The sequence below is a fragment of the Methylobacter sp. BBA5.1 genome (assembly GCF_000746145.1).
In the GTDB taxonomy this organism is placed as follows: domain Bacteria; phylum Pseudomonadota; class Gammaproteobacteria; order Methylococcales; family Methylomonadaceae; genus Methylobacter; species Methylobacter marinus.
In genome coordinates this window covers 115069-172739 of sequence record NZ_JQKS01000006.1, presented here as the reverse complement: position 1 = coordinate 172739, position 57671 = coordinate 115069, and the positions used below count along the sequence as shown (strand labels likewise).

General features: G+C 51.7%; 48 protein-coding genes and 1 tRNA gene (2 of these 49 only partly in view). 37 read left to right on the top strand and 12 right to left on the bottom strand.

Going from position 1 to position 57671, the window contains the following annotated elements:
• The 5 genes from leuC to EK22_RS05835 form a co-directional block, all read left to right on the top strand.
• Positions 1-36, top strand: partial view of a 3-isopropylmalate dehydratase large subunit gene (gene leuC, locus EK22_RS05855; protein ID WP_020157925.1) — the 3' end only. The gene continues 1377 nt to the left of window position 1, outside the view; the window shows 36 of its 1413 coding nt (coding positions 1378-1413); the start codon falls outside the window, past its left edge; it ends in the stop codon at positions 34-36.
• A gap of 1 nt (position 37) precedes the next feature.
• A complete protein-coding gene (leuD, locus tag EK22_RS05850) occupies positions 38-673 on the top strand; it encodes a 3-isopropylmalate dehydratase small subunit (RefSeq protein ID WP_020157924.1) in 636 nt (211 codons plus the stop codon).
• 34 nt (positions 674-707) lie between these two features.
• Positions 708-1793, top strand: coding sequence for a 3-isopropylmalate dehydrogenase (gene leuB, locus EK22_RS05845; protein WP_020157923.1), 1086 nt, complete (start codon positions 708-710; stop codon positions 1791-1793).
• Entirely contained in the window at positions 1794-2816 is a 1023-nt protein-coding gene (locus EK22_RS05840; protein ID WP_020157922.1) for an aspartate-semialdehyde dehydrogenase, read from the top strand.
• Positions 2817-2884: 68 nt separating this feature from the next.
• Positions 2885-5761, top strand: coding sequence for a motility hub landmark protein FimV (locus EK22_RS05835; protein ID WP_235209226.1), 2877 nt, complete (start codon positions 2885-2887; stop codon positions 5759-5761).
• 305 nt (positions 5762-6066) lie between these two features.
• Here the strand turns inward: EK22_RS05835 and EK22_RS05830 are convergent, their stop codons facing one another.
• The 7 genes from EK22_RS05830 to EK22_RS05800 all read right to left on the bottom strand — a co-directional run bounded on the left by EK22_RS05830 (position 6067) and on the right by EK22_RS05800 (position 15514).
• A complete protein-coding gene (locus EK22_RS05830) occupies positions 6067-9321 on the bottom strand; it encodes an efflux RND transporter permease subunit (protein WP_051961703.1) in 3255 nt (1084 codons plus the stop codon).
• Positions 9315-10841, bottom strand: coding sequence for an efflux RND transporter periplasmic adaptor subunit (locus tag EK22_RS05825; RefSeq protein ID WP_036248895.1), 1527 nt, complete (start codon positions 10839-10841; stop codon positions 9315-9317). The genes EK22_RS05830 and EK22_RS05825 overlap by 7 nt, the downstream gene beginning before the upstream one ends.
• A 2-nt stretch (positions 10842-10843) precedes the next feature.
• The gene (locus EK22_RS05820) at positions 10844-12211 is read right to left on the bottom strand and encodes a TolC family protein (RefSeq protein ID WP_051961702.1); all 1368 of its coding nucleotides are present in this window, start codon (positions 12209-12211) and stop codon (positions 10844-10846) included.
• Positions 12212-12407: 196 nt separating this feature from the next.
• Positions 12408-12851, bottom strand: coding sequence for a hypothetical protein (locus EK22_RS05815; protein WP_020157917.1), 444 nt, complete (start codon positions 12849-12851; stop codon positions 12408-12410).
• Between the two features lie 1174 nt (positions 12852-14025).
• Entirely contained in the window at positions 14026-14424 is a 399-nt protein-coding gene (locus EK22_RS05810; protein WP_020157916.1) for an acyl-CoA thioesterase, read from the bottom strand.
• A gap of 100 nt (positions 14425-14524) precedes the next feature.
• Positions 14525-14785, bottom strand: a complete 261-nt coding sequence (gene grxC / locus EK22_RS05805; RefSeq protein WP_020157915.1) for a glutaredoxin 3 — start codon at positions 14783-14785, stop codon at positions 14525-14527.
• A gap of 36 nt (positions 14786-14821) precedes the next feature.
• A complete protein-coding gene (locus EK22_RS05800) occupies positions 14822-15514 on the bottom strand; it encodes a class II aldolase/adducin family protein (RefSeq protein WP_232216323.1) in 693 nt (230 codons plus the stop codon).
• Between the two features lie 135 nt (positions 15515-15649).
• On the opposite strand from EK22_RS05800, the gene nrdR reads away from it, so the two are divergent.
• From nrdR to zapE, 21 genes are all read left to right on the top strand, one after another.
• On the top strand, positions 15650-16102 hold the full coding sequence (nrdR, locus tag EK22_RS05795) for a transcriptional regulator NrdR (RefSeq protein ID WP_020157913.1): 453 nt from the start codon (positions 15650-15652) through the stop codon (positions 16100-16102).
• Between the two features lie 3 nt (positions 16103-16105).
• Entirely contained in the window at positions 16106-17194 is a 1089-nt protein-coding gene (gene ribD / locus EK22_RS05790; protein WP_036248893.1) for a bifunctional diaminohydroxyphosphoribosylaminopyrimidine deaminase/5-amino-6-(5-phosphoribosylamino)uracil reductase RibD, read from the top strand.
• 15 nt (positions 17195-17209) lie between these two features.
• A complete protein-coding gene (locus EK22_RS05785; protein WP_036248890.1) occupies positions 17210-17866 on the top strand; it encodes a riboflavin synthase in 657 nt (218 codons plus the stop codon).
• 8 nt (positions 17867-17874) lie between these two features.
• On the top strand, positions 17875-18990 hold the full coding sequence (gene ribBA, locus EK22_RS05780; protein ID WP_020157910.1) for a bifunctional 3,4-dihydroxy-2-butanone-4-phosphate synthase/GTP cyclohydrolase II: 1116 nt from the start codon (positions 17875-17877) through the stop codon (positions 18988-18990).
• Positions 18991-19038: 48 nt separating this feature from the next.
• Positions 19039-19515 carry a 6,7-dimethyl-8-ribityllumazine synthase gene (gene ribE, locus EK22_RS05775; RefSeq protein WP_036248887.1) on the top strand — a complete coding sequence of 159 codons (477 nt, stop codon included), beginning with the start codon at positions 19039-19041 and terminating at the stop codon, positions 19513-19515.
• The gene (gene nusB / locus EK22_RS05770) at positions 19515-19958 is read left to right on the top strand and encodes a transcription antitermination factor NusB (RefSeq protein ID WP_020157908.1); all 444 of its coding nucleotides are present in this window, start codon (positions 19515-19517) and stop codon (positions 19956-19958) included. Before ribE ends, nusB begins: the two co-directional genes overlap by 1 nt.
• Positions 19959-20047: 89 nt before the next feature.
• Positions 20048-20989 (top strand): thiamine-phosphate kinase, encoded by a 942-nt coding sequence (gene thiL / locus EK22_RS05765; protein WP_036248885.1) that lies wholly within the window; start codon positions 20048-20050, stop codon positions 20987-20989.
• Positions 20973-21485, top strand: coding sequence for a phosphatidylglycerophosphatase A family protein (locus EK22_RS05760; RefSeq protein ID WP_036248883.1), 513 nt, complete (start codon positions 20973-20975; stop codon positions 21483-21485). Before thiL ends, EK22_RS05760 begins: the two co-directional genes overlap by 17 nt.
• A gap of 116 nt (positions 21486-21601) precedes the next feature.
• A tRNA-Met gene (locus EK22_RS05755) sits at positions 21602-21678 on the top strand.
• Between the two features lie 126 nt (positions 21679-21804).
• Entirely contained in the window at positions 21805-22290 is a 486-nt protein-coding gene (rimP, locus tag EK22_RS05750) for a ribosome maturation factor RimP (protein ID WP_027147039.1), read from the top strand.
• Positions 22280-23797: a transcription termination factor NusA gene (gene nusA / locus EK22_RS05745; RefSeq protein WP_036248880.1), complete on the top strand. Its 1518-nt coding sequence runs from the start codon at positions 22280-22282 to the stop codon at positions 23795-23797. Before rimP ends, nusA begins: the two co-directional genes overlap by 11 nt.
• Before the next feature lie 14 nt (positions 23798-23811).
• Positions 23812-26478 (top strand): translation initiation factor IF-2, encoded by a 2667-nt coding sequence (infB, locus tag EK22_RS05740; protein WP_036248876.1) that lies wholly within the window; start codon positions 23812-23814, stop codon positions 26476-26478.
• 5 nt (positions 26479-26483) lie between these two features.
• Positions 26484-26846 (top strand): 30S ribosome-binding factor RbfA, encoded by a 363-nt coding sequence (gene rbfA, locus EK22_RS05735; protein ID WP_027147038.1) that lies wholly within the window; start codon positions 26484-26486, stop codon positions 26844-26846.
• A 6-nt stretch (positions 26847-26852) separates the two neighbouring features.
• A complete protein-coding gene (gene truB, locus EK22_RS05730; RefSeq protein ID WP_020157901.1) occupies positions 26853-27764 on the top strand; it encodes a tRNA pseudouridine(55) synthase TruB in 912 nt (303 codons plus the stop codon).
• Between the two features lie 119 nt (positions 27765-27883).
• Complete coding sequence (rpsO, locus tag EK22_RS05725) at positions 27884-28153, top strand: 30S ribosomal protein S15 (protein ID WP_036248872.1); 270 nt, start codon at positions 27884-27886, stop codon at positions 28151-28153.
• Positions 28154-28252: 99 nt separating this feature from the next.
• A complete protein-coding gene (gene pnp / locus EK22_RS05720; protein ID WP_036248870.1) occupies positions 28253-30331 on the top strand; it encodes a polyribonucleotide nucleotidyltransferase in 2079 nt (692 codons plus the stop codon).
• A gap of 47 nt (positions 30332-30378) precedes the next feature.
• Positions 30379-31023 carry a uracil-DNA glycosylase gene (locus EK22_RS05715; protein WP_020157898.1) on the top strand — a complete coding sequence of 215 codons (645 nt, stop codon included), beginning with the start codon at positions 30379-30381 and terminating at the stop codon, positions 31021-31023.
• Positions 31020-32861: an excinuclease ABC subunit UvrC gene (uvrC, locus tag EK22_RS05710; protein ID WP_036248869.1), complete on the top strand. Its 1842-nt coding sequence runs from the start codon at positions 31020-31022 to the stop codon at positions 32859-32861. Before EK22_RS05715 ends, uvrC begins: the two co-directional genes overlap by 4 nt.
• Entirely contained in the window at positions 32851-33414 is a 564-nt protein-coding gene (pgsA, locus tag EK22_RS05705) for a CDP-diacylglycerol--glycerol-3-phosphate 3-phosphatidyltransferase (RefSeq protein ID WP_027147036.1), read from the top strand. Before uvrC ends, pgsA begins: the two co-directional genes overlap by 11 nt.
• A gap of 81 nt (positions 33415-33495) precedes the next feature.
• Positions 33496-34095 (top strand): TetR/AcrR family transcriptional regulator, encoded by a 600-nt coding sequence (locus EK22_RS05700; protein WP_036248866.1) that lies wholly within the window; start codon positions 33496-33498, stop codon positions 34093-34095.
• 273 nt (positions 34096-34368) lie between these two features.
• Positions 34369-35493 (top strand): cell division protein ZapE, encoded by a 1125-nt coding sequence (gene zapE / locus EK22_RS05690; protein WP_232216322.1) that lies wholly within the window; start codon positions 34369-34371, stop codon positions 35491-35493.
• A 330-nt stretch (positions 35494-35823) separates the two neighbouring features.
• Here the strand turns inward: zapE and EK22_RS05685 are convergent, their stop codons facing one another.
• A complete protein-coding gene (locus EK22_RS05685) occupies positions 35824-37569 on the bottom strand; it encodes a sulfite reductase subunit alpha (protein WP_020157891.1) in 1746 nt (581 codons plus the stop codon).
• An 81-nt stretch (positions 37570-37650) separates the two neighbouring features.
• Positions 37651-43134, bottom strand: a complete 5484-nt coding sequence (locus EK22_RS05680; RefSeq protein ID WP_036248971.1) for a glutamate synthase-related protein — start codon at positions 43132-43134, stop codon at positions 37651-37653.
• 251 nt (positions 43135-43385) lie between these two features.
• On the opposite strand from EK22_RS05680, the gene EK22_RS05675 reads away from it, so the two are divergent.
• Positions 43386-44612 (top strand): FAD-dependent monooxygenase, encoded by a 1227-nt coding sequence (locus EK22_RS05675; RefSeq protein WP_020157889.1) that lies wholly within the window; start codon positions 43386-43388, stop codon positions 44610-44612.
• Positions 44613-44873: 261 nt separating this feature from the next.
• On the top strand, positions 44874-45266 hold the full coding sequence (locus EK22_RS05670) for a hypothetical protein (RefSeq protein WP_036248863.1): 393 nt from the start codon (positions 44874-44876) through the stop codon (positions 45264-45266).
• Between the two features lie 17 nt (positions 45267-45283).
• Here the strand turns inward: EK22_RS05670 and glnD are convergent, their stop codons facing one another.
• Both glnD and map read right to left on the bottom strand, forming a co-directional pair.
• On the bottom strand, positions 45284-47929 hold the full coding sequence (glnD, locus tag EK22_RS05665) for a [protein-PII] uridylyltransferase (protein ID WP_020157887.1): 2646 nt from the start codon (positions 47927-47929) through the stop codon (positions 45284-45286).
• Entirely contained in the window at positions 47926-48690 is a 765-nt protein-coding gene (map, locus tag EK22_RS05660) for a type I methionyl aminopeptidase (RefSeq protein ID WP_036248860.1), read from the bottom strand. Before map ends, glnD begins: the two co-directional genes overlap by 4 nt.
• 293 nt (positions 48691-48983) lie before the next feature.
• On the opposite strand from map, the gene rpsB reads away from it, so the two are divergent.
• From rpsB to EK22_RS05615, 9 genes are all read left to right on the top strand, one after another.
• Positions 48984-49727, top strand: a complete 744-nt coding sequence (rpsB, locus tag EK22_RS05655) for a 30S ribosomal protein S2 (RefSeq protein ID WP_027147035.1) — start codon at positions 48984-48986, stop codon at positions 49725-49727.
• Positions 49728-49840: 113 nt separating this feature from the next.
• Positions 49841-50722, top strand: coding sequence for a translation elongation factor Ts (gene tsf / locus EK22_RS05650; protein WP_027147034.1), 882 nt, complete (start codon positions 49841-49843; stop codon positions 50720-50722).
• A gap of 62 nt (positions 50723-50784) precedes the next feature.
• A complete protein-coding gene (pyrH, locus tag EK22_RS05645) occupies positions 50785-51516 on the top strand; it encodes a UMP kinase (RefSeq protein ID WP_027147033.1) in 732 nt (243 codons plus the stop codon).
• Positions 51509-52066, top strand: coding sequence for a ribosome recycling factor (gene frr / locus EK22_RS05640; protein ID WP_020157882.1), 558 nt, complete (start codon positions 51509-51511; stop codon positions 52064-52066). Before pyrH ends, frr begins: the two co-directional genes overlap by 8 nt.
• A gap of 13 nt (positions 52067-52079) precedes the next feature.
• The gene (locus EK22_RS05635) at positions 52080-52847 is read left to right on the top strand and encodes an isoprenyl transferase (protein WP_020157881.1); all 768 of its coding nucleotides are present in this window, start codon (positions 52080-52082) and stop codon (positions 52845-52847) included.
• Positions 52848-52875: 28 nt separating this feature from the next.
• The gene (locus EK22_RS05630) at positions 52876-53748 is read left to right on the top strand and encodes a phosphatidate cytidylyltransferase (RefSeq protein WP_036248856.1); all 873 of its coding nucleotides are present in this window, start codon (positions 52876-52878) and stop codon (positions 53746-53748) included.
• On the top strand, positions 53745-54932 hold the full coding sequence (gene ispC / locus EK22_RS05625) for a 1-deoxy-D-xylulose-5-phosphate reductoisomerase (protein WP_036248854.1): 1188 nt from the start codon (positions 53745-53747) through the stop codon (positions 54930-54932). Before EK22_RS05630 ends, ispC begins: the two co-directional genes overlap by 4 nt.
• A gap of 8 nt (positions 54933-54940) precedes the next feature.
• Entirely contained in the window at positions 54941-56296 is a 1356-nt protein-coding gene (gene rseP / locus EK22_RS05620; RefSeq protein ID WP_036248966.1) for an RIP metalloprotease RseP, read from the top strand.
• Positions 56297-56467: 171 nt separating this feature from the next.
• Positions 56468-57190: a DsbC family protein gene (locus EK22_RS05615; protein ID WP_036248851.1), complete on the top strand. Its 723-nt coding sequence runs from the start codon at positions 56468-56470 to the stop codon at positions 57188-57190.
• A 374-nt stretch (positions 57191-57564) separates the two neighbouring features.
• Here the strand turns inward: EK22_RS05615 and mutS are convergent, their stop codons facing one another.
• On the bottom strand, positions 57565-57671 hold the end of the coding sequence (gene mutS, locus EK22_RS05610; RefSeq protein ID WP_036248849.1) for a DNA mismatch repair protein MutS. Its footprint extends 2461 nt past the window's final position; only the last 107 of its 2568 coding nucleotides appear in the window; its start codon lies beyond the right edge, outside the window; the stop codon is at positions 57565-57567.

Sequence of the window (57671 nt, the reverse complement as noted above, 5' to 3'; positions counted from 1 at the left end):
CATTTTGTCGATATCAGCACCTGGGAGGGTCAGTGATATGAAAGCCTTTACTAAAGTTACGGCTTTGGTCGCACCGTTGGATCGAGCCAATGTCGATACCGATGCGATTATTCCGAAGCAGTTTTTAAAATCGATACGCCGTGCCGGTTTCGGCCCGTATCTGTTCGACGAGTGGCGTTATCTGGATCATGGCGAGCCGGATATGGACTGCTCGGATCGGCCGCTCAATCCGGATTTCGTCCTGAACAAACCTGAATACCAGGGGGCCGAGATTTTGCTGACGCGCGAGAATTTCGGTTGCGGCTCTTCGCGCGAACACGCACCCTGGGCGCTGGAGGATTACGGCTTCAGAGCCATCATCGCGCCCAGCTTCGCCGATATTTTTTATAACAACTGTTTTAAAAACGGCTTGTTGCCGATCGCCCTGCCGGCCGACGTGGTCGACAGCCTGTTCAAGGAATTGACGGAGGGCTATCAATTGACCATTGATCTGGCCCTGCAAAAAATCACCACGCCCTCCGGCCGGGAAATTGGTTTCGATGTCGATGAAAACCGCAAATACCGCCTGCTGAATGGGCTCGATGACATCGGCCTGACGTTGCAGCATGCCGATGAGATTAAAGCTTACGAGGCCGCGCGCGCGAAACGGGCGCCCTGGCTGTTCGCTGATTAATTATCAATATTAAAAGAAAAAGGTTTTAGATTTAATGACAAAAAAAATTGCAGTGTTGCCCGGCGACGGTATCGGTCCTGAGATCGTCGCGGAAGCGATTAAAGTGCTGGACTGCCTGAACGCCGAAATGAATCTGGGTCTGGTTTTTGAAAACGGTCTGATCGGCGGCGCCGCCTATGATGTGCACGGCACGCCTTTTCCGCAGCAGACTATCGACCTGGTCAAACAGGCTGATGCCGTGCTGCTGGGCGCGGTCGGCGGACCGAAATGGGAATCGCTGGATATCTCGGTACGCCCCGAAAAAGGCCTGCTGGGCTTGCGCTCTGAGCTGGAGCTGTTCTCGAACCTGCGGCCGGCCATTCTGTACCCGCAGCTGGCTGATGCCTCTACCCTGAAGCCGGACGTCGTGGCTGGCCTCGATATCATGATCGTGCGCGAGCTGACCGGCGGCATTTATTTCGGTCAGCCGCGCGGTATCCGGGTTCTGGAGAACGGCGAGCGCCAAGGCTTCAACACGCTGGTCTACAGCGAATCGGAAATCCGGCGCATAGCTCATTCCGCGTTCCGGATTGCACAGAAAAGAAACCGCCGTCTGTGCTCGGTCGACAAGGCCAACGTGCTCGAATGCACCGAATTATGGCGCGAAGTCGTGACCGAGGTCGGCAAGCAATACCCGGACGTCGAACTCAGCCATATGTATGTCGATAATGCGGCCATGCAGCTGGTGCGTGCGCCCAAGCAGTTCGACGTGATGGTGACGACCAACATGTTCGGCGACATCCTGTCCGATGCGGCCTCCATGCTGACCGGTTCCATCGGCATGTTGCCATCCGCATCGCTCGATGCGAACGGTAAAGGCATGTACGAGCCGATTCACGGTTCGGCGCCTGACATTGCCGGCAAGGGCATTGCCAATCCGTTGGCGACTATCCTGTCGGCAGCGATGATGTTGCGTTACACCTTCAATCAGGCCGAAGCGGCCGACCGTATCGAAAAAGCGGTCAATGCGGCGCTGGATGCCAAGGTGCGTACCGCCGATATTTACTCCGAGGGTATGCAAAAAATCGGCACGGCGCAGATGGGCGATGCCGTGGTTTCAGCTTTAAAATCGGAGGTCTAAATGAGCAAACTTTATAACGTTGCAGTCGTGGGCGCGACCGGTGCGGTCGGCGAGGCGATGCTGGCCATCCTGGAAGAGCGTAATTTTCCGGTCGGCGAGGTCTATGCCCTGGCGAGCAGCAATTCAGTCGGCAAGCGGATTCCCTTCAAGGGCGGCACTTTGAAAGTGCAGGATCTGGCCGAATTTGATTTCTCGAAGGCGCAGATCGGCCTGTTTTCGCCCGGCGCTTCGGTTTCGGCCATCTATGCGCCGAAAGCGGCCGCCGCGGGCTGCATCGTGATCGATAACACTTCGCAGTTCCGTTACGACGACGATATTCCGCTGGTCGTGCCCGAAGTCAACCCTGAAAAGATCGCCGAGTACAAGAATCACGGCATCATCGCCAATCCGAATTGCTCGACAATCCAGATGCTGGTGGCTTTAAAGCCGATTTATGACGCGGCCGGCATCGACCGGATCAACGTCTGCACGTATCAGGCCGTCTCCGGCACCGGCAAGGACGCGATTGAGGAACTGGCCCGGCAGACCGCGCAACTGCTGAACGGCAAGCCTGCGGAAGCCAGCGTGTACCCGAAACAGATCGCCTTCAATGTGTTGCCGCAAATCGATGTTTTCCAGGACAACGGCTATACCAAGGAAGAGATGAAAATGGTCTGGGAAACCCGCAAGATCCTCGGCGACGATAGCATCAAGGTTAACGCCACGGCGGTAAGGGTGCCGGTTTTTTACGGCCATTCAGAAGCCGTGCATGTTGAAACGCGCAAAAAAATCGACGTCGCGGCAGTCAAGGCGCTACTCGAAAAAGCTCCCGGCATCAGGGTGATCGATGAGCGCAAGGATGGCAGCTATCCTACCGCGGTTACCGAGTCATCAGGCCACGATGAAGTGTTTGTCGGGCGCATCCGGGAAGACATTTCACATCCTCAGGGAATCGATCTATGGGTCGTCGGCGATAATGTTCGCAAAGGCGCCGCATTAAATAGCGTGCAAATAGCCGAAGTGCTGGTAAAAAATCACATCTAGACTAAGCTTATCTGTGATTTAACTGTTCACGGTAAGAGACTGTGGTAAATATTTGTGGAGGAGGCAACGTGCGCAATTTAACAAGAACTTTAGCGGTTGTATCGTTACTGGCACCTGCTAGTGCTTATCCGTTAGGGATTGGCGATATTAAATTGCACTCGGCCCTTAATCAGAACCTGAATGCCGAGATTCCTTTGGTTGTTTCGGCAGGTGAGAATGTTGCCGATATCAAGGTCAGCCTGGCGCCGCCTGACAAATTTGATGAGGCGGGAGTACCGTGGTCGTATTTCCTGTCGAAAATCAAGTTTGAGCCGGTTGTCGGGCATAACGGTTCGGTGGTCATCAAGCTCAGCTCAAGAGAGGCATTAAAAGAGCCGGTCCTGGATCTGCTGCTTGAAGTGAGCTGGCCTAAAGGCAATCTATACCGTGAATTTACCGTTCTGGTGGATCCTCCCGCCACTTATAGCCAAGCCACGCTTCCTGTTCCGGTCAGCATTGAAAGCCATGTGCCGGAGCAGGATTCCATGCCGCAACGTCAACCGGCGCCTACTCCGCAGACAAGGCCTCAGCCTGTCGCGGGTGCGAATAAAGGCTATGTTGTTGTCAAGAAGAATGACTCGCTCTGGCAGGTTGCCCAGCGCGTGAACAGCGATTCTGACGTGTCCATGGAACAGATGATGATGGCGCTCTATCAGCAAAATCCTGGCGCATTCTATAAACAGAATGTGAATGCCTTGATGGCGGGAAAGAAACTGAAAATTCCGGAAAAAGAGGCCGTTCTAAAATTACCCAAGAAGGAAGCGCTGGCTGAATTTAACCGGCAAACTGAAGACTGGAAAAAGTCTGCCGTCAAGCCTGCCGCCGAAAAACCGGCGCCAGTCGAGAAGCTCGCAGCTGTCGACAAACCGGCGCTAGTCGAGAAGCCCGCTGCGGCCGATAAACCGGCGCCAGTCGAGAAGCCCGCTGCGGTCGACAAGCCCGCTGCGGTCGACAAGCCGGCGCCTGCCGAGAAGCCCGCGGCTGTCGAGAAGCCAGCACCTGTCGAGAAGCCGGCTCCCATCGGTGCTGAAACCGCCAGGCAAGAGCCGGTCGACAATCATTTAAAACTGATTGCGCCGACTGAGGCTACAGTGACGGAAAATGTAGCCGTAGCGACAAAGAGTGATCAGGCCACAGCTGAAAAGCCCAAGGCTGACGCACAGCAAATGAACGCCGAAGCCGCGACCGGAGACGCAAGTTCGGACAGCGCAGCATTGACGGATGCGGCTTTGCAAAAGAAATTGGCGGAACTCGAGCATCAGCTGGCCGCGATGCAAAGGTTGCTCGCTCTCAAAGATGAACAGCTGACCGCTTTACAGCATCATGCGGAGACTGCTGCCGCGCCGCCGCCGGCCGCCGTCGAGAAAGCCAAGCCAGCGGCAAGAGCGCCGGAACCGGCATCCGATAATTTGTATTATCTGGGAGTTGGCGGCGCGGGTATCGGCGTTTTATCCCTGCTGGGCTGGTTATGGTGGCGGAAACGCAAGGTTGATCGTGAAACCAATGCCGACAGCATGTTCGCCTCCTCCAGTTGGAAGCAGAAAGCCGAGGCAAACGAAAGTCTTTCCATGCCGATCGTTGAGGAGAATGCGTCTTATAATGTCGGCACAGTCGGTGAAAGTTCTTTCTTGAGTGAATTTACGCCTAGCGATTTTGGTGCGTTCGACACGGAGCAGAGTGAAATCGATCCGATTTCCGAAGCCGATGTCTACCTGGCGTATGGCCGCTATCAACAGGCGGAAGAGCTTATGCGGCACGCCATCAATGATCAGCCGGATCGTGATGAATGCAAGTTGAAACTGCTGGAAATTTTCTACGCTAACGAAAATAAGCAAGCCTTTGAGAGTTACGCAGGCGAGTTAGCCGCCGAAGGTAAAAAAGATGAGCCGGATTTCTGGGCCAAAGTCATCGAGATGGGCAGCGAAATCTGCCCGGATTCGGCGCTGTTTTCTTCCCAGATTGCGGCGCATGAGAGTGCGGCCGCCAAATCAAACAGTCCTGCCGATTTAAACGATGAGTCAAATATTGGCGCCGGTGACACGGACGATGCCAATGAGATGGATTTCGACATGTCCGCCTTTGAAACCCCGTCGGATTTTGATGCCTCATCAGGTCAGGATACTATCGAGCCGGAAGATAACGGACTGGATTTTGAAAAGGCGGCTATTGAAGCGCCATCAGATCAGGAGACAGTCGATCAGGAAGAGAATGTGCTGGATTTCGAAAAGGCCATTTACGAAGCGCCGTCAGATCAGGCGCCCCTCGAGCCGGAAGAGAGTGCGCTGGATTTTGATGTGGACGTCTTTGAAGCATCGTCAGACCTTGAGCAAGCCGAGTCAAAGGATGCCGAACCGGATCTTGATTTGACCGCTTTTGAAGCTGAAGTCGATGATGACAAGAATAATGGCAGCCTTGATTTTGATCTAAACCTGTTGGCGGAAGATTCAACCGAAGATGAGTCGACCCTCGAGAGTGCCGATGACGGAAGCGAACAGGACATCGAAACCTATGATTTCGGTTTGAATGAAACTGAAACAGAAGCAAAAGCAAAAGAAATCGGTGAGTTTGATTTAAGTACTTTGGAAGATACCGCTGATGATTTTGATTTTTCTGATAACACTTCATCGGGTTTGAATAGCGGTCTCGATAAGGATGCCTTTGACGGTGATTTTGAGTTTAATTTTGATCTGGATATGGCAACTGCCGCTTCGGAAGATCAGGATGCCGAGGACGGTATTGCCGATCTGACCGATATGGACGAATGGGAAACGAAACTGGATCTGGCGAAAGCTTATATTGATATGGGTGATGCCGAAGCAGCCAAGGATATTGCTGATGAGGTGTACGAAAAAGGCTCATCGGAGCAAAGAAAGATGGCCATGGAGCTGCTTGAAGATTTGAAATAAGTAGCGGCTCAGAATAATAAAAAAGTCCGTTCAGTGTAGCGGTTCGCATTTGAAAGCGGCTTGCCCTGATCAGTTCCGGGTGTGGTGTCAGGTTTGTTGAAGTGGTTCAGCGCTCGATATAGGGTGGCGGACGTATGCAATCGCCCGGGCTTATTAATGAGCATGCAATAAATCAGGGAATTGCAGGTGCCCGAGAGGGCATTCGCACTTTGCGGATACCAACGGAAGGCGCTTCGTCTATAGCGCCTTCCGTTGACAGACAAGTCCATACCTGCAACGGAAAATCAACCGCACACTTGATGACGTTATTTTATTTTCCGGCCCTTCCAATATGAATAAATCGCTGGATAAACAATAAGCACCATAAGCAATGTTGAGATAATTCCACCTACCATCGGTGCGGCGATCCGTTTCATTACATCCGCGCCGCTTCCAGTACTCCACAGAATCGGAGTCAGGCCTATCAATGTCGTCATTCCGGTCATCAGTTTCGGGCGTATGCGACGTGCAGCGCCTTCAACAATCGCTTCAGTGAGGTCCTGACGGGACTGCAAGCGGTTTTCCGCGCTATGCTGCCGATAGCTCAAGTCCAGATAGAGCAGCATTAAAACACCCATTTCGGCAGCAAGACCGGCAAGCGCAATCATGCCGACCCAGACCGCGATGCTTAGATTGTATTCAAGCAAATGCAGAAGCCATACGGCGCCTATGAGTGAAAACGGAATGCTCAGTAGAATAATTAAGGTTTCACCGATTGAGCCGTGGTTAAGAAACAGCATCAGAAACACAAGCGCCAGCGTTAAAGGAACCAGTACCTTGAGTTTGGCCTCGACCCGCTCAAAGTATTTGAACTGTCCAGCCCATTCTAGCCTGACGCCTTGCGGGATAGCGGCCTTTTCATGGACTACCTGTCGCGCCAGATTCACATAATCGGCGACGCCGATGTCCTTGACGTCCAGCAGCACAAAGGAGACCATAAAACCGTCTTCATTGCGCAGCATGGGCGGTCCGGTGATAAATTCAAGCGTGGCCAACTGGCTGATGGGGATTTGCATGCCGTCGGGTGTCGGCACTAATATCCGGCTCAAGGCTTCAGGGTTGTCGCGAAAGTCGCGGGCATAACGTAAATTAAGGGCATAACGTTCACGTCCCTCGATGGTTTGAGACACCGTCAGTCCACCGACGGCAATGCTGATGACTTCCTCCACGTCGTCTACGGTCAGGCCATAGCGGGCGATTTTGTCCCTGTCTATCGTGAAATCGAGATAGTAACCGCCGGTCAGGCGTTCGGCAAAGGCGCTACGGGTAAAGGGGCGGGTGCGTGCATCATCCTGAAGTGCATGTTCGATGCGCAGGGCGGCAGACTCAATCGTGGCCAGGTCATCGCCGAAAACCTTAATGCCGAGGCTCGCGCGAATGCCGGTTGCCAGCATCTCGATACGGGTCTGGATGGGCATCCACCAGATATTGGGCATGCCGGGATAGCGCATTGTGTCGTCCATTTCGGTAATCAGGTCATCCCAAGTCATGCCCTTGCGCCATTGATCCATCGGTTTCAGGGTAATGACGGTTTCCACCATCGACAAGGGCGCCGAATCGGTGGGACTGGTGGAACGGCCAATCTTGCCGAACACCCGTTCCACTTCCGGAAAAGACTTAAGTCGCTTATCCATGGACTGGATGATTTTTGCCGCTTCGGTGATGGACATTCCCGGCAGCGCTGTGGGCATATACAAAATACTGCCTTCGTTGAGCGGCGGCATAAACTCATTACCCAGTTTAAAAAAAACCGGAACGGTCAGGAGCAGGGACAGTACCGAAATCCCGATTACCCCTAAACGAAAACGTAGCGCCAAGCGGACTACCGGACTATATAACTCAATCATAATCCGGGTGAGCCTGCTTTTATCGCAACGTATTTTACCTCGAATCAATAGCACGGCCAGAGCAGGAATCAGGGTAATGGCCAGTACGGCGGCAAACCCCATGGAATAGGTTTTGGTGAATGCCAGGGGTTTGAAGAGTCTGCCTTCCGCGCCTTCCAGTGCGAATACCGGCAGAAAGGAGACGGTAATAATCAGCAAGGCGAAGAAGATGCTCGGCCCCACTTCCTGCATGGCCTGAATAATCACAGCACGACTGTCAGGGATGGCGGCCGAGGCTGCCCCCGACCGTTCTAGAAGCTTGCTCTCTCCATGGCGGTCAGACGTGTCGCAATCGGTACGGAACCGATGCGACCGGTGACCGGCAGCGGCGTTATCGTCCCCGCTTTCCAGTCGTTTGTGGATGTTCTCGATAAGGGTGATGGCCGCATCGACCATAGCGCCGATAGCGATGGCAATGCCGCCCAGTGACATGATATTGGCGGTCATATGCTGCATTGACATAGGAATAAAAGCCATCAGGATGGCGATGGGCAAGGTTAGAATGGCGACCAGGGACGAGCGAAAATGCAATAAAAACGCCATGATGACCAATGAGACGACGATCATCTCTTCAATCAGGGTATTCTTGAGTGTTGAGATCGCCCGTTCGATCAAATCCGAACGATCGTACGCAGTAACAATCTCAACCCCATGCGGCAAAGATTCTTTAATCTCAGCAAGACGTTGTTTGACCCGTTCGATGACATTGAACGCATCTTCGCCGTAGCGCATGATGACAATGCCGCCCACCGTTTCGCCTTCACCGTCCAGCTCTGCCAAGCCTCGCCGCAATGCCGGGCCAAGGCTGACGTTGGCTACATTGCCGACCGTGACGGGAACGCCTGACTTGTTTACGCCCAGAGCGATGCGCTTGATGTCGGCAACGGTGTGGATATAACCGCGTCCGCGTATCATATGTTCATGCCCCGCAATTTCCAATACCCGTCCTCCGACATCGGTATTGGAACGGCGAATGGCCTGCGCGACCTGGTTTATAGCTATGCCATAATTGGCTAATTTGCCGGGATCCACAGTGACCTGGTATTCCTTCTCAAAGCCGCCTATGGAGGCGACTTCCGCCACGCCTTCAACCGATTCCAGCCAATAACGCAGTTTAAAGTCCTGCAGACTACGAAGCTGCGCAAGGTCATTATGGCCGGATTTATCCACCAGCGCATATTCAAATACCCAACCTACGCCGGTGGCATCCGGCCCCAACGTCGGCCGCACGGCTTCGGGCAGTTTGGCCGCCGCGGCATTAAGGTATTCAACCACCCGCGAACGCGCCCAATAGATGTCTGTTCCTTCTTCAAAAATGACATAAACAAAACTCAGCCCCATAAAGCTTTGACCGCGCACAAACTGGACTTTGGGCGCGGCCAGCAGCGTGGTGGTGAGCGGATAAGTAATCTGATCCTCGACCAGGTCAGGGCTCCGCCCGGGCCAGTCCGTGTAGATAATGACCTGGACATCGGACAGATCAGGGATAGCGTCCAACGGCGTGTTGATTAAGGCCCGGTAACCCCAAATGGCACAGATTGCGACCACTAGCAGGGTGACGAACGCATTGCGTGCGCAGTAGGCAATCACGCGTTGAATAGGGCCGGCGCAGACCGTGTTATGTTCGTTCACCATTGTTCTAGCCCCGATCTGAGCTTGCTTTCCGAGGCAATCAGGAAATTACCGGAAGTGATAATCACGTCTCCGGACGTCAAACCGTCAAGCACTTCGATAAAGTCATCGTTTCTCAGTCCTGTCTTGATTTTTTTGGCTTGCAAGCGCCCGTTACCCTGGTCCAGAAAGACAATACGGCTTTCGCCTGTGTAAATAACGGCCTGTTCCGGCACGACCAGACGCTCCCCCAGATCAACCCGTAGATTCAATCGGGCATAACGGTCGGGACGTAGCACGCCGTCTGGATTGGGCAATTCCACGTGCACACGCGCCGCGCGGGTCTTATTGTCCACAGTCGGATCGATAAAGGTGATTTTGCCGGGCAACGGGTAATCCGGCGCATCTTCCAGCACGACCTGGGCCGCCATGCCCATCTTGACCCAGGGCAGTTCGGATTCATAGACCTGACCTTCCACCCAGACCGTGGACAAGTCGGCAATACGCAGCAGCGTTGAACGCGCCTTGAAGGCCGTGCCGGACACAATGTGCTTTTCGATGACGGAGCCGCTGGCCGGCGACCGAATGGGTACGTACTCCGCCGCCTTTCCGCGTCGCTCCAGAGCCTGGATCTGAGCGGCATCAATGCCCCAAAGGGTCAGCCGGCGATAGGCCGCGGCTGTAAGGCTGCCTGGACCGGTACGGTTGCGCCGCATGCTGTCCAGGTACTCATCCTGGGTCGAGACCAGTTCCGGGCTGTAAACGGTGAATAGCGTTTGCCCTGTAGTGACCGGCTTACCCACATAATCCGCGTTAAGCTGGCCAATCCAGCCATCAAATTTGAGGCTGATGTCGGTAAGACGGGTTTCGTCATAGGTGATCCGGGCGGGAGAGTGGATCGTTTTAATGAGCTTCCGGTACATCGCCTTGCCGGTGGTGACGCCGATCAACTGGCGACGGTAAGCATCCACAGTGAATGTTGCGGGTTGCAGGGATGTGCCGGTGGCTTTACCGTTTTGCTTCGGCGCAATTTCGCCGGGCGTTGCGGACGTCAAAGACACGCCTTTCCGGCCTGTGCTCATATCGAAAGTAAGCCGTGCTTGCCCCTTGGTGCCGGAAATTACTGTCAACGTCAATGGCCAAGCGCCATCCATCGGCAGTTCGAATCGGCCCTGATAAAGCCCCGGTTTCATGTTTTCAATTTCGATGGGTATGGCCATGGCGGCCATGGCGCCCATGGCCGGCATTTCAGCGACCGCCAGAATGGCGGCATCGGCAACTGGCCGGTTATTATCGTCATGGACAATAAGGGTTATCTGGTTATTGCCGATTCTGGGTTTTTCAGGATCTAGCGCCACCTGTACCTTAAAAGGCCCGGCCGGATGAATCACGTCTCGTTCCAGCGCCTCCGAACGGGAACTCAGGCCGGTGTGGGCTCCCGCGTCCGTGCTTGGGAACCCGATAAAATAAATCAGTCCAATACCGGACAAGGCAATCAGGCTGATCACAAGCGCTAACAAGCGGATTTTATTGACTGGTATCATGATTACAACGCCTCTGCCTGGTCCACTGCGGACAAGGGCACAAGGTTGCCCACTGCGCGCTCAAGCTCGGCAAGATACCGATGCGTATCAGCCAGTGCCTGCTCAGCTTGCAACTGGGTCTGCATGCGGTTTTTCTCGCTACTGATCAGCGTCAGAAAATCGCCTCTGCCTGCCCGGTAATCCGCTATTGCGGCTTCGAGGTTTTCGTCAGCCAAAGGTAACAGTTTATTTTGATACAACTGGAACACATGGATGCTTTCATCAGTACGTTCGTATGCGATCTGCACCTCTTCCCTGATTTTAGCGATCTGATCAATGCGGTTCCACTCGTCCTGTTTCATCCTGGCCTGCGCTTCTCTTTCGGCGGCGCGGCGTTTGCTTTGATCCAGCGGAAGATTGACGCCAATACCGATGGTGAAACGCTTATTATCGTTGTCCCACAAACTGTTATAACCCGCCGTCAGGTTTATATCAGGATAGAACGTCTTGGTCGCCAGTTCGGTTTTGGCTCTGGCGGCCTGAATGCGCGCAATCAGCTGTTTAAGTTCAGGGCGTGATTGCAGGGCGTTGTTATGCAATGAGTGTGCATCGGGTAGAGAGCTGATCTCGGGCAGCTTTGAAGGAGGCGGAAGGGACTCATCGGGTGGGCGATTCAGCAGCGTATTAAGACGGGCAAGAATCGTCCGCCGTTCGCGTTCGCGCACAATAGCCTGATGCTCAAGCAGTGCAAGTTCCACATCGGCATGCAGAGCGTCCTGTTTGCTGGCCTGGCCGGTGCTGTAGCGGCTAACGGCAATGTTCCGAAATTGTTTCAATAACGCCCGGTTAATCCGGTTGATCTCAATGGCCTGATGAATGTAATACCAGTCAGCAAAAAGCGTTTTGGCTGTAGCTGCTATGAACAGCCTTAATGCATCTATGTTTTCGCTGGCTGCTTGGGCTTCATGAGTCGCGGCTTCCTCGCGCAATCGTAATTTCCCCGGCCAGGGTATTTTCTGCGAAATTTCAATGCGCTGTCCGAAGGCAGTCTGCGGACTGCCCACTGTCTGGGGCGCCATGCTATAGGCAAGCATCGGGTCATCCAATGCTGATTGTTGGTCAATGCGCGCAACGGAGGCCAGCCAGATTGCCCGGACAACTTCCAGTTGAGGATTCGCAGCCAGTACGGCAGATATCAATTGGGTTGATGACAAGACCAAATCCGCCTGAAGCGGATTTGCACGCGAAGCGCCCGAAAGAGGACGGGCAGGGATAGCCGGGAATGATTCGCCGCCCTGATTAAAAATGGCTTCAGCGGCTAGTGGGTTTGTGGTCCTGCTTAGGGCTAGAACCAGTAACATCAAACGAACAGGATGATAGTTGGATTTCATGGGAGTCTCTTTAACAATAAAGCAATTCAGATGTAAGCCAACTCTGCAAATAGGAATACGGTCCTTCGCTGCAATACAATCCGGTGGGCTGTAGGCACAAAAAGGAATTACGTGTGTAACAGAAGGCGTGTTACATCTGACTCACACCCGCTTAAAATCGCGGGTGAACAGATGCGTATCAGAAAGAGAGTCCGGTTTATATCCGAAGACGACGGGTGAGCAGATACGTGTATTTGTCACTGCTCAGTAGCAGCGGTGCATACGGTGGGATTGCAAGTCTGAGATCGGCTTGCAAGGACGCGGGCAAAATATCCTGATATTCAATGAGCGGTGGAGGTTGTGGTCCGTCCAGCAACAAGGTCAGAAAATCAACCGTCGAGGAGTTGGGTGCCGTGGCAACATCTGTCAATGAATCCTGGCTGACGTCACAGCAATGGCCTTGATCCATATTTTCCTGAATGGCGAAGGCTTCACTCATCGAGCAAGCGTCAGGCATGGACTCCCCGCAACAGCAAACCAGCTTCGGTTTGCCATCCATCAGCTCGCAGGCAAACAGTATCTGTGTTTGTGACAGCAGCGCAGTACACAAAAAGATCAAACTCAATACGCGCTGAAATGTTAAGTTGCGGAATATAGCCATGCTGCAATTTTAATCGAATGCATTTGGCAGGCAAAAATTATTTCGGCAAAACGTAAAAAGCATCAAAAAACGGTGTAGTGCGATAACGTCAAGTTTCGCCCCCAGAATGAAGGTCTGAGCATCAGCCTGCTGATCCGGGGCGATTCAGTACTAGCGACCGCTGTGGTTTCGTGTCGAAAAAACCTTATCCGGATGTGCATGGATATCACGTTGGCCCGATGGCAGTAAACCAGGCGTCATGCTCGTTCGGTTCGAGGGCCGCTGTTAGATAGTAGATTTGAACGCTGTTGTGGTTGCCATGTCGGGTCAGCAAGGGTTCCAGGTCATCAATCTGGCGGGACAAAAACGGATTTCACGGCTTCAACAGGAATGGGCCAGTCCCCAGTCCGATAGCCGGCTTCGAGCGTCAGGGTCGGGTGGAGGTGGATTTGTAGGGGAGTGCGCAGTTAGGCGCCGGCAGATCCATGTTATTGGCTTTGCAGGCGGGTATTCATCACTTGCTTGGCCTCTGTTCGGTCATCTTCCATATTTTTTTGGCGAAATCAGTGGGTACTTTGTCCTCCCGCAAGGCTTTTTCGACTCCCGGACGCAAATTGATTTATCCCTGTGCGGTCTTAAATCGCGTTGCGATCTTAAGAAAGTTCGGCCTAAAAGTCTTGAATGCACTATTTCGGTGCGTTATGAGCGAAAAACAGTTCTTTGTTTGGTGCAAGAAAAGTACTGGCATCGAGCAATAAAAACGTACTGATGATAACTGACTGAATACTGGACTATTTGGATGTTGGCATTATTAATGCTAGAGAATAAATAAACGTAATTGCTTCATCCTCCTTAAGTTTGTACCTTCTGGCGTCCTATATCTCGGATAGGGCGCTTTTTTTTGCTCAAAAGAGAGGCGGCGGCATCGAAGAGTGATGCGCTTTAAGCTGAATAAATCGCTTCAGTTTGCGCGGTGACCATTTGACAGGCTATTGCACAAAGCCTTATTCAATGGCATATAACCGCTTTTTCGAGCGACAAAATCCATTTTGTTGTCGACTTTGCTACAATTTTCGAGCGTTGCTTGCATGGGCGGCGGAAGGTCTGATTGGCGCGCAAGAAAATTTTAAAGTGAGCTGAGCGCCGTTGGCTTGACGATAGCGTGTCGGGTTTGCGTTTGCGAATGATGGCAGGATTAAGGGATGATGGTTCCTGGATCGGCCTGCAAGTCAGGGCCGCTTTTATTAATCGGCTTCTTCCTGCCGTTCTTGTCGATGCTGACGAACGTGATGTTGGTTTCAAACACCTGGGCGATGCTGCCGGTATCGCGATCCTCGCACGATACCTTGACGTTATAGGTTGCCGACGTCTTGCCGAGCCTGATCAGATTCGATTCAAACTTCAGGATGGAGCCGAGCTTAATGCTCTGTTTGAACACCACGTTATCAAGTCCAATCGTGACGAATTCATGGCCCGGAAACTGTAAATTGGCGGCGATATAGCCGATTTCATCTATCCACTGCAGCAGATTGCCGCCGAATAAATAGCCGTAATGATTCAGATGTTCGGGTAAAACCAGTTTGTAGTGATCCATCGTACGCCTCGTGTTTATAAGAATGTCTGAAAATTGGCTTGCTTCGGTGCCGGGTGAGTATTAACAGACGACAGCGATTAATGCGGGAAAGTTATTGTGGTTAAAGGGCGTCCGCCAGCATGGCATCCAGTTTCTTTTGCTGTTCCAGGGCGTACAGATCATCAAAGCCGCCGACATGATGTTCGCCGATATAAATCTGGGGCACGGTCCGGCGCCTGGTTTTGCGCATCATTTCCTCTCTCAGACCGGGTTGGCTGTCGACATTAAGCTCGGTATAGCGGGCGCCTTTTTTGTCGAGCAGGCGCTTTGCCATAATGCAGTAGGGGCAAAGGTTGGATGTATAGATCAGTATCTCGGGCATGTGTTTATTAATAAGGGCTAATATATGACGGCTATTCTATTCATTATTGGATTGCTGTTCAATGCCGATGGCCAATGATAATTGTTTAATCAATTCCCAGGCCGCCGACTGCGGCGTGTTGCCGAAAGACACCACGCCGTCTTCATGGCCGAGCATGGTAAATATTGAGGCATGCCGCATATTTCCGGATTGAAACAGTTGCTTGACCGCTATTGCCATTTCCACTGTGCCGTAGGGGATATCAGGCGGAGTATGGGGCAGGTTGAGTGCTTGGGTCTGGCGCCAGATTTCAGGGCTGTGCACGTGTATGACAGCTTGTATGGCTGGGCTCCGGGCATAGACGCAGGCATGTGTCAGGGATTCGGAGGAGGGTTTGCAAAGGCCGAGGGACTGAATCCGGTTTTTTTCGGGTTCGGCTTTAACGACAAGGCAGTAATGTTCGGGTTTTAATTGCTCAATATGCCCGGTTTGCGTGCCGCTGACAATGAACTGGTGACTGCCGGGCTCCAGTCGCTGGCTGATATTGCCGAATCCGATGTTGTCGTATCTATCGACGCATTGTCCGATAAGGCCGAGCCGGAAAAACACGGTGCGCCAGGCATTGAGCCCGGTTAATGGGGACGCGGGATTGAACGATTGCTGCCTGTGGTCCAGACGATACTTGATGACGCCTTCCTGTTCTCTCATCTTGTCGGGTTGGTGGTTGTTCGAGCATGACACTATATCCATTTGCAGCCGTGATTTGAATAGCGTGATCTTATGGATTAGAAAAATAAAACACGGAGATCGGGCATTGTGTTATAAAATTGGCAATTTTGAATTTGAAGACCGGATTGCCGGTCCACGAGACAAGTGGCTTAAGTTATGCGATGTCCGTTCTGCGGAGCACAAGATACGCGCGTTATCGATTCGCGACTGGCGAATGAAGGCGATCAGGTTCGTCGTCGGCGCGAATGTATCGCCTGTAAAGAAAGATTTACGACGTATGAGGCGGCCGAATTAACGTTGCCGCGCATTGTCAAGCGCAATGGCATTCGCGAACCGTTCGAGGAAAATAAACTGCGTTCGGGCATGTTGCGGGCCCTGGAAAAACGCCCGGTCGGCAGCGATGATATCGAGGCGGCCATTAATCGCATCAAAAGAGAGCTGATGGCCAAAGGCGAACGCGAGATATCGGCGCAGGAACTGGGCGAGAAGGTCATGAGGGAATTGAGTGTGCTGGATCATGTTGCGTTTGTGCGTTTTGCCTCGGTTTATCGCAGTTTCCAGGATGTCAGTGAATTCACCGACATGATTGAGCATTTACAGAAAAAATAGCTGATGCAGTCAACACAGCAAGATGCCGTTTACATGGCGAGAGCCATTATGCTGGCTAAAAGAGGCCGCTATACGACCGATCCGAATCCGCGTGTCGGCTGCGTATTAGTCCTGGAGGGCACCGTGATAGGCGAAGGCTGGCATGCTAAAGCCGGCCAGGGGCATGCGGAAGTCGAGGCCTTGAAAACCGTGGCCGATGCCAGGGGCGCGACAGCCTATGTGACATTGGAGCCTTGCAGTCATCACGGCAAAACCCCGCCTTGCTGCGATGCGCTGATACAGGCCGGCGTCAGCCGGGTCGTGGCGGCGATGCAGGATCCGAATCCGTTAGTGGCCGGCCGCGGTCTGGAAAAGCTGAAAGCGGCCGGCGTTGAAGTCAGTTGCGGCGTATTGGAACAGGATGCCCGGGCATTAAACCCAGGGTTTGTCAAAAGAATGGCCGAGAATCGCCCTTTCGTGCGCAGCAAGCTGGCGATGAGCCTGGACGGCAGGACTGCCATGGCATCGGGCGAAAGCAAATGGATTACCTCAGCCGAGGCCAGGGCCGACGTCCATAAGTTAAGGGCGCAAAGTTCGGCGATCCTGACCGGGATTAATACCGTGCTGGCCGACGATCCGGCGCTGAATGCGCGCCTGGATGACGAGGTCGTGCAGCCGCTCAGGGTCGTGCTGGACTCGCATCTGAGGATGCCGGTGACGGCGCGTATGGCAAGCTTGCCGGGGCGCAGCCTGATTTTAACCTGTTCGCAGGATGAGAAACGGTGGCAGCCGCTGCTGCAGGCCGGCTTTGAAGTTTACGGTCTGGCCGGCCGCCGCGATCGGCTTGATCTGAATAAGGTCCTGGATTTTTTGGCCGAGCAGCAGATCAATGAGGTATTGGTGGAAGCGGGTGCCATTCTGAATGGGGCCTTGCTGGCTGAAAACCGGGTCGATGAATGGATAGTCTATATGGCGCCCTGCGTTCTGGGCGATCAAGGGCGCGGATTATTTACCGTGCCGGGCATGCGGCATATGAGCGACAAGAAAAATTTTCATTTACGCGATGTCAGACAGATAGGTCCGGATTTAAAATTCACACTTACATCGCGGTAATCAAGGGTACTTTCCATGTTTACAGGCATCATACTGGCTATCGGGACAATAACGGCCATCGAACATCGCGCCGGTGATTGCCGGTTCAAAATTAACACCGGCAAGTTGCCGCTTAATGACGTCGCCCTCGGCGACAGCATCGCCGTTAACGGCGTCTGCCTGACGGCGGTCGAACTGGGCAAGGATTATTTTTGCGCCGACGTGTCCAATGAGACGCTGTCCCGAACCTTGCTAAGCGAAGCGGTTGTCGGGACGTTGGTTAATCTGGAGCTGGCTTTGACGCCTTCCACGCGCATGGGCGGGCACATCGTCAGCGGGCATGTGGATGGCATCGGTATGGTGGTCGAAAAAAAACCGGATGGCCGCTCTTTTCGGTTTAAATTCAAGGCGCCCGATAGCCTGGCCAAATATATCGCCGAAAAAGGGTCCATTTGCATCAACGGCATCAGTCTGACCGTCAACGATGTGGATGGCGCCGTGTTCAGCGTCAATATCGTGCCGCATACGCTGAAGGAAACGACGCTGGGCGAGGCCGTGCCCGGGACCCGGGTTAATCTGGAAGTCGATTTGCTGGCTCGCTACATGGAGCGCTTGATGAAGGGCGAGGCGGCGGCCTGTGCGCAAGGCGGCGTGACCGAGGCTTTATTGCAACAAGCCGGTTTTTTGGGTTAGAGGCATCAGTGAATACGATTGAAGAAATTATAGAAGATCTGCGACAGGGCAGAATGGTTATCATCATGGATGATGAAGACCGTGAGAACGAGGGCGATCTGCTCATGGCGGCGCCATTTACGCGTCCCGAGGATATTAACTTCATGGCCCGCTACGGCCGCGGCCTGATTTGCCTGACCCTGACCAGCGAACGTTGCCAGCAGTTGCGATTACCGTTGATGGTCAATGAAAATAAAACCGCGCATTCGACCAATTTTACCGTGTCGATTGAAGCGGCGACGGGCGTTACAACCGGTATTTCCGCGGCCGACCGGGCGCGTACCGTGCAAGCCGCGGTCGCCCCCGATGCGAAGGCCGAGGATCTGGTGCAGCCCGGTCATATTTTTCCGCTAATGGCCAAGCCCGGCGGCGTCTTGAACCGTGCCGGGCATACCGAGGCGGGCTGCGATCTGGCGCGTCTGGCCGGCGTTGAGCCTGCGGCCGTTATCGTCGAGATTCTTAATGAAGACGGCTCGATGGCCAGACGGCCCGATCTGGAGGTTTTTGCCCAGGAACACAATCTTAAAATTGGCACTATCGCCGATTTGATCCATTATCGTATTCAGCATGAAAATACCCTCGAACGTATCAGCGAATGCGCTTTGCCGACGGAATTCGGCGATTTCAGGCTTTTCGCCTACCAGGACCGCAATGACAATAATCTGCACCTGGCGCTGGTGATGGGGCGGATTTCGGGCGATGAGCCGGTCTTGGTCCGGGTGCACGCGCGCAATCTGCTGGACGATTTGTTTGCATCCCGGCGCAGCGGCGGCAGCGTTTCGATCCGCGAAGCCATGCAAAAAATAGCCGAGGAAGGGCGAGGCGTACTGGTGATCATCAGGCAGAGCGAAGACAATAAGTCTCTGATAGAACTGATTCATCATTACCAGCTGGAGGATCATGGCATCTCCGATCCGGTTCAGGCCGTGGAGCCAATGGACTGGCGCACGACGGGGACCGGCTCGCGGATCCTGGCTGACCTCGGGGTGCGCAAATTGAAAGTGCTGGGGACTCAAAAAAGATATGTCGGTTTGTCCGGATTTGATCTGGAAGTGGCCGGGCATGTCGGTATCGATGCCAGCTAGGGCGTCGTTTCGGAAAATAATATTAGTAATTTAAGTTGAGAAACAAAAATGTCGGCAATAAAAACTTATGAAGGAAATTTATCAGCCCAGGACGGCAGATTTTGTATCGTTGCATCCCGTTTTAACAGTTTTATCGTCGAGCAGCTGGAAGCGGGCGCTATTGATGCGCTGGTGCGCCACGGCGCTGCCAAGGCCGATATTCATCTGGTTAAAGCACCCGGCGCATTTGAACTGCCCATGGTGGTTCAGCGTGTAGCCGCCGCCAAAAAATACGATGCGATTATCGCGATAGGCGCGGTGATTCGGGGCGGCACGCCGCATTTTGAATATGTGGCCGGCGAATGCGTCAAAGGCTTGGCCAATGTCTCTTTGCAATACGATGTGCCGGTCAGTTTCGGCGTGCTGACTGTCGATACGATCGAGCAGGCGATAGAGCGCGCGGGCACGAAAGCAGGCAATAAAGGCGCGGAAGCCGCCCTGTCAGCCATCGAGATGGTCAGTCTGTTCAAGAATCTGGAAGTCTGATGAGTCAAGCGCGTACCAATGCCCGAAGAAGTGCTGTGCAGGCGTTGTATCAATGGCAGATGACCGGGCAGAATCTCAGTGAGATCGAACGGCAATTCCTGGAGGAAGAGCGGCTGAAAAATGCGCAAAAAAGCTATTTCACCGAGCTGTTTTATGGAATCCCTAAAAATCTCGTCGCCATTGATGAGGCTTTGTCAGAATTTGTCGACCGTCCGGTTGAGAAGATCGATCCGGTCGAAAGAGCCATTTTGCGTATCGGCGTTTATGAATTGATGCATCGGCTGGATATGCCGTACCGGGTTGTTCTGAATGAAGGCATCAACCTCGCGAAGGATTTTGGCGCCGACGGCAGCCATAGATACATTAACGGTATCCTTGACAAGGTGGCTCAAAAACAAAGAGCGCTGGAAATCAAGGCCAAATCAGAAGGTAACAAGCCGTAGTGCCGGCTTTAGTCATTCCAGGTATCAGTCTGTCCGCGGCAGTCAACCGTCAGGCAAGGCGGAAATATCGGCTTGGCAGGGAGCGCTAAATGGCTGCGCAGTCGTCTGAATTTGCCCTGATCAAGCGGTTTTTCACGCGTCAGCCCATCAAAAACCCGAGCACGCGTTTGGGTGTTGGCGATGATTGTGCGTTGATGGCTGTTCCCGATGGTTATGAGCTGGCTATAACCACCGACACGATGGTCGAAAACGTGCATTTTTTTGCCGGAACCGACCCCGAGCAACTGGGGCATAAATTGTTGGCCGTTAACTTGAGCGATCTGGCCAGCATGGGGGCCAGACCAGTCTCCGTGACCTTGGCTTTAACCTTGCCTGGTGTTGACGACGATTGGCTGGCGGCTTTTGCCAAGGGGTTTCTGGCATTGGCCGAGCGCTATTCGGTGGACTTGATCGGCGGCGATACGACATCGGGTCCCTTGACAATGACCGTTCAGGCCATGGGGCTGGTGCCGCGGGGGCAGGCGCTATTGCGCTCAACAGCCAGGCCGGGCGATTTCATTTATATGACCGGCTGCCTGGGCGATGCCGGGCTGGGGTTGAAAATAAAACAAGGCTATAACTGCGCAAATCCCGGTGCGGCCTTAAAGCGATTCAATACGCCCGATCCCGCTTGTGAGGCTGGGCAAGCCTTAATCGGCACGGCCAATGCCTGCATCGACCTGTCGGATGGTCTGGCCGGGGATTTGGGGCATATCCTGGCGCAGAGCAAGGTGGGGGCCTGTTTGAATTGGGATGATCTGCCGCTGTCGGCAGACGTACTGCGCTATATAAAAGAGACGGGCGACTGGCGGATGCCTCTTTGTGCCGGGGATGATTATGAATTATGTTTTACCGTTAGCCCTGAGAAGGCAGGCCAGTTGTCCATGGAGTGCAGTAGAATTGGCGTCATTGAGTCTCAGCCTGGGCTGCGGCTTAATAAATCAGGCGGCATTCAATCATTACAGGTAAAAGGTTTTGAGCATTTTTCTTAATACGCAGCTGGGCAAAAATAAATTGACACCGAGACAGATACTGAAGGATCCGGTTCTGTTTCTGGCTTTCGGTTTCGGTTCTGGATTGGCGAAAAAAGCCCCGGGAACCTTTGGTACCCTGGCGGCCGTGCCTGTTTATTGGCTGTTTGCCCAGGCCGATATCGTTGTTTATAGCGTATTGACACTGATCGTGACGATTGTCGGCATAAGCATATGCGGACAGGCTGCCAAAACACTGGGCGAGCATGATTTCGGCGGCATAGTCTGGGATGAAATCGCGGGTTACCTGATTACGATGTGGCTGGTGCCGTTGGCATGGCAAACCCTGGTGCTGGGCTTTGTCTTGTTCAGGGTGTTCGATATCCTCAAGCCATGGCCCATCCGATGGGTGGACCGGCATGTAGGTGGTGGTCTGGGCATCATGCTGGATGATGTTTTAGCGGGTGTATTTGCGGCTATCGTGTTATTGTCGGCAGTCAATTGGAATTGGATTTAGCCGGTGGCCCTCGACGGATTGACAAACTGTGTTCCGTCCATATGTGGCGAAGATGCTGTAGAATATAAAAAATAGTTTGCCAAATGGCAAAAAGTCTTTATAATACAAACATCAATCGCGGGGTGGAGCAGCTTGGTAGCTCGTCGGGCTCATAACCCGAAGGTCGTAGGTTCAAATCCTGCCCCCGCTACCACATTTTAGGAACCCCATTCATGGGGTTTTTTATTTTCTGGGCTTCGATAATCTGGAAGCCCGCCATTGATTGTTTATGGAAGAGCCTTTGGCTCTTTTTTTATGTGCGAAAGTAAGCGAGGAAAAAATGAAACAGGCTCCTGAGCATTTGGTTAATCTAATCGAGCCAATTGTTGAAGGTTTAGGTTATGAGTGTGTAGGCATTGAATATAATCCGCACCCTAAGCATGGTCTGTTAAGAATCTACATTGATAGTGAAAATGGCATTCTGTTGGATGACTGTACGCGCGTCAGTCATCAAATCAGCGGCGTCCTGGATGTCGAGGATCCCATACAAGGCAATTATCAATTGGAAATTTCTTCGCCAGGCGAGGACAGGCCATTTTTTAAATTAAGTCAGTTCGAACGGTTTATCGGTAGCACGGTATTAGTGAATTTGTTTAAACCCTTGGCTGGGCGTAGAAAAATTACCGGTCGGATTGAAAAAGTCATCGGCGATATTGTTACGCTTCAGGAAGGTGATGAGGTTTTTGAGGTGCCGTTTAGCGCAATGAGCAAAGCGCGTTTGGTGCCTGACTATTTAATTGAAAAAGGTGGGCGCAGTGGCAAATAAAGAAATTTTATTGGTAGTTGATGTTTTTTCTAATGAAAGGGATATTGAAAAAGAAATTGTTTTTCAAGCGATAGAATCGGCATTGGAAGCGGCCACTGTCAAGCGCCATGCCAATCAGATCAAAGCCCGTGTGCAGATTGACCGGAAAACCGGCGATTATGTCACATACCGGTGCTGGGAAGTTGTCGATGCCAATCCTAACATCGACGGTGATGTGGAATTTCCGGAAACACAAGTTCTTTTGGAGGTCGCCCGGCTGGATAACCCTGATGTACAGGTAGGCGATATCATTGAAGAGGAAATTGAGTCGGTCGATTTCGGGCGTATCGCCGCGCAGACGGCTAAACAGGTCATTATCCACAAGGTCAGGGAAGCCGAGCGCCGGAAAATTGTTGAAGCCTACAAGGGCCGGGTCGGCGAACTGATTACCGGGATTGTCAAACGCATTGAAAAAGGCAGCGTTTATCTGGACCTGGGCGGACATATTGAAGCTTATATTGCCAAGGAAGACATGATTCCGCGCGAGTCCGTCCGTATCGGCGACAGGATCAGAGGCTATCTGAAAGACGTGCGTTCAGAGCCGCGTGGACCTCAATTATTCGTTAGCCGGACGGCGCCTGAATTGCTGATTGCATTATTCCGGCTGGAAGTGCCTGAAGTGGGCGAGGGGTTGATTGAAGTATTGGCGGCAGCGCGTGATCCGGGTTCCAGGGCTAAAGTAGCGGTAAAAAGCAATGATCCGCGGTTGGATCCGGTCGGTGCATGCGTGGGCATGAGAGGTTCCCGGGTACAGTCGGTTTCCAATGAGTTGGCAGGCGAGCGCGTTGATATCATTCTTTGGAATCAAAGTGAGGCTCAATACGTCATTAATGCCATGTCGCCGGCTGAAATTCAGTCCATCGTCATAGATGAAGACAAGCACAGCATGGATCTGGCTGTCAACTCGGATAATTTGTCCCAGGCCATCGGCCGCGGCGGCCAGAATGTCCGGCTGGCGACACAGTTGACCGGCTGGGAGTTGAACGTTATCGACGCTTCTAAAGCCGAGGAAAGCAGTGAGGCTGAAGCGGGTGAAATAAAGCGTTTGTTTATCGAGCAGCTGGATATCGACGAAGAGATTGCGGCCGTTCTGGTCGAGGAAGGCTTTAATACGATTGAAGAGGTAGCCTATGTTCCGGTCAGCGAAATGCTGGAAATCGAAGGCTTTGATGAAGATCTCGTTAATGAACTCAGAAGTCGGGCCAAGGATGCCTTATTGATTAGCGCCATTGCCTCGGAAGAAATACTGGAAACCGCTGAGCCAGCGCAGGACTTGCTGGAAATGGAAGGCATGAACAGGGATCTGGCCTATGAAATGGCCAGTCAGGGTATTATTACGATGGATGACTTGGCGGAACAGTCGGTGGACGACTTGATGAAGTTTTCCGGAATAGATGAAGATCGGGCGGCAAAATTAATTATGAAGGCACGTGAGCCTTGGTTTGCCGAGGAACAGGTGAGTAAGTAAGGGGTGAGTAGGAAATGAGCGAAAAAACAGTACGGCAATTGGCGGAGGTTGTAAAAATACCTCTGGAACGATTATTAGAGCAGTTGAAAGAAGCGGGATTATCCGCTAGCGCCCCTGATGATGTAATCAATGAAGATGAAAAAATGCAGTTGCTGGCGCATTTGCGCAAGCGTCATGGCAAGGGCGATGGCGCCGACGAGGGCACGCCCAAGCGCGTGACTTTAAAGCGCAGGAAAGTCAGTGAACTTAAGCAGGCCAGTGTGCCCGGTAATGCGACTAAAACAATCAGCGTTGAAGTGCGCAAAAAAAAGACTTATATCAAGCGTACCGAGATCAGCGAGTCGGAAGAGCAAAAGGAGTTGGAACAGGCCAGGCAGGCGGCTCTGGAAGAGCGGCAAAGACAGCTTGAGCGGGAAGAGGAAGAGCGTCGTAAACAGGAAGAAGAGCGCTTGAAGCAAGAAGAGCTTCTCGAAAAGGCCGGGGAACAGGTCGAAGCGGCTAAGGCGGAGGTTGAAGCGATTGAGCCTGAGCCGGAAATTCAACCTGAGGCAGCTCCCGAGCCTAAAGCTGAAGTTGAGCCTGAAGTCGAGCTCGAGGATGAATATGAGACCTTGAAAATCAAGGAAGAAAAGAAAATCAAGCACGACAAAACCAATAAATCCAAAGAGGCCGAGGAAGTCAAAAAGAAACAGGAAGAAAAGGAGCGGCGTCTTGAAGAATCCATTAAAAGAAATGCTGAAAAAGTAAGGCAGCAGGCGGCAGCGAAACAGGAAATGCTGCAGAAGAAAAAATTGCAGGAAGAAGGCGCGCGCGCGGGCGGAAAAGAATCCAGACGAGGCAAGAAAAAAGGCGGCAGACAAGCGGAGCGTGTCAGTGCGCAGCCTGAAAGCAGACATCAGTTTGAGATGCCGGTCGCGCCTATCGTGAAAGAGGTCACGATACCTGAATCGATCATCGTTTCCGACCTCGCCCAGAAAATGAGCGTGAAGGCGGCCGAAGTCATCAAGCATCTGATGAAGCTGGGTATCATGGCGACGATCAACCAAAGCATCGACCAGGAGACCGCCGCTATTCTGGTTGAGGAAATGGGCCATAAAGCGATCATGCAAAGTGAGGATGACCTCGAGCAGGAAATGTTGTCTGAAGCCACGGCCGATGATAATCGCGAGGCACTGCCACGGGCGCCTATCGTCACAATCATGGGGCATGTCGACCATGGGAAAACATCGCTGCTGGATTATATTCGCAAGACGCGCGTGGCAGCCGGCGAGGCCGGCGGCATTACGCAGCATATCGGTGCGTATCAGGTGAAAACCGATCACGGCTCGGTGACTTTTTTAGATACTCCGGGACATGCCGCGTTCACGGCCATGCGTGCGCGGGGCGCCGATGTGACTGACGTTGTTATTGTCGTTGTCGCCGCTGATGATGGCGTGATGCCGCAGACGAAAGAAGCTGTGGAACACGCTCGGGCGGCCAATGTGCCGATTATCGTCGCGATCAATAAAATCGATAAGCCCGATGCCAATCCCGAGAAGGTCATGCAGGAGTTGTCCGCCATTAACGTCATGCCCGAAGAATGGGGTGGCGATGTGCAATTCCTGAAAATTTCGGCCAAGACCGGTGAAGGTATTGATGATTTAATCGAAGCTCTGATCCTGCAGGCGGAAATTCTGGAATTGAAAGCACCGGTCGAGGGCGCCGCATCCGGCATTGTTATTGAGTCAAGACTGGATAAAGGTCGTGGCGCCGTGGCAACAGTGCTGGTGCAAAAAGGCACGTTGGAAAAAGGCCAGATAGTCTTGTGCGGCCATGAGTTCGGCCGTGTCAGGGCCATGTTCAACGAGAACGGTAAAGCCATCAAGGAAGCGATTCCGAGCACACCGGTGGAAATCCTCGGCTTGTCCGGTACACCGAATGCCGGCGATGAATTTTTAGTGGTGCAAAGTGAACGAATCGCCAGAGAATTGGCCGAACACCGGGAAGACAGGAGCAAAACCAGTCGCCATGCCGCGCAGCAGGCTTCGAAGCTCGATGAAGTGTTCTCGAAAATGACCAGCGGCGAAACCGCGAGCTTGAATCTGGTTATCAAGACCGATGTTCAGGGCAGTCTGGAAGCGTTACGCGAGTCTCTGGTCAGTCTGTCCACCGAAGAAGTCGAGGTGAAAGTCGTTTATGGCGGCGTCGGCGGTATTAATGAAGGCGATGCCAACCTGGCGCTGGCTTCGGGTGCCATTCTGATGGGCTTTAATGTCCGTGCCGATGCGACGGCTCGGAAGTTAATCGAAGAGAAAGGCATCGATCTGCATTATTACAGTGTCATTTATGATGCGATTGATGAGGTTAAAAAATCCATCAGCGGTATGCTGGCACCTGAAATCAAGGAGCAGATTGTCGGTCTTGCTGAAGTTCGGGATGTCTTCCGGTCACCTAAGTTCGGCGCTATCGCCGGCTGTATGGTCATCGACGGCTATGTCAAGAGAAATCTGCCGATACGCGTACTGCGTAATAACGTGGTTATCTATGAAGGCCAGTTGGAATCGTTGCGTCGATTTAAAGAAGACGCGACCGAAGTCAAGATGGGCATGGAATGCGGTATCGGCGTGAAAAACTACAATGATGTCAGAGTCGGCGATCAGATCGAGGTGTTTGAACGTATAGAAGTTAAACGGGAACTGTAACCCTTATGGCTAAAGAATTCGGTCGTAGTGCACGTGTTTCGTCGCAGATGCAGAAAGAGCTTTCCCTGATTCTGCAACGGGATATTAATGATTCCAGACTGGGCTTTATCACTATCAATGACGTTGAAGTCAGTAAGGATCTTGCCGTGGCAAAAGTTTACGTCACGGTTCTGAACGTCGATGAGCAGGGCAAGCGGAACAATGTCAAGTGGCTGAACGAGCTGGCGCCTGTCATCCGGCATGAGCTGGCCAAAAGGATGCGCCTAAGGCATATGTCCGAGTTGCGTTTCTATTACGACGATTCGTTTGATACCGGCATGCGCGTATCTGAGCTTTTGAGTGGTCTGGATAAGAAAGACAAGGATTAGCCGGGTATGAGTAAACGCAAATCCGGGCGTAACGTCCACGGCATTCTGTTGCTGGATAAGCGCCTGGGAGTCTCGTCAAACAAGGCTTTGCAGGAAGTGAGGCGTTTGTTTGATGCCAATAAGGCCGGGCATACCGGCAGTCTGGATCCGTTGGCGACCGGTCTGTTGCCGTTGTGTTTCGGCGAGGCGACCAAGGTTTCGGCGCTAATGCTCGATGACGACAAGCGCTACCAGGTGCTGGTTCAGCTCGGGGTGATGACGGATACAGGCGATGCCGAGGGTAAAATTCTAAAGGTCCGTCCGGTGCCAGATTTGAGCATTGATGAGATCGTCGCCTGTCTGAAAAAATTTACCGGCGAGATCGACCAAGTGCCGCCGATGTATTCGGCCTTAAAGCATCATGGCAAAAAACTTTACGAGTTGGCTCGCGCCGGTGAAACAGTCGAGCGAAAAGCCCGGCGCATCACGATATACGATCTGCAATTGCTGGATTTTTCCAAGGACCGGCTGACGCTGGATGTGCGCTGTTCAAAAGGGACTTATATCCGATCGCTGGCGGAGGATATCGGGCATGAGCTCGGCTGCGGCGGAACGGTAAAACAGTTGCGCCGGCTGGCAGCCGGTCAATTCAGCATCGACCATGCCAAAACCTTTGAGCAGCTGGCTGAAATGGATGAGCAGGCGCTGCGTCAATGTCTGATTAATGTTGATAAACCCTTAGAATCCCTTCCCGCCGTACAGCTGTCAGAGAGCGAGGCAACCCGCATAAAATACGGGCAGGCACTTAGCGTCGAAAAGCCTTTGCAAGGTATGGTACGCATGTATCATGCCAATGTTTTTTTGGGCTTGGGAGAAATGCTATTGGATGATAAACTAGCGCCGAAAAAATTGTTCAATCTGGACAACGAGCCTGCGTGATGAAGAGTCCTCAGGCTGAAAATTACAACTGCTTCTACCCCCTATCGTGGAAACAGTGTATTCGATAGTCGTCATAGACGGCTTTACTTTTAATTTTTTAATCTTAATAGGGATTATAAATGCCATTCACTGCAGAACAGAAAAAAGCAGTCATAGAAGCCTATAGACTGTCAGATACCGATACCGGCTCACCCGAAGTACAAGTTGCTTTATTGACTGCCCACATTACCCATTTAACGCCTCATTTTGCAACACACAAAAAAGACAACCATTCACGTCGCGGTTTGTTGCGCATGGTTAACCAGCGTCGCAAATTGCTGGATTATTTAAAAAATAAAGACGGTAATCGTTATCGTTCATTAATTGAGCGTCTAGGCTTACGCAAATAAAAAGCACAAATGAAACGGCACGTATTCGTGCCGTTTCTGCTTTAGCTAGTCATGGATTGAATAAACCTTCAAATAACCTTTACACAAAGGAACCTTATAGTGAATCCTATTAGGAAAGAATTTCAGTACGGCGATCGGCTCGTTACATTAGAAACCGGTGAAATAGCCCGTCAAGCAGACGGCGCTGTTATGATCGATGTTGATGGCACCTCACTGCTGGTCACAGTCGTTGGTAAAAAAGAAGCTAATGGCGGCGATTTTTTTCCATTGACTGTTAATTATCAGGAAAAAACTTACGCTGCAGGTAAAATCCCCGGCGGTTTTTTCAAAAGAGAAGGACGCCCCAGCGAAAAAGAGACATTAACGTCTCGTTTAATTGACAGACCTATCCGTCCTCTTTTTCCGGAGGGTTACACGAACGAAGTTCAGATTATCGCTACCGTCGTGTCATTGAATCCGGATGTTGATCCCGACATTCCTGCGCTGTTGGGCACTTCTGCCGCGTTGGCGGTTTCAGGACTGCCTTTTAATGGCCCGGTAGGCGCGGCTTGCGTCGGTTACAAAGACGGCGCCTATTTATTAAACCCGTCGCCGACAGCATTGCAGGACTCTCAGCTGGAATTGGTCGTTGCCGGTACTGCGCATGCCGTTTTAATGGTTGAATCGGAAGCGCACGGTTTGTCCGAAGAGGTCATGCTGGGAGCAGTTTTGTTCGGCCACGAGCAAATGCAGACCGCCATTAATGCCATTAATGAATTCGCTCAACAGGCCGGTACCGGAACGGTTGAGTGGGTGGCACCCGAAATGGATGCCGAACTGGAAAAACTGGTAACTGCGGAAGTTGAGGCAGGCATTAAAGCGGCTTATCAAGTGCCTGAAAAACTGGTCAGACAAGAGCAGTTGAAAGCTATCAGAAATGCAGTTGTTGAAAAACTGACAGCCGATGAACAATATGCGGAACAGGATATTCGCACCATTATCGAGCATCTGGAAAAGAAGATAGTTCGCAGTTCCATTCTGAATGAAGGTAAACGCATCGACGGTCGTGATCTGGATTCAATCAGGCCCATTGCGATCAGAACCGGCGTATTGCCCAGAACTCACGGTTCCGCCCTGTTTACCCGCGGTGAAACGCAGGCGCTGGTAGTCGCGACGCTTGGTACGCAACGCGATGCGCAAATTATCGATGCGTTGTCCGGCGAATACAAAGAACCTTTCATGTTGCATTACAACTTCCCTCCGTTCAGCGTCGGCGAAACCGGTTTTGTCGGCTCGCCAAAGCGTCGTGAAATCGGTCATGGCCGTTTAGCGAAGCGCGGCGTTCAGGCGGTTTTGCCTAATATGGATGAATTTCCGTATGTGATTCGCGTTGTGTCTGAAATCACCGAGTCGAACGGTTCGAGTTCCATGGCTTCCGTGTGCGGCAGCAGTCTGGCGCTGATGGATGCGGGCGTGCCTATTTCATCACCAGTAGCCGGCATTGCCATGGGTCTGATCAAAGAAGGCGACAGTTTTGCGGTATTGTCGGACATCATGGGCGATGAAGATCATCTGGGCGATATGGATTTTAAAGTGGCCGGTTCCGAACAGGGTATCACGGCGCTGCAAATGGATATCAAGATCGACGGCATCACCGCCGAAATCATGAAGACAGCGCTGGAGCAGGCAAAACGTGGCCGTCTGCATATCCTGGGCGAAATGAACAAGGCATTGTCCACAACGCGCGAGCACATGTCTGATTATGCGCCGCGCATCATTACCTTCAAAATCGATCCGAGCAAGATCCGTGAGGTGATTGGTAAAGGCGGCGCGACTATTCGCGGCATTACCGAGCAAACCGGTGCCAGTATTGATTTGACCGATGACGGTCTGGTTAAAATTGCCTCTGTCGATAAGGCGGCCGGCGAGGAAGCGCGTCATCTGATCGAGGAAATCACGGCCGAAGTGGAAGTAGGTAAGGTCTATGAGGGTAAAGTTGTCCGGTTAATGGACTTCGGCGCATTCGTCACGATTCTTCCCGGTAAGGACGGCCTGGTGCACATTTCGCAAATTTCCGATGAACATGTCGACAAAGTCAGCGATAAGTTGTCTGAAGGCGAAGTAGTCAGAGTGAAAGTGCTCGAAATTGACCGTCAAGGCAGAGTCAGGCTGAGTATGAAAGAAGCGGAAAAAGAATAATAACGCTGTTAAGAGAGAAAGGGCCGTTAAGGCCCTTTTTTGTGAGCATGAAGTTAACAGAAATATTCGATCAAGATTGCCGGCAGTGCAAAAGGCTGGATGAATTTCTACAGGAAGTCAAACAGAACCATCCGGATTATCACGCCCGCCCGGTGGCCCCTTTTGGCGATCCTCATGCCCGGCTGCTGGTTGTCGGTTTGGCACCCGGCATGCATGGCGCCAATGCCACCGGCCGGCCGTTTACGGGCGATTATGCGGGGTTACTGCTGTACGAGGCGCTGTATGAATTCGGTTACAGCAACCAACCGACATCCACATCATTAACCGACGGTTTGGTACTCAAGAATTGCCGCATCACCAATGCGGTAAAATGCCTGCCGCCCCAAAACAAGCCGACAGGCAGTGAAATCGCCTTATGCAACAGCTTTCTGGCGGCCGAGTTAACGGCATTGCCGCCAGGCGCAGTCATACTGGCATTGGGAACTATTGCGCACCAGGCAGTATTAAAAGCCTTTGGATTGAAACTGGGTAGCGCTAAGTTTGGTCATAATCAATTGCACGATTTGCCAAATGGCCGGCGGCTGATCGATTCATACCATACCAGTCGCTATAACGTGCAGACCAACAGGCTGACAAAAGATATGTTTGCCGATGTTTTTCGTACTATTGGGACCGTATTGGATCAAGTGTGAATGCCGATATTTCAGAAAATGCTTTTGATGTAAAAGCATTTTTAAAAAACCTGACCACCCGCCCGGGCATTTATAGAATGCTCAATGAAAAAGGCGAGATAATTTATATCGGGAAGGCTAAAAATCTGAAAAACCGCGTTTCCAGTTACTTCAAGCCGCAAACGGCCTCGCCTAAGCAACAGGCCATGGTCGCCAAAGTGACCGGCATCGAAGTGACCGTCACGCATACCGAAGGTGAGGCTTTACTGCTGGAATGCCAGCAAATCAAGCGTTATAAGCCCCGTTATAATATCTGTCTGAGGGACGACAAATCCTATCCTTATATTTTCCTTTCCAGTGAACAGGATTTCCCGCGCGTCACCCTGCATCGCGGCGCAAAGAACAAGCGCGGCCGCTATTTCGGCCCTTATCCCAGCGCCGGCGCCGTCAGGGAAACGCTGAAGCTGCTGCAAAAGATATTCCCGGTCCGGCAGTGTGAGGATTCCGTTTATAACAACCGCACCCGGCCTTGCCTGCAGTATCAGATTGAACGCTGCACCGGTCCGTGCGTAGGGCTGATTGACAAAGCCGGCTATGCCCAGGACGTGGACAGCACGATCCTGTTTCTGGAAGGCAAGGGCAGTCTGCTGATCGACCAGTTGGTTGTTAAGATGGAGAAAGCAGCGGCTGATCTTGATTATGAGCAGGCTGCCATTTACAGAGATCAGATCTTGAAATTGCGTTCCGTGCTGGAAAAGAACTTCGTTCATGGCGAGCGCGGCGATGTGGATATTATCGCCTGTGCCGCCAAGGCTGGCGTGGCCAGCATTCAGGTCTTCTTTATCCGAAACGGGCAGCATCTTGGCAACAAGCTGTATTTCCCTAAAATGACTGATGAGCATGATCCGGCCAGTATTCTGCAGGCATTTATTCCGCAATATTATCTGGACAGACAAGCGCCTCATGAATTAATCGTCAGTCATGAGCTGGAGGAAACCGAACTGCTGGCGGAAGTCCTGGCCAATCAGGCCAAACACGCCGTTAATATTTCTCCCAGAGTCAGAGGAGAGCGATTAAAATGGCTGCAAATGGCCTGCACGAATGCGGAAAACGCTCTACTGAGCAAATTATCGGACAAACAGGGGCTCTATGCCCGGTTTCTCAGTCTGCAGGAAGAACTGGGTTGCAAGGAACTGCCCAAACGCCTGGAATGCTTTGATATCAGTCATACCCAGGGCGATCAGACGGTTGCATCCTGCGTTGTTTTTGATAGGGAAGGTCCGGTAAAATCAGCTTATCGTCGCTTTAATATTGAGGGCATAACCGGAGGCGATGATTATGCGGCGATTCATCAGGCCGTGTTCAGGCGTTTTAAGCGCCTTAAGCAGGGCGAGCATGCCGCGCCCGACATATTATTGATCGACGGCGGTAAAGGTCAGGTTCATGCCGCCCAAAAGGCATTAGCGGAATTGGACATAAACAATGTTATGATAGTGGGCGTTTCGAAAGGGCCGGACAGAAAGCCCGGCATGGAAAAGCTGATTCTGGTGGAGCAGGATCAACCCATTGATGTAACGCCGGGGGCCAGCGGTTTATTGCTGATTCAGCATATCCGCGATGAAGCGCACCGGTTTGCGATAACAGGGCACAGGCAGCGGCGCGGTAAGACGAAAAAACAATCGGTATTGGAAACCATTCCGGGGCTGGGGCCAAAGCGGCGGCAGATTTTATTGAAACAGTTTGGGGGGTTGCAAGGTATTTCACGGGCTGGCGTGGATGCTCTTTGCAGTGTAGACGGTATAAGCCGACAAATAGCGCAACGAATTTACGAACAATTCCATCATCAAGATGACACTTGAATTTAATTTACCCACAATGTTAACGCTGTTAAGGATTGTATTAATTCCTTTATTAACAGTGATTTTTTATTTGCCCTGGCAATATTCCAATCTAGCCTGTACCTTGATTTTTATTATCGCGGCCGTTACCGATTGGCTGGATGGTTACTTGGCCAGAAAAATGGAGCAGGAAACGCCGTTTGGTGCATTTTTGGATCCGGTGGCCGATAAATTGATGGTGGCCATCGTCCTGGTGCTGATTGTTCAGCAACAGCCAAATCCTTATATGGCTGTTGCCGCTGCTGTTATTATCGGTCGGGAAATAACCATCGCTTCACTGAGAGAATGGATGGCGGAAATCGGCAAGCGCGCAAAAGTCAAGGTTTCTCAATTGGGTAAGTGGAAAACGACTGCGCAAATGCTGGCCATTACGCTGTTGTTGTATCGCGAGGACCTGGCCGGCATCCCGGTTAACGTCGTGGGGTATGTCCTTTTGTATATTGCCGCCTTATTAACATTATGGTCTATGGTCAATTACCTCAGGGCGGCGTTGACAGCGATCACGGAACAATAACCACCAGCCGATCCGGGTAAGTTTCCGGGATTTTATTAACATATGAGATACAGCACATTGAATTGGCTGTGAAAGAAGAAAATGGATAAGGAAAAAGAAAACATACAGATAAAATCTGAAACACAGGATGAGATATTACTAGCGGCTTTAAAATTATTTGCCGAAAAAGGTTATTTCAACACCTCGTTAGCGGATATCAAAGATGCGGCGGGCATAAAAACCACGAGTGGCATTTATCAGCATTTTAAAAACAAACAGATGATAGCCTCGGCGTTATATGCCAACATTTTCGATAGCTTGAACATATCCATCGACGATATCCGGCGCAGAAATAAAAAAGCATCGGAGCAATTACGTGAAATTGTCGATTTGTTATTCAGGCTTACCAGTGAGGCGCCCGATGTCATGCGATTTTTACTGATTTTGAAAATCCATGAGTTTTTGCCGGAAGAAAAGCCCTTGCTGGAAACGGCGCCTTTCGTAAAAATTATCAAAATCATTCAGGCTGGCATGAAGGCCGGAGAAATACGCACTATGGACCCGGTTCTCGGATACGCGTATTTTTTCGGCATCATCAATCAGACCTTGTGTCTGCTGTTGACCGGCGCTCTGGATAAGAAAGCCGAGGTCTATCAATCGCAGGCCTGGCTCGCGGCATGGAACGCAATCGCCAAAAGGTAATCCAATTTATTATTTTTTAACATAAAAATATGGGTGATATTGTTCAGTTTAAACGACCGAAAATATCGGAACGGCATAAAGGCAATACTTTATGCCGCAGCGGCTTTCATAAATGGGAAGTACTCAAGGAAAAACAGTTCGATGTCAAGCAGGGGAAGCTGATTACTGTTTATCAATGCGGGCGGTGCGCAAAAATCAAATCCAAAGCTCTTTAAGGACTCCGGTAAACGGCCCACCATGTTCAAGCCTTTTCTCCGACAATACGAATATATAGTGCCAGATCATCCGGCGACGGATAATGGCATACTGGAAAAGCATTACCGTGAACTCGTCGTCAAACGCCATATCCAGAATGATGCCGCTCAGGTGGAAGTGCTGGGGCATCTGCAGCAACTGCTGGATGTGATTTCTGAAAAAGCCGATTACGATAGCAAGCTGGCTTTAGGCAAACTACTCTCGGCCAGACCCGAAAAGAGTAAAAGTCTTTATATATTCGGTGATGTCGGCCGGGGTAAATCCATGCTGATGGATTTCTTTTTTCAGGCCTGTCCGATCAAGCAGAAGCGGCGTGTGCATTTTCACGTTTTCATGCTGGAAATCCATGCCTTTATTCATCAATGGCGAAAATCCCGCAAAGGCGACCCGATTCCCGCGTTGGCGAAGCATATTCGAAAATCCACCCTGTTGTTATGTTTCGATGAGTTTAATGTCAGCGATATTGCCGACGCCATGATATTGGCGCGTTTGTTCAAACAGTTGTTTGAAAAGGGCATTATTATGGTCGCCACCTCTAACTATCATCCCGATGCGCTTTATCAAGACGGTTTGCAGCGGGAATTGTTTCTGCCGTTTATCGCGCTGCTGAAACAATCCGCTGAAATTCTGGAACTGGTGGCCAAGGAAGATTACCGGTTGATTCATCTTAAGGCATTGTCGACGACTTTCCATGCGCCGCTTGACGAGTGGGGTAAAGCGTTCCTGCGCCAAAGCTACAATGACCTTACCAATAGCGGCGCGACGGAATCAGTGGTTCTGCAAGTGCAGGGCCGGCACGTTCATTTTGCGGCGGCGCATGGCGACATCCTGTTTACTTCATTTAATGAACTTTGCGGCAGGGCTCTGGGAGCGGCCGATTATCTGGTTATTGCCCGGGAATTCAATACGTTGCTGGTCGCGGATATCCCCAAATTTTCCTTTGAAAACAGGGACGAAGCGCAACGATTTGTCACTTTGATTGATGTCCTTTATGAGCATAACGTAAAACTGATTTGTACGGCCGAGGCGCCCGCCGATCAGCTTTATACGGATAAAAGGCCTTTTGAATTCAAGCGAACACAATCAAGACTGATCGAAATGCAGTCAGAAAAGTATCTGGGCAAAAAGCATGCGCCCGCTTAAGGATTCGGCTAGAGCGTTTATTTATTAGCCGGAAACATTACCTTCAGACATGCGTCGCCATGAAAAACAAGCCATTCACTGACCGACAGGGCGCCAGAGGTTTTCATAAATCCGGTAGGGTACGCAGTGCGTACCTTTTGGGATGACTTTCACCGGAACCGCTGGAAAAGGTACGCACTGCGTACCCTACTGTATTTTTCAGGCTGGCCTGTCAATAACAATAGTCAATTTTTACAACAGCCGTTGCTTTCAGGTAACGGCTGATTGCTCTAATAAGGAAACATCCTTTCGGCCTGAAGGTCGAGATCTAAAATCAGAAAGGAATATTGATTAATAAACGTCCCTGACGTAGCGTTTGTCTTTTTTCAGCTGATTGACGTAATCAATGGCTTGCTGTTCCGAGAGGTTGCCGTGTTCGGCAATCACGTCGTGCAGAGCCTTGTCGACATCCTTGGCCATGTGGTAGGCATCGCCGCAAACGAAGAAATAACCGCCCTGTTCCAGCCAGGCGAACAGTTCGGCACCGTTTTCACGCATGCGGTCCTGTACATAAATCTTTTCCTCTTGATCTCTGGAGAAGGCCAGATCCAGTCGGGTCAGCAGGCCTTTTTGCCGCATGACTTCCAGTTCCTCGCGGTAGATAAAATCAGTCGCCGAGTTGCGGTCGCCGAAGAACAGCCAGTTTTTACCTGGTGCATTCCGGTACTCGCGTTCCTGCAGGAAGGCGCGAAACGGCGCGATGCCGGTGCCGGGGCCGACCATGATCATCGGCAGGCTGTTGTCGTCGGGAACTCTGAAGACCTTGTTGGGTGTGAAGAAGACGCGTACATCGGTTTCGTCGTCGACCAGGTCGGCCAGAAAAGTCGAGCAGACGCCTTTGTGCAGACGGTTATAGCTCTCATAACGCACGCTGGCCACGGTTAAATGAACGGTGTCCGGATGCATTTTGCCGCTGGAGGAAATCGAGTAGGCGCGATGCTGCAAGGGTTTCAGCAGGCTGATGAATTCAGCGGCCGAGAATTCCACTTGCGGGAATTGCCGTAGCAAATCCAGCGTGTCGCGGCCCCATAAATAATCCGCCAGTTTGTCCTTGTCGCCCGATTCCAGAATGCCGTTGAGCTCCTGGTCCCCTGAGCGGCTGGCGATTTCCTCGATCAATTCCTTGCTGGGCAGCTTGATTTCAAATTGTGTGCGCAAGGCTTCGTGTAACGCGATCGACTCGCCGTTGACCGGTTCGTCTTCATCGCCTTTGCAGCCGATGGCTTCAAGGATATCGGCGACCAGTTTGGGGCAGTTGGTCGGCATCACGCACAGGGCGTCGCCGGCTTCATAGCTTAATCCGGAACCGGTAATGGCAATTTCATAATGCCGTGTTTCCTTTGACGACGATTCGGCGGTCAGAAGCCGGTTCGCGACCATTTTGGCCGGGAACGGGTTCTTGCGGTTGTATTGGGGTTTTTCGGCCTGAGCGGCTGCCTCGATGTCGACAATGACCGTGGTCGACGCGCCTTCAGCCATGTGCGGAATGACGGCACTGATCCAGCTCGCCGCCGGTTCTTCAAAATCGACGTCACAGTCAGTACGGTCGTAAATTCGCGTGGCGCCCAGTTCAGCCAGTCTTTGGTCCCAGTCTATGCCCGCTTTGCAGAATAAGTCATAGCTGGTGTCGCCTAATGCCAGTACGGAGAATTTGATGTTTTTGAGATCGGGCGCCGAGTCGGATGCTACGGCCTCCCACAGCATTTGGGCATTATCGGGCATTTCCCCTTCGCCGTATGTACTGGTGATGACCAGCAAGTATTCCATGGCGGCAAGTTGATCGATTTCGACCTCATCCATGCTTTTTACCAGCGGTTTCAAGCCGTGTGTTTTCGCCACGCTGGCGGCGTCATGAGCGATGGACTCGGCATTGCCGGTTTGGCTGCCGTACAGAATGTGGATGACGCGGGCATCCACTTGATTAACAGAGCCGGCACTTTGAATCATATGCGTATGCATGCCGGCAAAGAAGCCGTTTAGCCATGCGCGCTGACTTTCGCTGTAGGGAGCGTCGAATGGGATATGAGGTGTTTTCATTTGAGTTACTAACAAATCAATGTCTGTGCATCCGCCTCCTGGTATTTAACCCGAGGAGGCTGATGTGTTAAAAAGGTTAGGTTAAGCCGCCTGCTCGCTCATCATGTCCTGGACAATGCCCAATCCGACGAGCCCGGCCAGATATTCCTCGATACAAGGAATGCCGGCCAGGGCTTCTCTATTAATATTTTCCTGCTCAATGATCCAGGCGGTGGAGCCTATCGAGTAAATGCTTTGCACGTCGCGCTTGATCAGTGCTTTTTTGTAGTCGTTGAGGCGTTTAACCGCGAGCAGACAGGCAAGCTGATCATCGCTGTAATTGCTGTAAGCTTCGCGCGTGTTTTTAACCAGGGCTTCCTGCAATTTGCGCGGGCGCTCCATGATTAATTTCCGCGCCGCCTGCTCGATCTGGCTTTGAGTTTGCAACGCTTCAGGCAAGTGCTTCAGCATGTCGCGAGCACAAGACCGGGCTTTCTCGAATACTGCAAAGCTGTTGACCAGTCTGAACATCAGGACCGTATCGGTCGTGCCGTAATCCGGAATCGCGCCCCCGAACAACGGTTGCGTTGTCTGGTAGGCCTCCCTGACCTGTTCAATTTGCGCGGCAGCCAGTTCCAGCGACAATTCCTCGATCATTTCCTTGCGATCCAGTGCTTGCTGCAAGTACTTGGCCGTCTGTGTCTTGTAAAGCCATAACGGCAGCGCAAATTTGAAATGAACGCGCTCGGTAGCCCAGTTATCGAGCAATCGTCTGGCTTTGCTTGAGTTGGCATAGTCGGCATGCTGCTCGAGCATATACAGAATGAATTGTTCGTGGGCGCGGGCCGTATCGGTGTCTTCAGTCAGGCGATGCAGTTCCACGGACGACTTGTCATACAGGTTTTCCAGCCGGTCTTCCGGGTCGTATTGATAAGCATTGCCGCCGGACATGCCATTGCAGAAGCCCTTGCCGAACCGGCCTAAATTCAATACGGCGCCGTTGGTCATGTATTCGCAGGCAAAATCGCCGACGCCTTCAACAACCGCCATGGCGCCAGAGTTCCTGACCGCGAAACGGTCGCCGGCCTCGCCGTTGATGAAGGCTTTACCGCCGCTGGCTCCGAATAGGGCAAAGTTGCCGATCAGCACGTTGTTGCCCGGTGTTTTGGTGCCGCCGCCTGGCGACTCGACGATCAGCGTACCGCCGCAGGCCGATTTGCCGACGCCGTCATTACAGGTGCCGGTATGTTCCATGCGCATACCGTCATTCATGAACGCGGCATAGCTCTGTCCGGCCGAGCCGTGCGTGCGGATAATCACGCTGTCCGGTGCCAGATAGCGACGGCCGTGCTGGTTGGTATAAATGATTCTGGAGGCGGCCGCCTGCTCATCGCTGAGCTCATAGGCCAACATGCGCTCGATATCGATCGCCGTCTGACCGCCAACGGTTTTGTTACGGTTGTTCAGCTTGAAATCGTCGCCTTCGATAATGAGCTGTTGTTTGTTGCCGTCAATAATATCGGCTTTAAACCGTTTGATAATGGCATCGTCAATGCTGAAGTCGGCTTCCAGGTAGATCGGTTTTTCAACTTTCACTTCGCTCACCTGAGCAAGCAGGCGCGTCAAATCCAATTGGCCGATCATGGATTCGTGATTGATCAAATGCAACAATTCGGTTTTGCCGCGTATCTCGCGCAGGCTGCGGTAGCCTAATACCGCCAGTATTTCCCTGACTTCGTGAGCCAGATTCATGAAATATTGCGCCAGTACGCGCGCATCGCCTTTAAACTCTTCATGCGCGGTGGTCAGACCGGCCGGGCATTTGATGTTGCAGTTTTTGGCCATGACGCAGCGCAGCATCATTAAAGCGGTGGTGCCGAATTCAAATGAGTCGGCACCCAAAATAGCCGACTTAACGACATCGAGCCCGCTCTGATGCGCGGCACTGCAACGCAACACGACTTTGTCGCGCAGGCCGTTGGTGGCCAATGCCTGATGCACCTCGGCAATACCGATTTCAGGTGAGCGGCCGGTGTTTTTCAGGCTGGTCACGGCCGCGGCTCCAGTGCCGCCGGTATTGCCGGCCACGTTGATCACGTCGGCCCCGGCTTTGGCGACGCCGACGGCAATCGTGCCGATACCTTCCGATGACACCAGTTTGACGCCGACTTTTACGCGCGCGGCTTTGGCATCGTGGATCAACTGCCCCAAATCCTCGATCGAGTAGGTATCATGATGCGGCGGCGGACTGACCAGCTCCACCTTGGGCGTGCCGCCTCGCAAGGCGGCAATTTCGACCGAGACTTTGGGCGCCGGTAATTGGCCGCCTTCGCCGGGTTTTGCGCCCTGGGCGATCTTGATTTCGATTTCCTGGATATTCAGGTCGGCCAGATAGCCGGCCCAGACACCGAAACGTCCAGACGCGAATTGCTTGATTTTGCTTGAACGCAGCGTGTTGAAACGGCTGGAGTGCTCGCCGCCTTCGCCGGAGTTGCTGAGCGCACCGACGATATTCGTGCCCTGGGCGACCGCTTCGTGCGCTTCCGCCAGTAGCGCGCCATGGCTCATCGCGCCGGAAGCCAGTACCGTGGTGATTTCATGGGCCGGCTGTACGTCGGCCAAGGCAAGCGGGTCGCGCGCAGGCTGGATGGATGATAAATAGCCGGCCAAAAGGCTGCCTGCATCGGCGACATTGACGGTTAATGCATCGCCAGCTACAGCCAAGCTGAACTCGGTATCGGCGAAGCGTTTTTTTAGATGCTGTGCCAGTTGATCCAGGCGCGCTTCGGATGAGTTTTCGGTAAAGCCGATGCTGAACGTCGCAGCGCCAGTTTGCGTGGCTTTCAGGCCGCGGATCAGGTAGTTGTTATTGCCATACAGATTCTGTTTGCCAAGGATGCGGTCGAAGTCGGCAACCGTTTCGGCGCTGCTGATATCGGCCGGAAAATCCATGATGTCGCGCAAGGCCGCCGGTCTGGATTCGCGCTCCAGGTACAGGTTTTTGGTAAAACTGCGATAAGCCGGGGTAATGCCGAAGGCATCGATTTGTTCCGGCGTGCGTTTTTCATAGCCGAAATCGACGTAGGCCGTATCGCTGGCCACGGGTGATTTATCCTGAGGAAGATACAGAATCTCCTCATCGGTCATATTGATATATTCCCGGACCGCGGTATTGCCGAAAGTGTGGCCTGCACCCTCCTGACGTTCCTTGAACAGGCCCAGGAACGGAATGTCTTTTTCCTCGCGCACGGCCAGGGCTTTTTGATGCCATTCCGTTGCGCTGGCGGCGATGTCGGCATAACGCGCGCCGCCGACCGAGGCATGGATGTTAGGGAAATAAGGGCTTAACTTCGGCTCGTCGGTATCGAGATAATTGGACTCGAAGAACTCCCCGCCGATATAGCTTTCCACGGTACACAGGCCGAATTTGCCCATGGTTTTCATGAGCGATTTTTCAGCCGCTTTCTGGAAGTTCTGTAATATTTTCGGCTGTTCGCTAACCGGATAATGGCTGATAACGCGGTTGTGTACGCTGACAGGGCAGATCGCTGATGCGCCGAAGCCTAAAATCGTGGCGATATCATGCGGGCTGGCCGCTTGTCCGGTTTCCGCAATTAAGGAGGAATTGAAGCGCAGACCTTGTTTAACCAGATGCTGGTTGGCGGCCGCGATCATCAGCAGTGCCGGAATGGCGGCTTTTTCCTCGCTGATATTGATGTCGCTCAGGATGATGATGCCGGTGTTTTTGCGGGCGGCTTTCTCAACCTGCTCGCAGACGTCCAGCAATGCGGCCTCCAGCGCGTCTCCGTTGCGTTTCGGATCGTTAAAATCGGGCGAATACAGCATATCCAGCGTAACAACGCTGACGGCCGATTGTTTGCGGATCTGCTCCAGTTGGGTGCGCTGCAGAATCGGCGAGTCGATGACCAGTTGTTTGCTGTATTCGTCGGAAAAGGTCGGCTTGGCGCCCAGGGCGACGCGCAAGGTCATGCCGTCGCTTTCCCGAAGCGAGTCGAGCGGCGGATTGGTCACCTGGGCAAAACGCTGGCTGAAATAGCGCGACATGCCGCCTTCGGTGCCGGACAACGCATTAGGCGCGATGCCGTAGCCCATGGCCGAGACTTTTTCCATGCCGGTTGCCAGCATGGGATCGAGCAGGAATCTGAAGCTTTCCTGGTTGAGTGAGTATGCGGTATGGCGCTGGTCTATCGTGAATACGTGTTTGTTGTCGATCTCGGACAGGCCGACCTCCGGCAGTGCCGACATATGGATGCAGCTTTTCGCCAGTAACGCCTGATAGTCTTGTTCCTGCGCCAGTCGCTCCATGACTTGGAGGCTGTTATAGGCTTCACCGGTTTCGTGATCGAAATAAAGCATGCCGCCGGCTTCGATGCGGCCGCGCTTCAGGACATCCTGAGCGGGGAAATCGATTTGACCGGCTTCGGACATGACGGCCAGGTAATCTTCGGTTTCCACTGAGCGCAGCGGACGCAGGCCAAGGCGGTCCAGGCGCGCGCCGACGCGTATGCCGTCATTGAAAATCAACGCGGCCGGTCCGTCGTTCTTTTCTTCGTACAGGCTGAAATATTCCAGCATGGCGCGCACTTGCGGCGACAATGTCGTGTCGTTTTCCCAGGCCGGCGGCATCATCGCCAGCACGGCCGTGACGATATCGAGATTGTCTTCGTTGATGCGGCGGGTCAGGGTTTGGTCGAGGCGGCCGGAGTCCGATTGTCCGCACGGAAAGACGATGTGCTTGTTGTGCTGGCGCGCGATGGCGTTTTCGCTCAAGCGGTTTTTCTTATCGGTGTTCAATTCGCCGTTGTGCGCCATGTAACGGAACGGCTGCGCCATCATCGTGGCCGGGGCCGTGTTGGTTGAAAACCGGGTATGGAAAAACAGCGTGTTGATCTCGTGGTCTTTGTCGTACAGGTCCATGAAGTATGGAATGACTTCAAAGGAGTTGAGCCGGCCTTTGTAAACCTGCGTGCGCGAACTCATCGACAACGGATAGAAGCCGTTCAGTTCGGGGCGCGAAAAGCCTTCAACTTCAATAGTCAGCAAGGTAGCCTGAATATGCTTTTCAAACTGTTCGTGCGTCGCGGTCTTCAAGTTGTCCGGGCGCCCGAATATGACCTGCTTGATAGGCAGCTGCGCCTTGACAGCCGCAGGATTGAGTACGGATTTGTCGACCGGTATGTTGCGCCATTGAATAACCGGCAGGCCGGCCTCTTTAAAATGGCGCTCGACCAGTTCTTTCGCGGTGGAATCGTAATGGTCGTGATCTTCAGGGAAAAAGAAGTTCGCCACGCCGAATTGACCCAGTTCCAGGCTGTCGATACCGGTGATCTTGCGAAAGAACTTTAGGGATAAATCAATGTTAACGCCAGCGCCGTCGCCAATTCCTTCGGCACTCATGCCGCCACGGTGGGGAATGGTGCAGAGCGCTTCGTGGGATTTAACCAACAGATCATGAGTTTGTATACTCTTTTTGTGAGTAATAAAACCCACGCCGCAGCTGTCCTGCGATAATTCAGCGTTATACAGCATTTGTTCTTTATTACCTAATCGGGGATTTTTAATCATTTTCCAGCCCGTTCTAATCATGCCGTCGAGAGGCGGCGTTTATAGTTCGTTTTTTGTTTCAATGCGTGTTAGAGTCGAATAATTAAGCATTAATTCAGGCAAGCACATCAAAGTCGCTACGAAATCTTTCAGATAAATTTCATCTGGTGAAACTTGCTAATAATACCACGATGCAGGTTGTCTGTCATTTATGTGCTAGTGTTTTGTTTTATCAGACCGTAAAAATATAGGTTGCCTTATAATTGATTGATATGAAAGAGAATTTTGATGTTGTGATCGTGGGTGGCGGTATGGTGGGCGCGGCTGTGGCTTGCAGTCTGGGTGGCAGTAGGTTGAAAGTGGCGGTTATCGAGAGTTCGCTGCCTCAGTCTTTCTCCGCCGATCAGCCGCATGATTTGAGGGTTTCGGCGCTCAGTATCGCGTCAAAAAACATTCTTGAGACCGTCGGCGCCTGGCCGGGGATTATCGGTCGCAGATTTTGCCCGTTTCGGCGCATGCGCGTTTGGGAAACGGCCGGGGATACCGAATTTCGCAGCGATGACATTGGTCACGCGGAGCTAGGCTATATCGTTGAGAATCGTGTAACGCAACTGGCTTTATTGGATCGTTTGTCTGATTTCGATAACGTCGAACTGATCTGTCCGGCTATGATTAATAAAATCCGTTATTCGGTTGCGCATCAAGGCGATCATTCCACGCTGGAATTAAGCGATGGCCGCCAGTTGTCGGCGAAAGTGCTGGTTGCCGCCGATGGCGGTCAATCAAGGGTCAGGCAGGCGGTAGGCTTGGGGGTGACGAGTTGGGATTATAAGCAGCATGCCCTGGTTATTTATATCGAGACGGATTATGGGCAACAGGATATCACCTGGCAACGTTTTGTCCCTAGCGGTCCGCAGGCCTTTTTGCCGTTAACGGGGCATTATGGTTCCATCGTCTGGTATAACTCGCCGGATGAGGTCTCGCGGTTAAAGGCATTACCTGAAGCGGAATTGATGGCGGAATTGATGACCGCTTTTCCTGACTGTCTGGGCAAGGTCAAGGGTATTCTCGGTACCGCCAGTTTCCCTTTAAAACGGCAGCATGCGCAGGATTATGTCAAGCCTGGTGTTGTGCTGGTCGGCGACGCGGCGCATATGATCAATCCTCTGGCGGGGCAGGGCGTGAACATCGGCTTGCTGGATGCGGCAACCCTGGGTGAGGTCTTGATAGAGGCCCGGAACCATGGGCAGGCTATCGACGATATAGCCGTTTTGAAACGCTACGAAAAATTGCGTCGTAATGAAAACCTGAAAATGATGACGGTAATGGATGTCTTTTACCGTGTATTTAGTAATGAGGTGTTGCCGGTCAAGTTTTTGCGTAATCTGGGCTTGGGATTGGCCGAACGTCTTGTGCCGGCAAAAAATAAGGTCATGCGTATGGCCATGGGGTTGGACGGTAATTTGCCCAAACTCGCCAGGGGGGAGCCCATTGTTTGAGCGGGCGGGATTTGTCTCTCGCATAGGGTGTGCCGGCAATGCGTCGATTGTCTTGGTGCGTTGCCTTGGGATATTAGCGTCTTTTTGCCGGATGGCGAGTTTTAAAATCTCTTTATCGGCAGTGCATTACCCTAAAATTATAAATTAATGTGATCGGGTTCATGTTTTGGTGAAAAAAATTAATTACGTCTTCGTTTCAGCTTAAGCCGGTATTTTTTTGGGCTAGAATTGCTAGCAACCAATTTGTTGAGAACCGAAGCAATGCATAAAAAATTTTATCCCAAAATTTCAAAGCAACTTTCAGCGGTTGTCGCCAACGAGGATGGTGTGCAGTTAAATGTCTTAGCGGTGGATACCAATGGCGCGGAGGTCTGTATTCAGTGTGATATGAGGCAACGCAACGTGATGACGCCGGGCGGCAGTTACGTACGCGGCGGCAGGCCGGTAGAGTGGTCCATCAGTCTGGAGTTGCCTGATGAGGATGGGAAGATATCGCCTGTCGCGGCGCGCTGCCATATTTCCTATTCACGGCGTATCTCCAGCGATCTCTGTAAGATCGGCATGCGCTATGTCGATATGGGAAGGAGTGACTACAACCGGTTGGTCCGGTTTATCGAAAAAACCCTGGCGTCAAACGATGGCTTTGCCTTTTGACCGGTATGGCGGCTATTTCAGTTACCGCCGACTTCCAGCATTTTAAGGATTTCATCGCGTATCCGTTCTTGCTTGGCCGTGTCGTGGATGGGCTGCAACCGCGAGTCGGTAATATAAAACATATCTTCGGCGCGACTGCCGATCGTGGTGATTTTCGCGCTGTGCAGATGGATGTTCTGCTGCATGAAGGCTTGGCCGATTTTGGATAGAAGGCCGGCATGGTCGGTCGTGATCAGTTCTATGATGGTGTGCCTGTTTAAAGGGTCGGTATGAAATTGAATGCTGGTCGGGATGGGGAAATGCTTGGCCTGTCTTGATTGGCGATGAATATTTTTATGGGCTTTTACTTCCCGGTGCAGCAGGTTGTGGCGCAGGGTCGTGCAGATATGGACTTCCCTGAACAGTTCATTGATGGGTTCACCTGACTGTTCCAGTACCTGGAAACTATTGAGCACATAATTATCCAGCGTGGTCATGATTCTGGCGTCCAGAATCGTAAGCCCTAGCTGGTCCAGGGTGGCCGTGCTGATGGAAAAAACAGCCTCTTCATTTTGGGTATAAATAAACACTTCGGCGCTGCCCCGCTGGGTTTGAGGGCGCAGCAGAACCAGGGGCAGGTCGTCCTCGCTGGAAGAGGCGATGGCGATCGTGTGCCAGGCTATTTCATCAGCCGAATATCTGAGGAAGTAATCATCGCTGGCATGTTGCCAGGACTTGTGAATCGCCGGTTCTGATATGCCAAGCTTGAGTAGTTCGTCTTCCGCTTCTTTTTTGTTTTCGAGTATCCGGTCCTCCAGCGCTACCGGATTCTCCAGGCCTCTGTGCAGGGCGCTGTGCGTGACCGAGTAAAGCTCTTGCAGTAAGGCGTCTTTCCAGGAATTCCACAGTTCCGGATTGGTGGCGCGAATATCGGCCACGGTCAGTAAATACAGATAATTCAGGTATTCGATGCTGCCTACTTGCTGGGCGAATTCATGGATGACATCGGGGTCGCCGATGTCTTTGCGTTGGGCGGTCATCGACATGATCAGGTGGTTGCGGACCAGCCAGGTGATTAGCTTGGTGTCGTGCGGCGACAGGTCGTGCTGAACGCAGAAGCGTTTGGCGATTTCCTCGCCTATCGTGGAATGGTCGCCGTTTCGGCCTTTGGCAATGTCGTGAAACAGGGCGGCAATATATAGAATCTCCGGTTTGGCGATCAGGAGAAAAATATCATTGCAAAAAGGCAGTTCATTAATATGTTTTTCCAGTGCAAACCGGCGCAGGTTGCCGATTACGAAAATCGTATGTTCATCCACGGTATAGATATGGAATAAATCATATTGCATGCGCGCGACGATATTGGCGAAGCCGGGTATATAGGCGGCCAGCACGCCGTAACGGTTCATGCGCCTTAGTTGGTGGGTAATGCCTCGCGGTTGACGAAATATTTCCATGAACAGGCGGTTGGCCGTTTTATTCTGGCGGAACCCGTCGTCGATCAGGTACAGGTTCTTGCGGATCAGGCGAATGGTCGTGGCTCTGATTCCTTTGAGCGAGGAGTTTTGTTGCAGGATTAAAAAGATTTCCAGTAAAGCGGTCGGTTCCTGCTCGAAAATGCTGTCCTCGGTTGCTTCAAGATAGCCATTGATAACGGAAAATTTAGCGTTAAAAGGCAATGGTCTGTAGACGCCTTCGCCGCAGACGAAGCGTTCGTTGAATAGTTGCAGCAGCATTTCATTAAGGCGCTCGAGTCCGAGTACCGTTTTAAAATAAAACTGCATAAACTGCTCGACGTCCTGATTGTAAGCCTGGTCCTCCGTGCTGAAACCGAATTGCTCGGCAAGATCGCGCTGGTAATCAAAAATCAGCCGGTCCTCGGCTCGATTGGTCAGCAGGTGCAGCGCATAGCGAATGCGCCAGAGCACGTCCAGGGCTGAAACCAATTGCAAATATTCCGATTCCGGCAGAAAGCCGTATTTGATCAGTTCCTTGAGCGTGGAGGAATTGTAATGGCGTTTGAATACCCAAGCGATAATCTGCATGTCGCGCAGTCCGCCCGGGCCTTCCTTGATATTGGGTTCCAGATTGTAGGCAGTGCAGTGGAATTTGGCGTATCGCTGCCGCTGTTCTTCCATTTTGGCAATAAAAAACTGATCGGAAGGCCAGATTTTATCTGGCGTGGTAGCCTGTTTAAGTGTTTCATAAAGCGCGGTGTTGCCGGTGATCAGGCGCATTTCCATCAGGCTGGTCATAATTGTCTGATCGTCTTGCGCGGCTTTGATGCATTCCTCGATAGTGCGCACGCTTTGCCCGGGCTTTAGTCCGATATCCCATAGGAATATGGAAAAATTCGTCAATGATTCCTGGTAAGGGGTGGTGTCGTTGGAATCAAGCAAGATAACGATATCGATATCGGAATAGGGAAACAATTCCCTGCGGCCATAGCCCCCCACGGCAATCAGGCTCAGCGATTGGGCGTGATCACCGAGATAGTGTTGCCAGCAGCGGCTCAGGATTTCATCGATGAAATCGGACTTTTCCTCAAGTAGTCCGGAAACCGAGCTGTGCGGATCGAATTTTTGCCGCAGGTCGTCGTCTTTCTGCTTCAGTAGTTGTTTGTATTGCAGCAAGCTGTCTTTTCCGGCGAGGGTCGCAGGCTTGGGGGAACTCAAGTCGATCACATTTCTTCCTGGCGCAGGGTTAGGATTTCATAACCGTCGGCCTTGACAAGAATAGTATGTTCCCACTGAGCGGACAGGGTCCGGTCCTTGGTGACCGCGGTCCAGCCGTCGGCCAATACTTTGACATGGCGCTTGCCGAGGTTAAGCATGGGTTCGATGGTTAAAATCATGCCGGCTTTCAGCACTTCACCGGTGCCGGCTTTGCCATAGTGCAGAACCTGGGGTTCTTCGTGGAATTTCTTGCCGATGCCATGGCCGCAAAATTCCCTGACCACGGAGTATCGGTTGGCCTCGGCATGCTTCTGTATGGCGTGGCCGATATCGCCCAGGGTGGCTCCGGGTTTGACTTGTTCGATGCCGAGGAACATGGCTTCGCGGGTGACGTTGACCAGTCTCTTGGCGTGCGGGCTGACTTCTCCTACGCAGAACATTTTGCTGGTATCCCCATGGTACTCATCTTTAATAACCGTAATATCGATATTGACGATGTCGCCCGATTTAAGTTTCTTTTCACTGGGGATGCCATGGCAGACCTGATGATTGATGGAGGTGCATATGGATTTGGGAAAACCGTGATAATTAAGCGGCGCCGGTATGGCCTTCTGCACGTTGACAATATAATCATGGCAGATTTTATCGAGTTGATCAGTGGTAACTCCCGGAACCACATGGGGCGCAATCATTTCCAAAACTTCGGCGGCCAGTCTTCCGGCGATACGCATTTTTTCGATTTCATTTTCGGTTTTGATGATTATGCTCATGGAGATTCTTACTTGTTTAGGGTTATTTGTGACGGATGACAGGCGCGACAAGATAACTGTCTGGTTTTGAAAGTTGGTCAGTATATGACATGGGACAGAGTTTAACAGAGATTATCTTGTTGTAAAAAACTAATTATGGTATAAAGCTAAGTTCATTTTTGTATTAATACTCACGCTTATCGTCACGTCTGGCAGGGTGCTGGCCTGATTTATCGGACTGGTTTCCAGGCGGGATAGGTGGAGGCGTAACCCAGCTCGGACAAGCGTCCGATTTTTAATCTTAGGAGAAATTAATGGCAGCAGTATCCATGCGTCAAATGCTTGAGGCGGGTGTTCATTTTGGACACCAAACCCGTTACTGGAACCCGAAAATGGCTAACTACCTGTTCGGCGCGCGTAACAAAATCCATATCATCGATTTGGAAAAAACGCTTCCGTTGTTTAATGATGCAATGAATTATCTGGGTCAAATGTCGGCAAACAAAGGTACCATCCTGTTTGTCGGTACTAAAAAAGCAGCACGCAAAGTGGTTGCGGAAGAAGCGAAACGTTGTGGCATGCCTTATGTCAATCATCGCTGGTTAGGCGGCATGCTGACCAACTTCAAAACCATCAAGAAATCAATCAATCGTCTTAAAGAACTGGAAGCCATGAAAGCTGACGGCACGCTTTATCAACGATTCAGCAAGAAAGAAGCGCTGGGCATGGAGCGCGAACTCGAAAAACTCGAGCGCAGCCTGGGCGGCATTAAAGATATGAAAGGCATTCCTGATGTGATTTTCGTACTGGATGTCGGGTATGAGAAAAATGCGATCAGCGAAGCGAAGAAATTAGGCATTCCGGTAGTCGGCGTTGTTGACTCCAACAACTCTCCGGAAAGAATCGATTACGTTATTCCGGGTAATGACGACTCAATTCGAGCGGTTTCATTATATTGTCAAAGTGTTTCCGCGGCTGTAATGGAAGCTAAATCGGCAAGTCTGGAACTGTCGGCAAAAACCGATGACTTCGTTGAAGAATCCGCGGCAACAGAATAATTTGCGCCCTTGATTTTTAGCAGGCAGGGTCCTGTGAGGAGTTAGGGTTTAGATCAAGAAAAAACGCCTCCTCACGGGGGCGTTTTTATAGTACGAACAGTGAGGAAAAAAGAATGAGTATTACTGCAGCAATGGTTAAGGAACTGCGTGAAAGAACCGGTTCCGGCATGATGGAATGCAAAAAAGCGCTGGTTGAGACCAATGGCGACCTGGAACTGGCTATTGAAAACATGCGTAAATCCGGCCTGGCCAAAGCCGATAAAAAATCAGGCCGTACTGCCGCCGAAGGCGTTATCGGCGCTAAAATCAGCGATGATGCGAAAACAGCGGTGATCGTCGATATTAACTGTGAAACTGATTTTGTTGCCAAGGGTGATGATTTCGTTGCTTTCGTTAATAATGTAACGGCTGCTTTGCTGGTTTCAGATATTGACACAGAAGAGCAATTACTGGCTATGAAATTGGCCGACGGCAATACCGTTGATGATGTCCGTCGTGGTCTGATTGCAAAACTGGGCGAGAATATTACTATTAGACGTTTTGCAAAGTACCATACCGCGGAAGGCGGCACCGCCTGCTATCTGCATGGCAGCAAAATCGGCGTTATCGTCGAATTGGCCAAAGCGGACAGCGAGCTGGGCAAGGATATCGCGATGCACATTGCCGCGAGCAAGCCTGAATGTGTTTCCGAAGATCAAGTTCCCGCGGAACTGATTGAGAAAGAGAAGGAAATCTTCTCGGCGCAAGCGGCGGAAAGCGGAAAGCCTGCGGAAATTATCGAGAAAATGATTGCCGGCCGGATCAGCAAGTTCCTGGCCGAAATTACCTTGCTGGGTCAACCTTTTGTTAAAGACGACAAAATCAGCGTCGGCAAACTGGTGGCTTCAAAAGGTAACAGTGTTGTTCGTTTCACACGCTATGAAGTGGGCGAGGGCATTGAAAAGAAAGAAGAAAACTTTGCCGAAGAGGTTATGGCTCAAGTTAGAGGCAGTTAAGAAAACTCCCCGGCCGCCGGCCGGGGAACCTTGTGCTAATGAATACCGGTCCCCGATTGAATATGACTAAGCTGATTTGCCAGAGAATTTTACTTAAGTTAAGCGGTGAGGCTCTAATGAGTGAGGCAGGTGGCAGTATCGATTCCGATATTGTTAAACGTCTCGCCATGGAAATTAAAGATTTATGTGATGTGGGTATCCAGATCGGACTGGTTATCGGTGGCGGTAATATCCTGCGTGGTGCGGAAAAAGCCTCGGAAGGTCTGGATCGCGTAACCAGTGACCAGATGGGCATGCTGGCCACGGTCATCAATGCCTTGGCCATGCAGGACGCGCTGGAACATTTAGGCCTGCAGGTCAGGGTGATGTCCGCCCTGAAAATCAATCAGGTGTGCGAAGATTACATACGGCGTCGTGCCGTCAGGCATCTGGAAAAAGGTCGCGTAGTCATTTTCGCGGCCGGAACGGGCAATCCTTTTTTTACAACCGATTCGGCAGCCAGTCTTAGAGCGATTGAAATCAATGCAGAGTTGATGATTAAAGCGACGAAGGTCAAGGGTGTCTATTCGGCGGACCCCGAAAAAGTAAAGGATGCAGTATTTTATTCACGATTGACTTATGATGAGGCGCTGGATCAACGTTTGAATGTCATGGATGCAACCGCACTGGTATTATGCAGGGACAATAATTTACCCATGCGGGTCATGAATATTTTTGAGAAAGGCGCGGTAATGAAACTGATGATGGGCGAAGAGATCGGCTCCCTTATTCAACGAGGAACACATAATGATTAGTGATATCCACCAAAGTGCTGCCACCCGCATGGGCAAAAGCATAGAAGCGTTAAAACATGAATTTTCAAAAATAAGAACGGGCAGGGCGCATCCGAGCTTATTGGATCAAATAACTGTTTCCTACTACGGTACTGAATCGTCGCTGTCGCAGGTGGCCAATGTGGCTGTTGAAGATGCGCGTACTTTGACCATTACCCCGTGGGAGAAGGGCATGGTACAGGCGATCGAAAAAGCGATTATGAAGTCGGATCTGGGATTGAATCCGGCTACCAACGGCATGACTATCCGCATTCCATTGCCGCCGCTGACTGAAGAGCGTCGCCGCGATCTGGTGAAGGTGGTCAGGCATGAGGCAGAGAATGGCCGTGTGGCGATCAGAAATATTCGCCGCGATGCCAACTCGGAAATAAAGGAGGCGTTGAAGGAAAAAATGATTTCCGAGGACGAAGCACGTGCTGCCGAGGAAAAAATCCAGAAATTGACCGATCAATATGTCAAGGAAGTGGAGAAATTATTGGAAGCCAAAGAGGCGGATCTGCTGTCAATTTAACTGAGATTTAACAATGTCAGATGATGATTCCATCAGTTTAGAATCAGATAATAACAAGCCGCGCCATATTGCCATTATCATGGATGGAAATGGCCGCTGGGCGCAAAAACGTTTTATGCCGCGCCCGATGGGGCATCAGGCCGGGGTCAAAGCTGTCAGAAAGGTTGTCGAATACTGCGCAAAGCAGGAGATCGAGGTCTTGTCATTGTTCGCTTTTAGCAGTGAGAACTGGCGACGTCCGCAGGAAGAGGTCTCCATGTTGATGAGCTTGTTTATCACAACCTTGCAACGAGAAATCGACAAACTGCACCGTAACGATATCCGCTTGCGATTTATCGGCGACAGGACGGCGTTTCCAGATAAATTACAGGCTAAGATTGCCGAAGGAGAGGCGAGGACAAAGGATAACAAGGGCTTAACCCTTGTTGTGGCGGCAAATTATGGAGGTCGCTGGGATATGTGTCAGGCTTTCCGGAAAATCGCTGAAAAAATGGCGGCCGGAGAGTTGGAAAACCAGGAAATCAGTGAAAAGTTGATCGAACGGTATTTATCCACCGCTGACCTGCCCGAGCCCGACCTGTTCATCAGAACAGGCGGCGAGCAACGCGTGAGTAATTTTCTGCTCTGGCAATTAGCCTATACAGAGCTGTACTTTACATCAACGCTCTGGCCGGATTTCGACCAGAATTCAATTGAAGACGCTATTAAGAGCTTTAAAAGCCGGCAGCGGCGCTTTGGCCATACCGGAGAGCAGGTGCTTAATAAAGCTGTCACCCTCTAAAACCTTAATAATCACAATAATTAATATAATGTTACTTCAGCGAATTATAACGGCCTCAATATTGGCTCCTTTGGTCATACTGGCTGTGTTCCAGTTGTCCTCGACATATTTTTCATTAGTTTTTGGGTTGATCATTCTAGTTGCGGCATGGGAATGGGGCAATCTGGCAGGCATCAGTTCGCCGGTAAAGCGGAGCCTGTTATTGCTGGCATTGGTTCTGCCGATGCTGGGCGTGCATTTCTGGACCCAACTGCTGGAGATTGTGGCGCAGGCCTTCGATTGGCCCGATGTCAGGGATTATTCAGGCGCATTGGACTGGCTGGTGATCATCCCGGTGTTATTCTGGATACTGATCATGATATTGATCAGAAACACGCCATCCGGCTTGCTGAAACTGGAGTTGAAAACGCGTTATAAAGCGTTGATCGGCTGGTTTGTGTTATTGTCGGCCTGGATGTTCTTTAGCCGGCTGAGAGCTTTTTACGATGTGGAAATGGCTTTTTATTTCCTGATCCTGATCTGGGCGGCCGATATTGTCGCCTATTTTGTCGGCAAAAAATACGGACAAACCCAGCTGGCGCCTGAAATCAGCCCCGGCAAAACATTGGCCGGCATGTATGGCGCATTAATAGCCGGCCTGGTTTGCGCTGTTGCTTTGAGCCTGATCTATGGCTTTGACTTGATGATCGCATCGGACTTTGTCCTGCTGTCGGTCTTGACCGTACTGCTTTCTATTTATGGCGACCTGTTTTTCAGTCTGGTTAAGCGCCAGCGAGGCGTAAAAGACAGTGGGTCCATTCTGCCCGGACACGGTGGCATTCTGGATCGCATCGACAGCCTGATTGCCGCGGCACCGTTTTTCTATGCCGGCATATTCCTGATTTACAGGCTGGTGTCATGAAAAAGGGCATTTGCATACTCGGAGCGACCGGCTCGATTGGCGTCAGTACGTTGGATGTGGCGGCCAGACATGCCCATCTTTACGAGGTTGTCGCGTTAACGGCCAATACCAACATCGATGCGTTATACGAACAATGTCTGGCGCATCATCCTGAATACGCGGTTGTTGTCGATGAAAGCAAGGTTCACGCATTCAAGGACAAGCTGAAAAATTCACCAGTGGCGGATATCAAGGTCCTGTCCGGCGTCCATGCGTTGGAGCATGTCGCCACACTCGATAACGTCGATTCAGTCATGGCGGCGATCGTCGGCGCGGCAGGCCTGCTGCCCAGTCTGGCCGCGGCAAAAGCCGGCAAAACCGTATTGCTGGCGAATAAAGAAGCGCTGGTCATGTCCGGCGATATTTTCATGCGGACGGTAGCCGATTCAGGAGCGCAGTTGCTGCCGATCGACAGCGAGCATAACGCCATATTTCAATGCATGCCAGCCGGCTATAAAACCGGCGTACGGGCAACACAGGCCAGACGCATTCTGCTGACCGCTTCGGGCGGACCGTTCCGCGAGATGCCATTAGAGCAAATGCCGCATGTGACCCCGGCTCAGGCGGTCGCCCATCCTAACTGGGATATGGGCCGGAAAATTTCGGTCGATTCCGCCACGATGATGAACAAGGGCCTGGAAATGATCGAAGCCTGTCTTTTGTTCAATATGACGCCGGACCAGATACAGGTCGTCATCCATCCGCAAAGCGTCATCCATTCGATGGTCGATTACGTGGACGGGACCGTGCTGGCGCAGATGGGCAACCCGGATATGCGCATTCCCATCGCTCATTCCATGGCCTGGCCGGAACGGTTCGATTCCGGCGTCGAACCGCTGAATATTTTCGATGTCGGGCGCATGGATTTTCAAGAGCCGAATCTTGAGCGCTTCCCCTGTCTGCGTCTTGCTTATGAAGCCATCAATGCCGGCGGCATCATGCCGACCGTCTTGAATGCCGCCAATGAAATAGCGGTGGACGCCTTTTTGAATGAGCGCGTGCGCTTTACCGATATCCCGGTCATTATTGAGCGTTGCATGAAGGAATTCGATGCCAAACCGGCCGATAGCCTGGAAATTATTCTAGACGTGGATAAACAAGCCAGAAAGTTGTCTAACCAAATTATTGACGAGCTTACTGGTTGACAATTTTCATGCATACTCTGTTTTATTTCATCATCGCTATCGGTATCCTGGTTTCATTTCATGAATTCGGGCACTTTTGGGTAGCCCGTAGAGCCGGGGTCAAAGTGCTCAGGTTTTCCGTGGGCTTCGGCAAAGTGTTGTGGTCCTATCAGAAAAATCCTGACTCAACAGAGTATGTCATATCGGCTATCCCGCTGGGCGGCTATGTCAAAATGGTCGATGAGCGCGAAGGCGAGGTCAAAAAAGAGGATCTGCCTTATGCTTTTAATCGGCAATCCTTGCTGGCAAAATCGGCGATCGTGGCGGCAGGTCCTATATTCAACCTGGTGCTTGCCATTGCCCTGTTCTGGAGCGTGCTGGTCATAGGCGAGATGGGCATCAAGCCGATACTCGGTCCGGTCGAGCAGGGCACTTTAGCGGCGGAGGCCGGTTTTGCCGAAGGTGATGAGATCATCGCCGTCAATGATAAATCGACGCCAACCTGGGCTGAAGCCATGGGAGTCTTAATCGCTTCCGCGCTTGATAGCGAGCAGCAAATAGCAGTCAAAGTCAGAAATTTCGAGGATCAGCAAAGTACCAAAATCCTGCACATTTCCGAATCGGACAGCCATGACCCCGAGGTTTTGTATAAACGGTTGGGTTTTAAACCCTGGACACCGGACCTGAAGCCGGTCATAGGGCAAGTGCTTACCGACGGCGCGGCCGCGGAAGCCGGTTTGCAGTCGGGGGATCTGATCATCAGCGCCGACGGTAATGAAATCAATAACTGGGTACAGTGGGTGGACTATGTGAAAGAGCATCCCGGCGTCGAGATCAAGCTGATTATCGAACGAGATGACAGACGTTTGCCGATTGCGCTGACGCCTAAGCGCGTCATATCCGAACAAAAGCCCGAGGGAAAAATCGGGGCATCCGTTCATGTGCCGGAAGATTTGATGGAATCCATACGTGTCGAGTATGCCTTGGGGCCGCTGGAGGCAGTGCCCGCTGCTCTGGAAAAGACTTATGGTTATTCCGTATCAACCCTGAAAATGATGGGCAAAATGCTGATCGGCCAAGCTTCCGTGGAAAATTTAAGCGGTCCAATCAGCATCGCCCAGTTTGCAGGGCAGTCAGCCACAATGGGCTTGACCCATTTCCTGAAATTTCTTGCCCTGGTCAGCGTCAGTCTGGGCGTGCTCAATTTATTGCCTATACCAGTGCTGGATGGCGGGCATTTGGTGTTTTTCGCCATTGAAGCGGTTAAGGGCAGTCCCGTTTCAGAAAAAATGCAACTTTTCTTCCAGCAGATCGGTATCGCCTTGCTGGTGTTTTTGATGGCATTGGCCATGGTGCTGGATATTGAGCGATTATTTCAGGGTTAGGTCTGCTGTTTAATCACTGATGTTATGCATTCAGTTTACCTGTCCGGCCAAGTCACGTAGGGCACGCATCGTGTACCTCCTTAATATAAATGTTTCGGATGAGTTCCGGGTGAGTCACAATAAAGGTACGCAATGCGTACCCTACAATGCAAAGGAAAAACGAGAAAAACCATGAAAAAAGTTATCAAGATTGCTGCGCTGTCCCTGTTCGGCCTGGCCTTGTCCGCCGCTCATGCGGATGAAGACGCTATCCGGCAGGCGTTCTCCAAATCCATGCCGGAAGTAAAAATCGACTCCATCAAACCTTCCGAAATCAACGGGCTTTATGAGGTCGCCATCGGCGCGAATATCTATTATGTATCCGATGACGGTAAATATTTGCTGCAGGGTCATTTAATCGATGTGGCGGCGCGTACCGATTTAACGGAGGAAAAATTAAACGGCACACGCAAACTGGCTCTCGAAAAAGTCGGCCAGGATAAAATGATCGTGTTTAAGCCGAAGGTAAGCAAATATAAGGTTTCCGTGTTTACCGATATCGATTGCGGCTATTGCCGCAAACTGCATTCGGAACTCGATCAATACATGGCCGAAGGCATTACCATCCAGTATTTGTTCTTCCCGAGAGCCGGAAAAGGTTCCGATTCCTACAACAAGGCGGTTTCCGTCTGGTGCGCCGACGACCGCAATGCGGCCTTAACAGCGGCTAAAAAAGGCGAAACCCCGAAAGCCAAAACCTGTGACAATCCGGTTGACGAGCACATGCAACTCGGCGCGGAATTTGAAGCAAGAGGCACACCGATGATCGTGACTGAAAACGGCGCGATTTATCCGGGCTATCTGCCGGCCAAACAGTTGGTTGAAGTTCTGGAAAACGAAAAAGCCGCGAAATAAACCCTGTGAGGGCGACCGGTTGGTCGCCCTTCTTGAAAAATGCTGAACTTATAAATGCCGGGTTTATCGTCCTGGTGCTCGGTCAATTTAATTATGGCGGGTAAATTGTAGGTGCGAATTCATTCGCACTATGAATACTCTGCAAAATTTACTCGTCAGAGCAAGACTGACTAAGTCTGGAGCGTTTGCTTGTCGGCCGGAAACATTGCCTACAGGCTTCATCGCCATGAAAACAATCCATATTCACTGGCTGGCAAGGCGCCAGAGGTTTTCATAAATCCTACTGTCTTTTTCAGGCAGGCCTGTCAATAACAATACTCAATTTTCACAACAGCCGTTGCCTTCAAGTAACGGCTGATTGCTAGCTTACTCTTCTAAACCATCCCCTTAAGCCGGTAGAGCAAATCTAAAGCCTCACGGGGGCTGACCTCATCCGGATTCATTTCCTCCAATAAACACACGGCAGGATGACATTCCTTGG

Excerpts from the sequence above, each read along its gene's own strand:
- grxC (WP_020157915.1), bottom strand. The coding sequence starts at position 14,785 with ATGCCCGAGATACTGATCTATACATCCAACCTTTGCCCCTACTGCATT.
- leuB (WP_020157923.1), top strand. The coding sequence starts at position 708 with ATGACAAAAAAAATTGCAGTGTTGCCCGGCGACGGTATCGGTCCTGAG.
- EK22_RS05630 (WP_036248856.1), top strand. The coding sequence starts at position 52,876 with ATGTTACTTCAGCGAATTATAACGGCCTCAATATTGGCTCCTTTGGTC.
- truB (WP_020157901.1), top strand. The coding sequence starts at position 26,853 with ATGAGTAAACGCAAATCCGGGCGTAACGTCCACGGCATTCTGTTGCTG.
- rpsB (WP_027147035.1), top strand. The coding sequence starts at position 48,984 with ATGGCAGCAGTATCCATGCGTCAAATGCTTGAGGCGGGTGTTCATTTT.
- EK22_RS05820 (WP_051961702.1), bottom strand. The coding sequence starts at position 12,211 with ATGAAATCCAACTATCATCCTGTTCGTTTGATGTTACTGGTTCTAGCC.
- ispC (WP_036248854.1), top strand. The coding sequence starts at position 53,745 with ATGAAAAAGGGCATTTGCATACTCGGAGCGACCGGCTCGATTGGCGTC.
- EK22_RS05810 (WP_020157916.1), bottom strand. The coding sequence starts at position 14,424 with ATGGATCACTACAAACTGGTTTTACCCGAACATCTGAATCATTACGGC.
- EK22_RS05825 (WP_036248895.1), bottom strand. The coding sequence starts at position 10,841 with ATGATACCAGTCAATAAAATCCGCTTGTTAGCGCTTGTGATCAGCCTG.
- EK22_RS05670 (WP_036248863.1), top strand. The coding sequence starts at position 44,874 with ATGCATAAAAAATTTTATCCCAAAATTTCAAAGCAACTTTCAGCGGTT.
- pyrH (WP_027147033.1), top strand. The coding sequence starts at position 50,785 with ATGACTAAGCTGATTTGCCAGAGAATTTTACTTAAGTTAAGCGGTGAG.
- infB (WP_036248876.1), top strand. The coding sequence starts at position 23,812 with ATGAGCGAAAAAACAGTACGGCAATTGGCGGAGGTTGTAAAAATACCT.
- rbfA (WP_027147038.1), top strand. The coding sequence starts at position 26,484 with ATGGCTAAAGAATTCGGTCGTAGTGCACGTGTTTCGTCGCAGATGCAG.
- EK22_RS05685 (WP_020157891.1), bottom strand. The coding sequence starts at position 37,569 with ATGAAAACACCTCATATCCCATTCGACGCTCCCTACAGCGAAAGTCAG.
- EK22_RS05675 (WP_020157889.1), top strand. The coding sequence starts at position 43,386 with ATGAAAGAGAATTTTGATGTTGTGATCGTGGGTGGCGGTATGGTGGGC.
- EK22_RS05615 (WP_036248851.1), top strand. The coding sequence starts at position 56,468 with ATGAAAAAAGTTATCAAGATTGCTGCGCTGTCCCTGTTCGGCCTGGCC.
- EK22_RS05715 (WP_020157898.1), top strand. The coding sequence starts at position 30,379 with ATGAAGTTAACAGAAATATTCGATCAAGATTGCCGGCAGTGCAAAAGG.
- ribE (WP_036248887.1), top strand. The coding sequence starts at position 19,039 with ATGTCGGCAATAAAAACTTATGAAGGAAATTTATCAGCCCAGGACGGC.
- leuD (WP_020157924.1), top strand. The coding sequence starts at position 38 with ATGAAAGCCTTTACTAAAGTTACGGCTTTGGTCGCACCGTTGGATCGA.
- thiL (WP_036248885.1), top strand. The coding sequence starts at position 20,048 with ATGGCTGCGCAGTCGTCTGAATTTGCCCTGATCAAGCGGTTTTTCACG.
- nusB (WP_020157908.1), top strand. The coding sequence starts at position 19,515 with ATGAGTCAAGCGCGTACCAATGCCCGAAGAAGTGCTGTGCAGGCGTTG.
- map (WP_036248860.1), bottom strand. The coding sequence starts at position 48,690 with ATGAGCATAATCATCAAAACCGAAAATGAAATCGAAAAAATGCGTATC.
- EK22_RS05680 (WP_036248971.1), bottom strand. The coding sequence starts at position 43,134 with ATGATTAAAAATCCCCGATTAGGTAATAAAGAACAAATGCTGTATAAC.
- pgsA (WP_027147036.1), top strand. The coding sequence starts at position 32,851 with ATGACACTTGAATTTAATTTACCCACAATGTTAACGCTGTTAAGGATT.
- tsf (WP_027147034.1), top strand. The coding sequence starts at position 49,841 with ATGAGTATTACTGCAGCAATGGTTAAGGAACTGCGTGAAAGAACCGGT.
- rseP (WP_036248966.1), top strand. The coding sequence starts at position 54,941 with ATGCATACTCTGTTTTATTTCATCATCGCTATCGGTATCCTGGTTTCA.
- EK22_RS05635 (WP_020157881.1), top strand. The coding sequence starts at position 52,080 with ATGTCAGATGATGATTCCATCAGTTTAGAATCAGATAATAACAAGCCG.
- EK22_RS05830 (WP_051961703.1), bottom strand. The coding sequence starts at position 9,321 with ATGGTGAACGAACATAACACGGTCTGCGCCGGCCCTATTCAACGCGTG.
- rpsO (WP_036248872.1), top strand. The coding sequence starts at position 27,884 with ATGCCATTCACTGCAGAACAGAAAAAAGCAGTCATAGAAGCCTATAGA.
- EK22_RS05815 (WP_020157917.1), bottom strand. The coding sequence starts at position 12,851 with ATGGCTATATTCCGCAACTTAACATTTCAGCGCGTATTGAGTTTGATC.
- ribD (WP_036248893.1), top strand. The coding sequence starts at position 16,106 with ATGCAGTCAACACAGCAAGATGCCGTTTACATGGCGAGAGCCATTATG.
- EK22_RS05800 (WP_232216323.1), bottom strand. The coding sequence starts at position 15,514 with ATGGATATAGTGTCATGCTCGAACAACCACCAACCCGACAAGATGAGA.
- rimP (WP_027147039.1), top strand. The coding sequence starts at position 21,805 with ATGAAACAGGCTCCTGAGCATTTGGTTAATCTAATCGAGCCAATTGTT.
- frr (WP_020157882.1), top strand. The coding sequence starts at position 51,509 with ATGATTAGTGATATCCACCAAAGTGCTGCCACCCGCATGGGCAAAAGC.
- EK22_RS05700 (WP_036248866.1), top strand. The coding sequence starts at position 33,496 with ATGGATAAGGAAAAAGAAAACATACAGATAAAATCTGAAACACAGGAT.
- nrdR (WP_020157913.1), top strand. The coding sequence starts at position 15,650 with ATGCGATGTCCGTTCTGCGGAGCACAAGATACGCGCGTTATCGATTCG.
- EK22_RS05840 (WP_020157922.1), top strand. The coding sequence starts at position 1,794 with ATGAGCAAACTTTATAACGTTGCAGTCGTGGGCGCGACCGGTGCGGTC.
- EK22_RS05785 (WP_036248890.1), top strand. The coding sequence starts at position 17,210 with ATGTTTACAGGCATCATACTGGCTATCGGGACAATAACGGCCATCGAA.